At 42.6% G+C, this 57671-nt stretch carries 49 protein-coding genes and 1 tRNA gene (2 of these 50 cut by a window edge); 21 read left to right on the top strand and 29 right to left on the bottom strand.

Annotation, left to right across the window (positions count from 1 at the left end; all coding sequences use genetic code 11):
- From AN213_RS05170 to AN213_RS05160, 3 genes are all read right to left on the bottom strand, one after another.
- Window positions 1-1353 carry the 5' portion of a carbon starvation protein A gene (locus tag AN213_RS05170; RefSeq protein ID WP_054552592.1) on the bottom strand. The gene continues 330 nt to the left of window position 1, outside the view, so the window shows 1353 of its 1683 coding nt (coding positions 1-1353); it begins with the start codon at window positions 1351-1353; its stop codon lies off the left edge, out of view.
- A 106-nt stretch (window positions 1354-1459) separates the two neighbouring features.
- Complete coding sequence (dinB, locus tag AN213_RS05165; protein ID WP_055197735.1) at window positions 1460-2512, bottom strand: DNA polymerase IV; 1053 nt, start codon at window positions 2510-2512, stop codon at window positions 1460-1462.
- A 61-nt stretch (window positions 2513-2573) separates the two neighbouring features.
- A complete protein-coding gene (locus AN213_RS05160) occupies window positions 2574-2780 on the bottom strand; it encodes a hypothetical protein (RefSeq protein WP_055022001.1) in 207 nt (68 codons plus the stop codon).
- A gap of 153 nt (window positions 2781-2933) precedes the next feature.
- Here AN213_RS05160 and AN213_RS05155 point away from each other — a divergent pair, with 153 nt between their 5' ends.
- The 3 genes from AN213_RS05155 (at window position 2934) to AN213_RS05145 (ending at window position 5490) form a co-directional block, all read left to right on the top strand.
- A complete protein-coding gene (locus AN213_RS05155; RefSeq protein WP_054562679.1) occupies window positions 2934-3362 on the top strand; it encodes a thioesterase family protein in 429 nt (142 codons plus the stop codon).
- 12 nt (window positions 3363-3374) lie between these two features.
- Complete coding sequence (locus AN213_RS05150; RefSeq protein ID WP_054562680.1) at window positions 3375-4427, top strand: aldo/keto reductase; 1053 nt, start codon at window positions 3375-3377, stop codon at window positions 4425-4427.
- Between the two features lie 136 nt (window positions 4428-4563).
- The gene (locus AN213_RS05145) at window positions 4564-5490 is read left to right on the top strand and encodes a hypothetical protein (RefSeq protein WP_054562681.1); all 927 of its coding nucleotides are present in this window, start codon (window positions 4564-4566) and stop codon (window positions 5488-5490) included.
- Here the strand turns inward: AN213_RS05145 and AN213_RS05140 are convergent.
- On the bottom strand, window positions 5441-6052 hold the full coding sequence (locus AN213_RS05140) for a fumarylacetoacetate hydrolase family protein (RefSeq protein WP_055197733.1): 612 nt from the start codon (window positions 6050-6052) through the stop codon (window positions 5441-5443). The two genes, AN213_RS05145 and AN213_RS05140, sit on opposite strands and share 50 nt — an antisense overlap.
- A 302-nt stretch (window positions 6053-6354) precedes the next feature.
- Between AN213_RS05140 and AN213_RS05135 the strand changes: the two genes are divergently transcribed.
- From AN213_RS05135 to AN213_RS05120, 4 genes are all read left to right on the top strand, one after another.
- Complete coding sequence (locus tag AN213_RS05135; RefSeq protein WP_055197731.1) at window positions 6355-9303, top strand: TonB-dependent receptor; 2949 nt, start codon at window positions 6355-6357, stop codon at window positions 9301-9303.
- Window positions 9304-9394: 91 nt separating this feature from the next.
- On the top strand, window positions 9395-10936 hold the full coding sequence (locus AN213_RS05130) for a tryptophan halogenase family protein (protein ID WP_055197841.1): 1542 nt from the start codon (window positions 9395-9397) through the stop codon (window positions 10934-10936).
- A 20-nt stretch (window positions 10937-10956) separates the two neighbouring features.
- Window positions 10957-11682, top strand: a complete 726-nt coding sequence (locus AN213_RS05125) for a SapC family protein (protein WP_055197729.1) — start codon at window positions 10957-10959, stop codon at window positions 11680-11682.
- Window positions 11682-12692 carry a cupin-like domain-containing protein gene (locus tag AN213_RS05120; protein ID WP_160318714.1) on the top strand — a complete coding sequence of 337 codons (1011 nt, stop codon included), beginning with the start codon at window positions 11682-11684 and terminating at the stop codon, window positions 12690-12692. The genes AN213_RS05125 and AN213_RS05120 overlap by 1 nt, the downstream gene beginning before the upstream one ends.
- A 94-nt stretch (window positions 12693-12786) precedes the next feature.
- Here the strand turns inward: AN213_RS05120 and AN213_RS05115 are convergent, their stop codons facing one another.
- Genes AN213_RS05115 through AN213_RS05105 form a run of 3 tightly spaced genes read right to left on the bottom strand, consistent with a single transcriptional unit; the run spans window position 12787 to window position 17608 of the window.
- Entirely contained in the window at window positions 12787-13824 is a 1038-nt protein-coding gene (locus AN213_RS05115) for a family 16 glycosylhydrolase (RefSeq protein ID WP_055197725.1), read from the bottom strand.
- Window positions 13815-16292 carry a glycoside hydrolase family 3 protein gene (locus AN213_RS05110; protein ID WP_408002926.1) on the bottom strand — a complete coding sequence of 826 codons (2478 nt, stop codon included), beginning with the start codon at window positions 16290-16292 and terminating at the stop codon, window positions 13815-13817. The genes AN213_RS05115 and AN213_RS05110 overlap by 10 nt, the downstream gene beginning before the upstream one ends.
- Before the next feature lie 47 nt (window positions 16293-16339).
- Window positions 16340-17608: a sugar MFS transporter gene (locus AN213_RS05105; RefSeq protein WP_054562688.1), complete on the bottom strand. Its 1269-nt coding sequence runs from the start codon at window positions 17606-17608 to the stop codon at window positions 16340-16342.
- A 232-nt stretch (window positions 17609-17840) separates the two neighbouring features.
- Between AN213_RS05105 and AN213_RS05100 the strand changes: the two genes are divergently transcribed.
- Genes AN213_RS05100 through AN213_RS05090 form a run of 3 tightly spaced genes read left to right on the top strand, consistent with a single transcriptional unit; the run spans window position 17841 to window position 21569 of the window.
- Complete coding sequence (locus AN213_RS05100; protein ID WP_055197721.1) at window positions 17841-19169, top strand: GH1 family beta-glucosidase; 1329 nt, start codon at window positions 17841-17843, stop codon at window positions 19167-19169.
- Window positions 19170-19193: 24 nt separating this feature from the next.
- Window positions 19194-20525, top strand: a complete 1332-nt coding sequence (locus tag AN213_RS05095) for a glycoside-pentoside-hexuronide (GPH):cation symporter (RefSeq protein ID WP_055197719.1) — start codon at window positions 19194-19196, stop codon at window positions 20523-20525.
- Between the two features lie 21 nt (window positions 20526-20546).
- Window positions 20547-21569 (top strand): LacI family DNA-binding transcriptional regulator, encoded by a 1023-nt coding sequence (locus AN213_RS05090; RefSeq protein ID WP_054562691.1) that lies wholly within the window; start codon window positions 20547-20549, stop codon window positions 21567-21569.
- Here AN213_RS05090 and AN213_RS05085 read toward each other — a convergent pair.
- The 5 genes from AN213_RS05085 to AN213_RS05065 are packed head-to-tail and all read right to left on the bottom strand — an operon-like array spanning window position 21532 to window position 27072.
- The gene (locus tag AN213_RS05085) at window positions 21532-23499 is read right to left on the bottom strand and encodes a response regulator (RefSeq protein ID WP_055197718.1); all 1968 of its coding nucleotides are present in this window, start codon (window positions 23497-23499) and stop codon (window positions 21532-21534) included. The two genes, AN213_RS05090 and AN213_RS05085, sit on opposite strands and share 38 nt — an antisense overlap.
- A 50-nt stretch (window positions 23500-23549) precedes the next feature.
- Window positions 23550-24011: a response regulator gene (locus AN213_RS05080; protein ID WP_054562693.1), complete on the bottom strand. Its 462-nt coding sequence runs from the start codon at window positions 24009-24011 to the stop codon at window positions 23550-23552.
- Complete coding sequence (locus AN213_RS05075; protein WP_054562694.1) at window positions 24011-25489, bottom strand: ATP-binding protein; 1479 nt, start codon at window positions 25487-25489, stop codon at window positions 24011-24013. The genes AN213_RS05080 and AN213_RS05075 overlap by 1 nt, the downstream gene beginning before the upstream one ends.
- Before the next feature lie 22 nt (window positions 25490-25511).
- A complete protein-coding gene (locus tag AN213_RS05070; RefSeq protein WP_054562695.1) occupies window positions 25512-25721 on the bottom strand; it encodes a histidine kinase in 210 nt (69 codons plus the stop codon).
- A gap of 10 nt (window positions 25722-25731) precedes the next feature.
- Window positions 25732-27072 (bottom strand): sigma-54 dependent transcriptional regulator, encoded by a 1341-nt coding sequence (locus tag AN213_RS05065; protein ID WP_055197715.1) that lies wholly within the window; start codon window positions 27070-27072, stop codon window positions 25732-25734.
- A gap of 214 nt (window positions 27073-27286) precedes the next feature.
- On the opposite strand from AN213_RS05065, the gene AN213_RS05060 reads away from it, so the two are divergent.
- Window positions 27287-27799: an NUDIX hydrolase gene (locus AN213_RS05060; protein WP_055197713.1), complete on the top strand. Its 513-nt coding sequence runs from the start codon at window positions 27287-27289 to the stop codon at window positions 27797-27799.
- Window positions 27800-27880: 81 nt separating this feature from the next.
- A complete protein-coding gene (locus AN213_RS05055; RefSeq protein ID WP_054562698.1) occupies window positions 27881-28414 on the top strand; it encodes a cytochrome b in 534 nt (177 codons plus the stop codon).
- A gap of 7 nt (window positions 28415-28421) precedes the next feature.
- On the opposite strand, the gene AN213_RS05050 is transcribed toward AN213_RS05055, so the two are convergent.
- Genes AN213_RS05050 through AN213_RS05040 form a run of 3 tightly spaced genes read right to left on the bottom strand, consistent with a single transcriptional unit; the run spans window position 28422 to window position 30566 of the window.
- Window positions 28422-28916 (bottom strand): YgjV family protein, encoded by a 495-nt coding sequence (locus AN213_RS05050; RefSeq protein WP_055197711.1) that lies wholly within the window; start codon window positions 28914-28916, stop codon window positions 28422-28424.
- Between the two features lie 49 nt (window positions 28917-28965).
- On the bottom strand, window positions 28966-29532 hold the full coding sequence (locus AN213_RS05045) for a Crp/Fnr family transcriptional regulator (RefSeq protein ID WP_054562700.1): 567 nt from the start codon (window positions 29530-29532) through the stop codon (window positions 28966-28968).
- Window positions 29529-30566 carry a nitronate monooxygenase family protein gene (locus tag AN213_RS05040; protein WP_055197709.1) on the bottom strand — a complete coding sequence of 346 codons (1038 nt, stop codon included), beginning with the start codon at window positions 30564-30566 and terminating at the stop codon, window positions 29529-29531. The genes AN213_RS05045 and AN213_RS05040 overlap by 4 nt, the downstream gene beginning before the upstream one ends.
- 164 nt (window positions 30567-30730) lie before the next feature.
- Here AN213_RS05040 and AN213_RS05035 point away from each other — a divergent pair, with 164 nt between their 5' ends.
- Window positions 30731-32107, top strand: a complete 1377-nt coding sequence (locus tag AN213_RS05035; protein WP_055197707.1) for an NAD-dependent succinate-semialdehyde dehydrogenase — start codon at window positions 30731-30733, stop codon at window positions 32105-32107.
- A 63-nt stretch (window positions 32108-32170) separates the two neighbouring features.
- Here AN213_RS05035 and AN213_RS05030 read toward each other — a convergent pair whose 3' ends face one another.
- The 3 genes from AN213_RS05030 to AN213_RS05020 all read right to left on the bottom strand — a co-directional run bounded on the left by AN213_RS05030 (window position 32171) and on the right by AN213_RS05020 (window position 34109).
- Window positions 32171-33244, bottom strand: a complete 1074-nt coding sequence (locus AN213_RS05030) for an endonuclease/exonuclease/phosphatase family protein (RefSeq protein ID WP_095209708.1) — start codon at window positions 33242-33244, stop codon at window positions 32171-32173.
- 17 nt (window positions 33245-33261) lie between these two features.
- Window positions 33262-33576, bottom strand: a complete 315-nt coding sequence (locus tag AN213_RS05025; RefSeq protein WP_054562704.1) for a hypothetical protein — start codon at window positions 33574-33576, stop codon at window positions 33262-33264.
- Window positions 33577-33674: 98 nt separating this feature from the next.
- Complete coding sequence (locus tag AN213_RS05020) at window positions 33675-34109, bottom strand: hypothetical protein (protein ID WP_055197704.1); 435 nt, start codon at window positions 34107-34109, stop codon at window positions 33675-33677.
- Between the two features lie 251 nt (window positions 34110-34360).
- Here AN213_RS05020 and rhlP point away from each other — a divergent pair, with 251 nt between their 5' ends.
- The 3 genes from rhlP to AN213_RS05005 all read left to right on the top strand — a co-directional run bounded on the left by rhlP (window position 34361) and on the right by AN213_RS05005 (window position 38606).
- A complete protein-coding gene (rhlP, locus tag AN213_RS05015) occupies window positions 34361-35173 on the top strand; it encodes a rhombotarget lipoprotein (RefSeq protein ID WP_054562706.1) in 813 nt (270 codons plus the stop codon).
- Between the two features lie 88 nt (window positions 35174-35261).
- Window positions 35262-37319, top strand: coding sequence for a TonB-dependent receptor (locus AN213_RS05010; RefSeq protein ID WP_055197702.1), 2058 nt, complete (start codon window positions 35262-35264; stop codon window positions 37317-37319).
- Window positions 37320-37415: 96 nt separating this feature from the next.
- Window positions 37416-38606, top strand: coding sequence for an MFS transporter (locus tag AN213_RS05005; protein WP_055197700.1), 1191 nt, complete (start codon window positions 37416-37418; stop codon window positions 38604-38606).
- A gap of 8 nt (window positions 38607-38614) precedes the next feature.
- On the opposite strand, the gene AN213_RS05000 is transcribed toward AN213_RS05005, so the two are convergent.
- The 5 genes from AN213_RS05000 to AN213_RS04980 all read right to left on the bottom strand — a co-directional run bounded on the left by AN213_RS05000 (window position 38615) and on the right by AN213_RS04980 (window position 45052).
- A complete protein-coding gene (locus AN213_RS05000) occupies window positions 38615-39025 on the bottom strand; it encodes a GFA family protein (RefSeq protein ID WP_055021203.1) in 411 nt (136 codons plus the stop codon).
- 1 nt (window position 39026) lies between these two features.
- Window positions 39027-40040, bottom strand: coding sequence for a fatty acid desaturase (locus tag AN213_RS04995; RefSeq protein ID WP_055197698.1), 1014 nt, complete (start codon window positions 40038-40040; stop codon window positions 39027-39029).
- A 46-nt stretch (window positions 40041-40086) separates the two neighbouring features.
- Window positions 40087-42258 carry a bifunctional diguanylate cyclase/phosphodiesterase gene (locus AN213_RS04990; protein ID WP_055197696.1) on the bottom strand — a complete coding sequence of 724 codons (2172 nt, stop codon included), beginning with the start codon at window positions 42256-42258 and terminating at the stop codon, window positions 40087-40089.
- Window positions 42259-43138: 880 nt separating this feature from the next.
- Window positions 43139-43223: transfer RNA gene (locus AN213_RS04985), tRNA-Leu, on the bottom strand.
- Between the two features lie 176 nt (window positions 43224-43399).
- Window positions 43400-45052 (bottom strand): acyl-CoA dehydrogenase family protein, encoded by a 1653-nt coding sequence (locus AN213_RS04980; RefSeq protein ID WP_054562712.1) that lies wholly within the window; start codon window positions 45050-45052, stop codon window positions 43400-43402.
- 141 nt (window positions 45053-45193) lie between these two features.
- On the opposite strand from AN213_RS04980, the gene AN213_RS04975 reads away from it, so the two are divergent.
- Entirely contained in the window at window positions 45194-45694 is a 501-nt protein-coding gene (locus AN213_RS04975) for an RDD family protein (RefSeq protein ID WP_054562713.1), read from the top strand.
- 73 nt (window positions 45695-45767) lie between these two features.
- Here the strand turns inward: AN213_RS04975 and lptG are convergent, their stop codons facing one another.
- Window positions 45768-46835 carry an LPS export ABC transporter permease LptG gene (gene lptG, locus AN213_RS04970; protein ID WP_055197694.1) on the bottom strand — a complete coding sequence of 356 codons (1068 nt, stop codon included), beginning with the start codon at window positions 46833-46835 and terminating at the stop codon, window positions 45768-45770.
- Complete coding sequence (gene lptF / locus AN213_RS04965) at window positions 46832-47944, bottom strand: LPS export ABC transporter permease LptF (protein ID WP_055197692.1); 1113 nt, start codon at window positions 47942-47944, stop codon at window positions 46832-46834. The genes lptG and lptF overlap by 4 nt, the downstream gene beginning before the upstream one ends.
- Before the next feature lie 322 nt (window positions 47945-48266).
- Between lptF and pepA the strand changes: the two genes are divergently transcribed.
- The 3 genes from pepA to AN213_RS04950 all read left to right on the top strand — a co-directional run bounded on the left by pepA (window position 48267) and on the right by AN213_RS04950 (window position 53233).
- Window positions 48267-49781 (top strand): leucyl aminopeptidase, encoded by a 1515-nt coding sequence (pepA, locus tag AN213_RS04960; RefSeq protein WP_054552638.1) that lies wholly within the window; start codon window positions 48267-48269, stop codon window positions 49779-49781.
- 126 nt (window positions 49782-49907) lie between these two features.
- A complete protein-coding gene (locus AN213_RS04955) occupies window positions 49908-50354 on the top strand; it encodes a DNA polymerase III subunit chi (protein WP_054562716.1) in 447 nt (148 codons plus the stop codon).
- A 23-nt stretch (window positions 50355-50377) separates the two neighbouring features.
- Complete coding sequence (locus AN213_RS04950; RefSeq protein ID WP_054562717.1) at window positions 50378-53233, top strand: valine--tRNA ligase; 2856 nt, start codon at window positions 50378-50380, stop codon at window positions 53231-53233.
- Window positions 53234-53343: 110 nt separating this feature from the next.
- On the opposite strand, the gene AN213_RS04945 is transcribed toward AN213_RS04950, so the two are convergent.
- Window positions 53344-54621 (bottom strand): outer membrane protein transport protein, encoded by a 1278-nt coding sequence (locus AN213_RS04945; RefSeq protein WP_054562718.1) that lies wholly within the window; start codon window positions 54619-54621, stop codon window positions 53344-53346.
- A 336-nt stretch (window positions 54622-54957) separates the two neighbouring features.
- On the opposite strand from AN213_RS04945, the gene AN213_RS04940 reads away from it, so the two are divergent.
- Window positions 54958-55281, top strand: coding sequence for a hypothetical protein (locus tag AN213_RS04940; protein WP_054562719.1), 324 nt, complete (start codon window positions 54958-54960; stop codon window positions 55279-55281).
- Here the strand turns inward: AN213_RS04940 and AN213_RS04935 are convergent.
- The 3 genes from AN213_RS04935 to AN213_RS04925 form a co-directional block, all read right to left on the bottom strand.
- Window positions 55241-56458: an HD-GYP domain-containing protein gene (locus AN213_RS04935; RefSeq protein ID WP_055021199.1), complete on the bottom strand. Its 1218-nt coding sequence runs from the start codon at window positions 56456-56458 to the stop codon at window positions 55241-55243. The two genes, AN213_RS04940 and AN213_RS04935, sit on opposite strands and share 41 nt — an antisense overlap.
- A gap of 265 nt (window positions 56459-56723) precedes the next feature.
- Window positions 56724-57059: a ribonuclease E inhibitor RraB gene (gene rraB, locus AN213_RS04930; protein WP_054562721.1), complete on the bottom strand. Its 336-nt coding sequence runs from the start codon at window positions 57057-57059 to the stop codon at window positions 56724-56726.
- Window positions 57059-57671 carry the 3' portion of a 1-acylglycerol-3-phosphate O-acyltransferase gene (locus AN213_RS04925; protein ID WP_095209707.1) on the bottom strand. The gene runs 74 nt beyond the window's last position, so only the last 613 of its 687 coding nucleotides appear in the window; the start codon falls outside the window, past its right edge — the gene reads right to left on this strand; the stop codon is at window positions 57059-57061. Before AN213_RS04925 ends, rraB begins: the two co-directional genes overlap by 1 nt.

The raw sequence follows: 57671 nt of genomic DNA, 5'->3' as shown, positions 1-57671 counted from the left end.
AGCACCAAAGGCAAGCAGTAAACAGCTAAGTACTGCAATGAGTGTAGCTACAATACCATTACGAATGATGCTGATATTATAAATATCACCCCACTCTTGGATGATATAACGCTGCAGGCGTACGCCAGAGTCCATCGTAGTCCCCGCAAACAATACCACCATCACGGCAAGTAAGGTTGATGCCACCTCTTGTGAGATACCCCAACCACTTTCAATTAAGTTAGCGCCACCATTAATAAAGGCGCTGACACTACCTGCACCTAAGTGACTGTAAATTTCGTGCCATTCTTCAGGTGATACTGCAAGTGCAACACCACTTACTGCAACTAGTGTAATAAGCGCAAGCATACCTTCACCTACCGCACCTAAGTAACCCACAAAGCGACCATCAGTTTCTTTGTTCAACTGCTTAGAGCTGGTACCTGAAGACACAATACCGTGGAAACCCGATACCGCACCACAGGCTATGGTCACAAATAGCAATGGAATAATACTTGGTGTATCTACCGCAGTTTGAGTATTAAACGCAGGGGCTGTGATATCCGGCATTGACACAAACACCGCACCATAAAGCAGTACTAATCCCACTAATAACTGCATACCGTTGATGAAGTCGCGTGGCTGTAACAGCATCCATACTGGCAATAATGAAGCAATGGCTGCATAGATAAATAAGATAATGATCCAGTTCGCATTCGCACTTAGACCAAACATTTCATCAGGTAATGAAATTGGCATACCACTACCAAGGTAAATGGTGTAATAAAGAATTCCCACACCAACTAAACAAAGCGGAATTAACGACACTTTACGGCGTAGTAACTGGCCAATAACTAAGGCCACAACAATCGCTGACCAAGCAGGGAATACCGCGTTAGGTTGCGATACAAATGATTTGGCAATCACCACACCAAATACCGCATTCACCATCAATAGTACTAAGAACACCACAATCATAAATAATGCACGGGTGCGTTTACCAATTACGCTTTCAGACAAAGCGCCCATTGATTTGCCTTTGTTACGCGCACTGGCCCATAGAGCGCCCATGTCGTGAACACCAGCAAAAAAGATAGTACCAAATACCACCCAAAGTACCGCAGGCACCCAGCCCCAGTAAACGGCAATGGCAGGGCCAACAATTGGCGCAGCACCTGCAACAGAGGTGAAATGGTGGCCCCATAACACAACTTTGTTAGTTGGCACATAATCCACACCATCCTCAAGTTCATGAGCGGGTGTGACAAAATTATCATCCATTTTAAATATTTTTTCGGCGATGAATTTCGAATAAAAGAACCATCCGAACAACATACCGACTATTCCGAGCAGCACGATTACGACCGATTGCATAGTCATCTCTCTTATTAAGTTATAATGTTGTCTAAGGTGTTGAACTAGGCAGGCCTAGCACCCCAACTAGACACTAACAAACTTTCAAGCACCAAGGTGTTAACCTTTAGTCTAATATACTCAGCTGAAAATGCTCGTGAGCCTGACTCTTTATTCCGACACCTATTCCTAACAGGCGCACTGGCTGGTTGTTACCTCGCTCATAAGCTTTACTCATTAACTCAGCAAAAATGCGTTCGTCTAATTGATGGTGGCTTTGATCGGCACTGGTCACGACAAAATTGGCAAACTTGACCTTCACAGATAACTTATTGATGCGGTTGTTTAATTGCTGTTTATCAAGACGGCGAGTTAATTCATCCATCAAGCGGGGTAACTGGCTTAAACACTCATCTAAATTATTTTTGTTGTATTCATAGGTGTGCTCAACACTGAGCGACTTTCGTACTCGCTCAGTTGACACTTTGCCAACGTACTCGCCTGCACACTTTTGATATAAAGACACGCCAAAATTACCAATATGCTGCTGCATCCAATTTACCCCTTTCGCGCGCACATCAGCCCCTGTGTAAAGCCCTTTAAGTTGCAGCTTTTCTAATGTCACCTTGCCAACGCCAGGGATTTTGCCAAGCGGTAAACTCGCCAAAAAGTCATCAACTTGATCGGGCAATACCACAAACTGACCATTAGGCTTGTTTTCATCGCTGGCAATTTTGGCAATAAACTTAATTGGCGCGACGCCTGCTGAGGCTGTTAGTCCGGTGGTGTCATAGATTTCTTGGCGGATTTGCTCCGCCATCAGTGTTGCACTGCCTTTGCACGCAGTACTGTCGGTTACATCAAGGTAGGCTTCATCTAACGATAACGGCTCAATAAGGTCGGTGTACTTTGCAAAAATGGCGCGAATTTGCGTGGAGATTTCTTTATAAACCTGCATTCGTCCGGGAACGATAACCAGATCGGGGCACAGTTGTTTGGCGTGATAGTTCGACATCGCCGAGCGCACACCATATTTACGGGCAATATAATTAGCAGTTGAAAGCACCCCGCGACGACTATTACCACCTATAGCCAGTGGCACATTGGCAAGCGCGGGGTTATCACGCATCTCAACGGCTGCATAAAAGCAGTCCATATCGATGTGAATGAATTTTTTCATCAGGAATACAACAACTGTTTATATATACAGTTATTATATTTAAACTTCCTGAGAGTGCAAGCTAAGAGGTTTGGCTTGTTTGTTGGTTTGGTTTTTTACGGCTAATAAGCCGTGAACCAAATAACCAAAACGCGGCTTCGAATAACAAGCCCACGACAATTAAAGCGATAAATCCTGACATTGTGCCCATGCTATAACAGAGCAAAGCTAGAGCTAGCAAGATGAAAAGTGCAATCCACTTTATCACCCTCAAGGTTAGTTGCTGCATAATTAAGGTCCTTTAATGTGTGTTCATTTTGCTCACACTTTACGTAAGCGTGAACTTATAAATCTAGCACAATCTACTGAGTTTTCTAATTTCCTTGAGCTAAAAGCAGCATATTGCTAACCTAAGTTTTCTCACAATCAACGAAGATTTACTATGCAATCGTTTATAGAACAACACCCTATCAGAACAAAAATTAATGTTGCATGGGGTGAAATGGATGCCCTGCAGCACGTCAATAATGTGGTGTATTTTCGCTACTTTGAAACAGCCCGTATCGATTTCTTTACTCAACTGGGTTTCCTTAAAGATTTACAAGTAACAGGTGTTGGTCCGGTGATCAGCGAAAACAATGCCCGCTATAAACGCCCTGTAACATTTCCTGATACTGTGCATGTTGGTGTAAAGATTAGTGACATTGAACAAGATCGTTTTATGATGCATTACACTGTATTTAGTGAAAGCCAGGACGCAGTAACAACCATTGGCTCATCACAAGTGGTTATGTTTAATTTTAAAACGGGTAAAAAAGCTCAGTTAAATGATGAGTTATTAACTGCACTTAGAGCCCATTCTAGCGATTAACAAGGATCTATTATGCTTTATAGCCCACTTGGTCGAAGTGGTATTGAAGTATCTCGTGTCTGCTTAGGTAGCATGACATGGGGTATGCAAAACAACCAAGCCGATGCCGATGAACAAATCGCCTATGCATTAGATAAAGGCGTTAACTTTATTGATACTGCCGAAATGTATGCCGTTCCCCCTTCTCCAGACACCTACGGTAAGACAGAAGAGATCATCGGTAATTGGTTAGCGCGTAATAAAGACAAACGCGATGATCTTGTCATTGCCACTAAAATTGCGGGTAACGGCTTACCTTGGGTACGCGATGCAGGCGATATTACTCGCCAAGCAGTGGTTGAAGCCGTTGATGCATCTCTTAAGCGCTTACAAACTGAGGTTATCGATTTATACCAATTACATTGGCCTAACCGTACATCACCGCACTTTGGTAAACAGTGGCCAGGTAAAGTGTGCTTCTCTGAGGCTGACACTGAGCAAAATATTGCTGGCATGTTAGATATTCTTGAAGGTCTGAATGACTGTATCAAGGCAGGTAAAATTAAGCACTGTGGTTTATCAGACGATACTCCTTGGGGCATCAGCCAGTACTTGCGTTTAAGTGAACAGCATAACCTTCCGCGTATGGTATCGATTCAAAACGAATTTAGTCTACTGCACGCCAAAGATTGGCCGTATTTGATTGAACAATGTATTCATGAAGATATTGCTTACCTACCTTGGTCACCGCTAGGTGGCGGCATGTTAAGCGGTAAGTACTTAAATGGTGCTCGCCCTGAAGGTAGCCGTTGGACGCTAGTGCAACGTAATGGCCTATTTAGAGACACAGCACAATCACGGGCTGCGATTGCTGAATATGTTGAAATTGCTAACGCCTTTAATTTAACACCTTCACAACTTGCATTGGCTTGGTGTGATCAAGTGGATGGAGTAAGCTCAACAATTATTGGGGCAACATCAATGGCGCAGTTAAAAGAAAATATCGATGCTTTCTCAGTGCAATTAAGCGATGAAGCCAACGATAAAATCGCTGACGTATTTACCCGCTATCCTATGCCTTTCTAGTTAATCTTCGAAAGTATAAGTGAGTCTACCCTCAGTAGGCTCACTAACACTAATTCATCATTTTTCCGTTCCACCTACAAGTTTACCCATACTTTGGTGTATAGTTATTCATAACATTTCACTATGTAGGTTGTTAATGAGTAAATACATAAAACAAGTATTATGTGTGGTTGCAGGGATGTTGCTAGCCCCAATTACTCATGCCTCCGACCAGCTCTCTATTACCTGGCTTGAAAATGATGGTAAGCCATTCTTTATCGAGAAAAGTAGCACCACCTCTCATGGTGGGCTATGCAATGAAATTACCGATATGTTGATTGAAGCATTACCTGACATTAACCACAGCAAAGTGATGTTGCCGCAAAAACGTGGCAGTAAATATCTCGATGACGGACATATGGCATGCTATGCATGTATGATCCATCGTGATAAAAAAACCAACCGTGCTACTTACTCAATCCCAACCACAGTGTACCCCCCGTTTAGCGTATTAAGTACCGAAGAAAAAACACTAAAAATTAAGCAAAAACACGGTAATCCTGTATCACTGATTTCTTTATTCACAGATGCCAACTTTATTTATGGTCAAAACGATGCACGTAAATTTGGCAGTAAATTGGATAAGATAGCGAAAAATACCAAGCTTTACGAAAGTGCAGCACTAAGTGGTAATGGCAGTAGTCCAAATTTTGCTTTGCTATCACAGCTAGAGCATGGCTACATTGATTACACCATTGATTACCCATTTGTAGCTGATTATTACAACCAACAACACCAAAAGAATATTCAAAAGCTTACTATTGTTAACCCAGCCCAGAATGTGGTTTTTGGTGCCATAGGCTGCTCGACAAGCGCACCTAATAATTATGCCGAAAAAGTGCTAGCAGAAATTAATGAAGCACTGAAAAACAAGGTATTACCAAGTGAGAGATACCAGCAAAGCCAACGAGTTTGGCTCAAACAAAGCTTTCCTGAGTTTTCATCGTATTATCAGCGCTACATTTTAGACCCGCTTAAAGAGCCTGCCATTGATGAGATATCAACTGCTGCTGACCATCCATAAGTGTTACAGCAAAGGTTGAATTAGCGACAACCTTCCCTACTCCTTCAGGCGTGCCAGTCATAATGATGTCGCCATCTTCTAGGTCCATAAATTCACTGATTTCAGCTAAGATTTGCTCTGCGTTATGCAGCATTAACTTTGTATCGCCTAGTTGAGTGTCTTTACCATCAATCTTTAGACTAAATTGATAGTGTAAGTTGGAATTAACGACAACAAACTCAGTAAAAAGCGCAGAACCATTAAATGCTTTTGCGCGCTCCCAAGGTAGGCCTTTTTCTTTAAGCGTGCTTTGTAGGCCTCGCTTGGTTAAATCAAGCCCAAGCCCGACCGCAGCCAGTTGCTTATTTTTAACTAAAAAACAAAGCTCAGTTTCGAAGTGGAGTGCCTCACCTAAGTGTTCACTATTGAGGGAATCGGTGATAGCACTATTTGGTTTTGCAAACAGCACCATACTTGTAGGCGTTTCGTTGTTAAGCTCTGCAATATGCGCTGCATAATTACGGCCAACACAAATGATTTTGCTTGGGGTAAACAGACCTTCATTCCATTTCACTGATTGCACGAAAATACCTCTTGCTTTAACAAATGTAAAAAACTCTCATTTTCTAATTTTAGCTGAAAGACGTTGCTTTTGTACCTAAAAAACAGAAAGTTTTTGATGAAAGATTTCCCATAATAACATAAACATAGATATTACCTCTGACCTTGAAACGTTATTTATGTTGACGATTGTTTTACTTTCTAATAACTTAATGTAAGCGGTTACATTTATAAAATCGGGTTCGGCGATTTTTTTTGAAAGAAAATGTAAGCGCTTACAAAAATAGACAACAACATAAAATAAAACCAAATCTGGAGATTTGCATGAACCACACACTTTTCAAGAAAAAGCAGCTTGCTATTAGCCTGTCTATGGCAATGGGTCTAAGCGCGCTAGTTCCTCACTCAGCTGTCGCCGAAGAACAGCCCGACAAAGCAAGTGATATTGAAGTAATACAAGTATCGGGTATTCGCGGAAGCCTTGTAAAATCAATGGATATCAAACGTCAATCTGCGGGTGTTGTTGATGCAATTACCTCTGAAGACATTGGTAAATTCCCTGATACCAACCTAGCTGAATCTTTGCAGCGTATTACCGGTGTGTCTATTGACCGTAGTAATGGTGAAGGTAGCAAAATTACGGTTCGTGGTTTTGGCCCTGAATTTAACTTAGTAACCCTTAACAATCGCCAAATGCCAACAACTGGCGGTCGTTCATTTGATTTTGGCGACATCGCAACAGAAAGTGTGAGCGGTGTTGAAGTTTATAAAACAGCGCGTTCTGATATCCCTAGCGGTGGTATTGGTGCAACAGTAAATATCACCACAGCTAAACCACTTTCTAATCCTGGTTTACACGCTTCGATTGGTGCAAAAGCAGTTCACGACACATCAAACGAGACAGGTGATGATGTAACGCCTGAGTTATCAGGTATCTACAGCAACACATTCAACGATGACAAATTCGGTATTTTAATTTCAGGCTCAGTTCAAGAGCGTGACAACCGCGAACAATCAATGGCGGTTGATAACTGGATCCCAAATGTTGATATTTCATCGTCTCCTGATTTAGCACTGACAGATAACAACCAACGCGCTGATGGCGCAACCTGGTATCCGCAAAATGCTGGTTATGCGTTTTCAGACAATTCACGTAAACGTACCAATGGTCAACTTGTGCTGCAATACGCACCGAATGACCGCATTACTGCAACCGTTGATTACACTTACTCAAAGCTAGAGTTTGAAAAAGATGGCCGTAGCTTTGGTGTGTGGTTCAACAATGGTGGTAACGTTAGCGCAGCAACTATCAATGAAAACGGTACTTACACGCAAGTAACTGAAATTGGTGGTGACTACTCAACAAACTTAAATCGCGGTGCAACAACTAACGAAAATAAATCACTTGGTTTAAACATTGATTGGCAGGTAACAGACAATTTAAACATCGAGTTTGATGCTCACAACTCATCAGCTGAAAGTGCCGGTGTGGGTATCGGCCATGATGCGTTTATGATTATTGGTAACACATCATGTTCATGGTGTGAGAACCCAACAGTTAATATCGACGAAAAAATGGCTGACTTCAGCAAAGGCGAAATTCCGCTTATCGATATGACATTAACCAATGGCCAAGCAGAAATTTTACCGAGCGACATGGGGACCCTTTTCGCCGGTGTAAACAAAGACACTAACACCAACGATCTTGACCAATATCAGCTAAAAGGTACGTGGTATAACGAAGACAGCGGCGCCCTATCAAGCATTAACTTTGGCGTATCACACACAAAAATTGATTTCCGTACAACAACAGCCTACTCAGGTCAGCTTGCTGCTGGTTGGTGGTTAAACTCTGCGGATTGGTACGATGACAGCATGTTCACTCGTGTCGATAGCTCAGGTTTACTTGATGGCTTCTCTGGTGGTGGTAGTGATAAGCTATTGAATTACTACTACGATGCTGATTTTGATGACATTGTCGCGATTGCCGAAAGTATTGACTGTGATCACCCAGATGGCGGTATTGGCGCATGTAGCTGGCCTGCTGATGTAAACGGCATAGTGCAAGCGGGTCCAATCGATGACGATCACCGTGTAAGCGAAGAAACAACTGCGGTATACGCACAAGCTAACTTCGAAACAGAATTTAACGGTATGCCAGTGAACATCACTGCGGGTTTACGTTACGAATCAACAGATGTTACAGCAAACAGCTTAGAGCGTCCTGCTGTTGCAATGGAGTGGGTTAACGGTAACGAATGGTCTTACATTTACGCTGATGAACGTTCATTCTCAAACGGTGAAGGTAGCAGCAAAGAGTTTTTACCTAGCATTGATATGAACATCGAAGTAGTTGAAGACGTTATTGCACGTTTCTCTTACAGCCGCAGCCTTGCTCGTCCTCCTGTTGGCGCGCTTCGCTCAACAACGTCATTCTTAGGTAACCCGAAAGTGGGTCAACGTAAAGTGGCTGTGGGTAACCCGAACTTAAAACCTTATACTTCAGATAATATCGACCTGTCACTTGAATACTACTACGGTGAAGGCAGCTATGTGTCTGCTGGTTACTACCGTAAGCAAGTTGATAACTTCCTTGTAAATATCACAACCGAAGAAACGATTGACGGTATTACAGACCCATTTATTGGTGATCGTGCAGAGCAAGCGCGTGAAGATTTAGCAGCAGCGGGTGAGCAACCATCTGACCAAGCTATTCACGATAAGATCAACGAAAACCAAGGCACAGAAGAAGGCACGCCTATCGTTGGTAACGATACAGATCCACTGGCAAGCTTCTTCGTATCGCGTGATAACAACGTTGAAACAGCAAACCTATGGGGCTGGGAACTAGCAGCGCAACATATGTTTGGTGAAACAGGCTTTGGTATTGCCGCTAACGCGACATTCGTATTTGGTGATGTTGAAGCAGACCGAGATGCTATCGGCTATCAATTTGCCCTACCGGGTTTAAGTGATTCAGCTAACTTCTCTGCGATTTATGATTTAAATGGTTTATCGGCTCGTATTTCTTATAACTGGCGTGATGAGTTCTTAACTGGCTTTGACCAACATGCTTCACCTATCTTTACTGAGTCTTATGGCCAGTGGGATATCAACGTGAACTATTCTGTTAATGAGAACCTAACGGTGTTTGTTGAAGGTCTAAACCTGACTGATGAAACGCAACGTACTTACGTTCGTTACTCTGAGCAGCTGTTACGTGCAAACCAATACGGTGCGCGCTACAACATCGGCTTCCGCTACTCGTTCTAGCATTTTGTTGTCAAAAAAAGCCGCTCAACAGCGGCTTTTTTTTTCGTATTTATGCTAGTTTGTCTACATAGCATTTGAGATGGCCTTAAACATGCAAAAGAATGAAGTAAAAAAAGTCGTCATTTTAGGTGGTGGAACTGCAGGTTGGTTGTCTGCAGGTTTAATTGCTGCCCAGCCCCATTTAACTCACAACGCACAGATCACCCTGATTGAGTCGCCCGATATTGCCACCATTGGTGTCGGTGAAGGTACTTGGCCAACCATGCGACAAACCTTAAAAACCATCGGCATTAGCGAAAGTGAATTTATTCAACGCTGTGATGCATCTTTTAAACAAGGCTCACGCTTTGATGGCTGGTGCGACGATGAAGGCGACGCACATTATTACCACCCGTTCAGCTTACCGGTGGCATATCAGCAATTAAATATTGCACCTTACTGGTTTGCCAACAAAGATGCCGTGAGTTTCAGCCACGCAGTGGCAAGCCAAACCTACTTATGCGATCACCATAAAGCACCGAAAAACCACTTGCATAGCGCCTATCAAGGTGAAGCAAACTATGGCTATCATTTAGATGCCGGTAAGTTTGCCATGCTGCTACAACAGCACTGCACGACCAATCTAAACGTTGAGCATATAGTCAGTCATGTTGAAAGTATCAATAGTGATGAAGATGGCTATATTAGTTCATTGCAAACCCGCGATCATGGCACTATTGCGGGTGATTTATTTATTGATTGCTCTGGCACCCACGCAAAGCTGTTACATCAACATTACGGGATAGAGCTAATTGAGCAACACGATGTGTTATTTAACGATCGAGCCGTTGCCGTACAGGTGCCCTATTTAAACCCGCAGCAAGAGCTCCTTTCTTATACCAAAGCCACTGCGCAAGATGCCGGTTGGATTTGGGATATCGGCTTACAAAGCCGCCGTGGTCTAGGTATGGTGTACTCAAGTCGTTTTGCCAGCAGCGAAGATGCGAAACAAGCGCTTAGCCACTACATTGCAAAAACCCAGCCCGGCACCGCGCAAAATGAACTGACATTTCGTGAAATCAGTTTTACGCCCGGCTATAGACGCCGTTTTTGGTATAAAAACTGTTTAGCTATTGGTATGTCTGCAGGCTTTATTGAACCACTTGAAGCCTCAGCGTTAGTCATGGTGGAGCTTGGCCTGAATAACTTACTTGCTAATTTCCCAACACATCGTGCTGCAATGCCGACACTGGCAAAGCGGTTTGATGAGCAGTGCCATTATCGCTGGCAACGTATCATTGAATTTTTAAAGCTGCATTATGTGTTGTCAAAGCGCACTAGCCCCTATTGGCAAGCCCATAAAGAGGCAAACTCAATCCCTCTGCAACTTCAAGAAAACTTAGCACTTTGGCAATATCAAAGTCCGTGGTTAAACGACTTTGACCGCGCTCAAGAGGTCTTCTCTGCAGCCAGTTACCAGTATGTACTTTATGGAATGAAGCAATTGCCACAATTTCCTGTACTTGCAATGCCAGCGGCAATTATTGAGCATTTTAGTGCTAACCAACAACAAGCCAAACGCGGATTACAACAACTACCCACTAACCGCGAGCTGTTAAATCATATTCAGCAATTTGGTATACAACCTATTTAATCTCAGTATTAGGAGGCCCAATGGCCAATCATGTCTTACTTGATAACATCAGCCATAAAGACCTAAAAGTGATCACCACACGCGGTGCTAACTGGGGCGACAATATTAGCTGCGCTACCGTATTTCCAAGTGAGTTTGCTAAAGTTCAAGCAAATCAACCTATCGTATTTCGTAAGCACCCGCAAACAGGTCAATTCGAAGCCCTCGCTTTATTTGGTTTTGAAAATGGCGAGAACTTGCTGCTAAACGAGCAAGGCGAATTACAACTGAGTTACTTACCACTAAGTATGCAGCGCCAGCCATTTTTAATTGGCCAACAAACCCAGTATAACAATGGTATTCCTGAGCAATCTCTGGTGGTACATATTGATTTAGACAGCCCACGCATAAGTACACGTGATGGCGAAGCCATTTTCCTTGAACATGGTGGAAATAGCGAATACTTAAATCATATTGCTCAAGTACTTAACGCATTACATCAAGAACACCAAACAATTAATCAGTTTTTTGAGCGTTTGCTTAGCGTTAATCTACTCGAAGCTTTTAGTCTTGAATATGCAGATAAAAATGGCGAAAAAGTCACAGTGAGCGGCTTTTATACCATTAACCAACAGGTACTCAATGGCTTAACCGCTGAACAACTTAAGCAGTTACAACAGCAAGGTGACCTACAAGCTGTTTATATGGTGCTGGCATCAATGGAGCACATTCCTCATTTGCTTAATAAAAAATGGGCTCAACAGTAATGTTTGCGGCTGCACCAATAAAAGAATGCCAGGCTTCAAGCATTACTGATCTAAAAGCGTTTTTAGCTGAGCTAACTGAGCCACTGGTCATCAGAGATCTCTGCGCTAATTGGCCCCAAGTCATTGCCGCTAAACAAGGTTCTAAAAACGCCTTAGACTATCTTTTAGGGCTTGCTAATACCGCCCCAGTACGCAGTTTTAGCAGCCAAGCAATTCATCAGGGACGCTATTTTTATAACGCTGATTTCTCGGGGCTTAATTTTTCACAGCACGCCGATAACCTACTTTCTGTGCTGCAAAAATTAGCACTAACACTCACACAAACCGACAGTGATTCACTGTATATGGGCTCTACTGCTGTGGAGTATTGCGCTCCGAGCTTTAGTGTTGAAAACCCATTAACAGTGACCGACTATAACTGCCTAACCAGCCTCTGGGTGGGAAATCATAGTCAGATTGCGGCTCACTATGACAACGCCGATAACCTAGCTTGTGTTGCTGCAGGTGAGCGTACGTTTACTCTATTGCCAACTGATCAGGTCAATAATCTTTACGTTGGTCCACTCGAATTTACACCCGCTGGGCAAGCGGTTAGCTTGGTTGATTTTAATAACCCCGATTTCACCCGCTTTCCACGCTTTAAAGAGGCTATAGCAAAGACGCAATCGGCAACTCTTGGCCCTGGCGATGCTATTTATATTCCAGCGCTTTGGTGGCATCAGGTTAGCGCAACCAGTCCGTTTAATGTGTTGGTGAACTATTGGTGGCGACAGGCCCCAGAGTATTTAGCAAACCCATTTGATGCCATGCTGCACAGTATGCTGGCAATTAAAGACTTGCCAAACGAGCATAAACAGAAATGGCAGCAACTCTTTAATCATTATGTGTTTGCTGATGATGTGGATTTAGCAAGCCACGTTGCTGAGCCTGCGCAAGGGATATTAGCGGATATCGACGAACTAACGGCCAGAAGAGTAAGGCAGCTATTACTACAAAAGCTCAACCGATAGAATGAACCAAAAGCCAGCGGATGCAACGAGTTCGGCGAAGCATCTGCAGGCTCTTGGTTCATAATTCACTTATAGCAATCCGCTTAATTAAGTACTATTGCGGATAGGTCTTACCCTTTATTTGTACTGCTGATGGCTGCTTTGTTGCACAGCCGATACCTGTTTCACTATTTTTACTACATTGAAAAACACGTACGTAATCCACCAGCATTTGCTTAGGATAACCGGCAAAATCAACGCCTTTATCATTCACATTTGCTGGCCAGTTTCCGCCTACTGCAAAGTTAAGCAGTAAATGAAAACGCTGATCAAACGGAGCAAAGCCGGTATTTTCTATAAACGAGCCGTCTTGTTGTTGTGATGTTGAATACCACTGGTCGTGGCGAAATGTCGCATAGTGAACATCATCAACATACCAACGAATTTCATCTTGCTGCCATTCAAGGGCATAAACATGAAAGTTATCAGCCGGGTTATGAGCTTCGCTGAAACGGTACGGCGTACCGCTGTAAACATTTTTGGGTGCAGGACCACCGTAATGCAAGGTGCCGTGTACGCGCGTTTCAAGGCTGCCAACTGGCGCTGTTTTGTCATCAGTGAGAGTCTTTAAATTAACTGCTTCCATGATGTCTATTTCGCCTGATGATGCCCAGCGACCATAACGCCAATCAGTCGGTAACATCCAAATTGCTGGCCACGCACCTTGCCCTGCTGGTAATTTAGCGCGAATTTCAAAACGCCCGTATCGCCAATCAGCTAAGTTTTTAGTGCGTAAACGTGCAGAAGTGAACGGCTGAGTCGCTTGTTTTTCTCGCTCAGCATCGCTACTCACTTCATCGCTATTATGCAATGGCCCAGTGTATTGCTCTTGACGAGCAACAATATGCAATATGCCATCTTTAACAAAACTGTTTTCGCTACGCGCGGTATAGCATTGCAGCTCATCATTACCGCCACCTCGACAATTTACTTCGTGTTGCCACTTAGTTAGGTCGAGATCATTTTGCGAAAATTCGTCTTGCCAAACTAACTGCCAGCCTTCTCCTTGGCTGGCTTTGACAGGCGCTGGGGTTTGCTGACAGGCACTAAGCGCACCTGTTAGCAAAATAACAGCAGACGATTTTACTGACATGAGACTGTTGCATCCTCTGTGTGCTCGCTCGTTACTGATAGTTTAGAAATTGATACTTGCCATGCACCTTCAGTGGCTAATTGCCAAGGCGAGAATACTTGCCCAAGCTGCACACCTTGCTCTGCAAAGCAGCTCAAATCCACGGTTAGCGTTTGCCAATCATTTGCTGCTTTAAGCTGTTTGCTAATATCAAATTGGCCGTCACAGTTTTCACCACATTGCATACCCAGCATTAGCGGCGCATCAGCAGCTTGGTCTACCTTAATTTGCATTTGCAGTTGACCCGCTTTTTCAACGTATGAACGTAAATCCGATGGGAACGCCGCCATTAAACGAACCGCAGCCGCTTCTTTACCATTAAAGCTGATTGCTCGCGCATCTTCTTGTACGTCTTTATCAAAGGTTTTTACGCTAACAGCGTTAAGTGCTGCACGGCTACTAGTCATGGCTTGTTGCTCAGAACCACTTTGTAGTTGCAGTGACCACGGTGCTTTTACGGCACGTTCAAATAATACTAAGTCTTCTAATTTAGCCGCGACTTGTGATTTTTCGCTAAGGTTATCCGCTAATGTGTTTTTATCTTGGTAAGTTAAACCAAAGCCATAAGGCAATAGTGGCGCGTAATCTTTATCACCACGGTTTTGGTTACCTACAGGGTTATTTGGCCATGAGAACGATAACTTACCTTTAAAGTCATGATTGATAGAACCATCTTGCTTTTTAAAAATAACATCGCTGATTGCATCACCTTCACTGCCTGGTAACCAAGTTGCGACAAACGCATCACTGGCATTCAGCTCTGCATTCACCCACATTGGGCGACCACTAATAAATAGTGACACCACAGGAATATCAGCATCTTTTAGCTTTTTAAGCAGGGCTAAATCAGTTTTATTACCGCGTTGGTATTCAAGGTTATCTAAATCACCATTACCTTCTGCATAAGGCTGCTCACCGAACACTACAATCGCTACATCTGGCTTAGTTTCAAATTCGCCATTCACATTGTATTGAACCTGGCCACCGGCTTGCTCAACGGTATTTTTGATACCATCAAAAATTGAAGAGCCACCAGGGAAGTCGCTATTTTCGTTGCCTGTACCCTGCCAAGTGATTGTCCAACCACCTGACTGCATACCAATGTTATCAGCACCTTGACCGGCAACTAATACGTTTGAATTTGCTGATAGCGGTAACAACTGTTGTTTATTTTTCAGAAGAACCAGTGATTCACGGACTGCCTGTTTTGCAACTACGCGATGTTCTGCACTACCAATGATCTCCGTTTTACCTGACAGCGGACGCTTAGCGGGGCTTGGCTTATCAAACAAACCTGCGCGCATTTTTACACGTAAGATACGTGTTACTGCATCATCGATGCGGCTTTGAGCAATTTCGCCACTTTTAACTTGTTTGATAAGATTTTCATAAAGAGGTTTCCATGCATCTGTTGGCACCATGTACACATCAAGACCGGCATTTGCTGCTTGCGCGCAGTTGCCATTAGTACAACCCGGAATTTGACCATGGCCGTTCCAGTCACCAACAACAAAACCATCAAAGCCCATTTTGCCTTTTAGTACATCGGTAAGAAGATATTTACTGCCATGAATTTTTTCACCGTTCCAGCTGTTAAATGACGCCATTACAGTTTGTGCTCCAGCACCTAAGCCGCCTACATAACCTTGCGCATGAATATCAAATAACTCTTGCTCAGATGCTGTGTTATTACCTTGGTCATCACCGCCTTCTGTGCCGCCATCACCTAAAAAGTGTTTCACGGTACTTATCACGCGCTTATCAGATAAAAAGTCGTCATCAACTGCACCTTGCAATCCTTTAACAATGGCTGCCGAATATGCTTTCACAATTTCAGGATCTTCAGAATAACCTTCATAAGTACGGCCCCAACGGTCGTCACGAACAACCGCAACCGTAGGCGCGAATACCCAATCGATGCCTGTTACCATCACTTCTTGCGCAGTAGCGGCGGCAATTTTTTCGATTAACTCAGGGTTGTTTGTTGCACCTAAACCAATGTTATGAGGGAATAGTGTCGCACCAATAACATTATTGTGACCATGCACGGCATCGGTGCCCCACATAGTCGGAATTGAGCTACCATCGAGCGAGTCATCAATTGAGGCTTGATACATTTTTTCAGCAAGATCAATCCAATCTGCAGCACTAGCATGTTTATCATTATTAGGGAATGCGCCACCGCCATTGAGGTAAGAACCAAAGCCGTATTTACGCATATCTTCAACAGTAATATCGCGGATTTCTGGCTGGATCATTTGCGCAATCTTTTGCTCAAGGGTCATATTTGCCAACATGTTTGCAATTTTTGCTTCCATCTCTGGATTTGCAGCAATACCCGTTTCAATGTTTGGCCAAATTTCTTGCTCAGCGTTCACGTTGGTCACCTTATCTTGCCCAGTGCAAGCTGTCATGCTGGCGCCTGCCATCATTAACGAGAAGAGTGTGAATGTTTTTTTCAATTTCATTTTTACACCTATGAAGATTGCTGAGTCTGAGTCGATACTTTTGAGCCAACCAGCGCAAAGTAAGTAATATATAAATAACAGGCGATAGGTAAGAATAACGCCATTTGTACGCCAATAGAATCGGCTAACACACCTTGTAGTAATGGAATAATTGCACCACCTACAATCGCTAAACATAAAATACCAGAACCTTTTGATGTGTATTTACCAAGGCCGTGTAAAGCAAGGCTGAAAATGGTTGGGAACATAATCGAGTTACATAAACCCACAAGCAGAATTGCCCACATAGCCAGGCTGCCCTCTCCAGTCATAGCAATCACAACCAGTAAAACAGCCAATAAGCCATGACATGCTAACACCTTACCTGCATTAAATTTTTGCATTACCACTGCGCCAATAAAACGACCAACCATGGCTCCTGCAAAATAGTAGCTAATATAATGAGCGGCTTCGTTTTCTGGTAAACCCGCAATGTTATCTAGGGTCAAAAAGCCGACTAAAAAGCTACCAATTGCCACCTCTGCGCCTACATACACAAAAATACCAACAGCACCTAGAATTAGGTGGCGATAGCGCCAAACACTGCCTAAATCAACAAAGTCTTCTAAATCTTGGTGTGCGGCTTCGCTATCACTTTCTTTACCTAATTTTGGCAATTTTAAAAACGCAAAGATAACGGCAAGCACAAGTAAGGTTAACGACAACATTAAATAAGGGAGTTTCACTTCCTCTGCTGTAGCTTGGCTAATTTCAGATAGAATTAACCAACCACCAAAAATTGGCGCGACTGTTGTTCCTAAAGAATTAAAAGCCTGCGTCATAGTCAAACGCGAAGACGCTGTTTTTTGTGGACCAAGAACACTTACATAAGGGTTAGCAGATACTTGCAAAATCGTGATACCCGAGGCAAGTACAAACAAAGCCAGTAAAAATAACTCATACACATGAGCAACAGCAGCTGGGTAAAACAGCGCGCAACCAATGGCTGCAACCACTAAGCCAACCACAATACCAAATTGGTAGCCAATACGACTGACCAACTTACCAGCGGGGATCGACATCACAAAATACGCACCAAAGAAGCAAAATTGAATGAGCATAGCCTGCGTATAGTTAAGTGAAAACATACCTTTTAAATAAGGGATTAAAATGTCATTCAGACAAGTGATGAATCCCCACATAAAAAATAATGTGGTCAATGATGCCAGCGCAAAGTGCTGCTTAGGCATATCTGCTTGGCTTGCAGCAGCCGACACAGGGGTTGAAACATGAGCCATAATTTTTCTTCTCTAGTTAATTATATTTATCAGTTTGTTACAGCAACGTTTGGTACTTAATCACTAACAACAAATAGCGAAATATGTTGCAACATTAAATGTAAGCGCTTACATTTATAACATATAAATCATATTTAGCAATTTATTTGCAGAAAAATTGTAAGCGCTTACAGTTGAGTCTAAGCTCTAATTAGCCAAGCCTTACACCTAACCCGAAGGACGAGTATCAACTGTGTATAAATCAATTTCACTGTTACCAGATTCATCTTTACTCAAGCCCGAGTTCACGTTCGGTGTGGCAACAGCCTCATTCCAGATTGAAGGGGCACGCGATAAGCGCCTCGATTGCATCTGGGATACATTTTGCGAAAAGCCTGGCACCATTGCAGATAACAGCCATGGCGATGTAGCTTGTGATCATGTTGCACGCTGGCAACAAGATATCGAGATGATTGCAGATTTGGCTGTCGATGCTTACCGCTTATCTATTTCGTGGCCGAGAGTCATGCAGCAAGATGGCTCGGTTAACGAGCAAGGTATGGCATTTTACGCTCAGCTATTATCGGCGTTAAAAGCACGTAATATTAAGACCTACGTCACCTTATATCACTGGGATTTACCTCAATACCTTGAAGATAATGGCGGTTGGTTAAACCGCGATACGGCCTATAAATTCAAAGAATATACCGAGCTTGTTACTCAACATTTAGGCCATTTGGTTGATTCATTCGCCACCTTGAACGAACCATTTTGTAGTGCTTATTTAGGTTATGAGGTGGGTGTACATGCACCTGGCATAAAATCACAACAAGCTGGCCGACAAGCAGCGCACCACTTATTACTTGCCCACGGCCTTGCTATGCAAGTATTACGTAAAAACTGCCCTGACACAGAAGCGGGTATCGTATTAAACTTCAGTCCAACTTATCCTTTAACCGCCGATGATAAAAAAGCCGCTGAGCTTGCTGATCAATACCATAATCAATGGTATATCAAAGCGGTTTTAGAAGGTGCTTACCCATCGTTACTGGATGATTTAGCAGATGAAGTTAAACCAATTATAATTGCTGGCGATATGGCGATTATTAGTCAAGCTGTCGACTTTATTGGCGTTAACTATTATACCCGCATACACTACAAAAATACCGCTGATGGCTGGTTTGAAGAAGCAAACCTTACGGATGTTCGCGTCACCGATATGGGCTGGGAAGTTTACCCACAAGGTTTAACTGAGCTTTTGGTGTCACTTCATCAGCAATATGATTTACCAAAAATGTATATTACCGAAAATGGCGCAGCCATGGCCGATACGTTAGAAAATGGTGAAGTGAACGATATAGAACGAGTAGATTATTATCACACTCACTTAAATGCGGTATGTGATGCAATTCGCCAAGGCGTCGATATTCAAGGCTACTTTGCGTGGAGCTTAATGGACAACTTTGAATGGGCGTATGGCTACGAAAAGCGCTTTGGGTTAGTTTATATTGACTATCAAAGCCAACAACGCATTTTAAAAGAAAGCGCAAAACAATATCGCGCGCTGCTCAAACAGCGATAAAAATAACAACAATCGAGAACACACATGCTGACAAAAAGAGAAAAAATAGCCTACGGATTAGGCGATACAGCAAGTAATATCATCTTTCAAACGGTGATGTTATTTTTAACTTTTTTCTATACTGATATTTTTGGTATTTCACCCGCGATTGTTGGCACCTTGTTTTTGGTGGTGAGAATCGTTGACGCAATTACCGACCCATTAATGGGAGCTTTAACTGATTCAACCCGCACTAAGTGGGGAAGCTATCGCCCCTATTTGCTTTGGCTTGCTATACCATTTGGGGTGATCAGCATGATCACCTTCACCACACCAGACCTACCAGAGTCAGGCAAAGTCATTTACGCGTTTGTCACTTACACTTTGCTGATGCTAGTTTACACCGCGATTAATATTCCTTACTCAGCGTTAGGTGGGGTATTAAGTGGCGACCCGAAAGAGCGAGTATCAATTCAATCTTATCGATTTGTGTTTGGTATGCTGGGCGGCTTAATGGTCAGTGCCTGTACTTTACCTTTGGTAAACTGGCTAGGAAAAGGTGATAACGCTACGGGCTACCAACTCACGATGGCCCTGATGAGCGGCTTAGGTGTGATCTTATTCTTAATTTGTTTTCGCTTTACCAAAGAGCGCGTAGCGGCGCATAACAGCTCATCGTTGAGCTGGAAAACCCGCATGAACACGCTATGGCAAAATGGCCCATTTAAAGTGTTGTGCTTTGCTGCATTTATGCTGTTAACCAGTATGGTACTGCGCACTACCCTTGCCATTTACTATGTAAAATATGTACTTGGTGAAGCCGAGCTGGTCACCTACTTTGTTACCATCGGCATGATAGGTAATATTTTGGGCTGTGCCTGTGCAAACCCACTCAGCAAACGTGTTGATAAGAAAACCGCCTATATTCGTTTACAATATATCTCTGCTGCTATTAGTTGCGTGGCATTTTGGTTGCCGGGCGAACAGCTGATACTTGCCTTTGCGGTGTACTTTTTATGGTGTTTCTTCACGCAAATGGCAACCCCGCTACTGTGGGCAAAAATGGCCGACACCATAGATTACGGGCAATGGAAAACCGGTGAAAGGCTAACAGGCCTAGTCTACGCAAGCGTGGTCTTTTTTATTAAGCTTGGTCTTGCCCTTGGCGGTGCCATTGCAGGTTGGTTACTGGCATTTTATGGCTATGAAGCTAATACCGAACTCAGTGAACACACGCTTTCAGGTATCTTAATTTCGTTTACCCTTTACCCAGCAATAGGTAGTATGCTTGTCGCTTTCATAATGAAAAGGTATATTCTGGATAACCAAACGGTTGAGCAGATCAGTGCCGATTTATCGTCAAAGCAGCATCCATAATTTTGTTTAAAAAGGAATAACATGGCCACCATTTACGAGGTGTCGAAACTTGCAGGTGTTTCTCTTGCAACCGTTTCACGAGTAATGAACAACAATGCAAATGTCAGTGATGCAACACGTAAAAAAGTCACTGCCGCAATGGATGAACTTGGCTATCGACCTAACTCAATTGCTCAGTCATTGGCATCAAATTGCTCGAACAGTGTTGGCCTACTGGTCTCTGAATTACAGGGTCCGTTTTACGGGCCTATGATGAGCGGCATTGAAAATACCTTTCGTAACCAAGGCAAACACCTGATTATTGCTGCGGGTCACAGTGATGAAGAACGCGAAAAACAAGGGATTGAATTTTTAATTAGCCGTAACTGCGATGGCCTTATTTTGCATGTTGAAGCGGTCAGCGACGACTACCTTATAAAACTCAGTAAAGGTCGGACGCCGTTTGTTTTGATCAACCGCTATATCAGCGAACTCAGTGACCGCTGTATTTTGCTTAACAACATTAAAGGTGGCTATTTAGCGGCGAAGCATGTGTTAGAGCAAGGTCATAAAAATATTGCCTACATCAGCGGGCCGCTTTGGAAACAAGATGCCAAAGACCGTCTAGAAGGACATAAACAGGCCCTTGCTGAGTTTAATCTTGAGTTTGATGAAAACCTATTATTCCAAGGTGACTTCATGGAAGCGAGTGGTTACGAAGGTTTAAAAGCACTTCATCAACAAACGCATCCATTCACAGCGCTCATCTGTGCCAATGATGAAATGGCTGTAGGCGCCATGGCTAGCGCGCGGGATTTAGGGTTAACTTTACCTAAGCAATTGTCGATTATGGGTTACGATAACGTATTTTTCACCCGTCACGTTTACCCACAATTGAGCACCGTTAATTACCCAATAGATGAGATGGGTCGCATGGCAGCAGATTGGGTGTTAAATCATGTTTATCAAAAACAAACCCCACCACTACAAACGCTATTTGAACCAGAGCTGATAGTTAGACATTCAATTAGCCGCCAATCAGCTCAGATAACAAGCCAAGGTTAATCGGCTTTAATAACACTTGTTCAATCTCAAGTTGTTCAATTTTTTCTGGCTCTGGCTCTGCGCCACTAACAATGACTAGATTTAAGTCAGGGTGGCGCTGCTTTATCTCATGGGCTAAATCAAGCCCTTCACCATCCGGCAAATGCATATCGAGTAACACTTTAGCAAAGTTTTGATCGTCACTCAGGGTCGCAAGACATGCAGCACAACTTGGCGCTATAACAGTTTCAACACCTAAGCTTTCAAGCAATAACTGAGTGATTTGCGCCGCATCACTGTCGTCCTCAACCAATAAATAGCGTGTACTCTGTAATGTCACTTCAGGACTGTCGTCTTGCTCAACCACAGGTGCAGTATTGCCTTCGCAAATGTAATGATTGAGCACTTGGTAAAGCAGCCCAGAATCAACCGGTTTTGCAATCATATCGTTAAAACCAAGCGCGCTTAACTCAGTTTTCACCCCTTTCATGGTGGCGGCTGTAAGTGCAATAATCGGCCCTTGATAGCCCATTTTACGTAGCTCTATAGTGGCCTCTTTTCCGCCCATAACCGGCATATGCAAATCAATAAATACAATATCAAAAGGCTTACCCGCTTGCTCTGCATTAGCTACTTTTTCAATCGCTTGTTTACCGTGTTCTGCATACTCCACTTCTGCGCCAGTGCTGGTGATCATATGGCCAACGAGATTACGTAAATCTTTTAGGTCGTCAACCACTAATACTCGCCCTGTGGTTTTTAACGTTGCTAGTTTTTGCTGGCAATCGGGGTTTGAATCAAAGCGCAGCACTTGGCGTTCAATATCTCGAATATTGCCAGGGTAAATCGAAAGAGTAAATTCAGAGCCCACCCCTTGCGTTGATTCAAGTTCAATAGAACCTTGCATACGACTAAGTAACTCTGAACAAATAGCAAGGCCCAATCCTGCTCCACCGACATCTCGTGATTCTACATCGGCAATTTGTTCAAATGGTTTAAAAATCAGTGCTTGTTTTTCAGCTGGAATACCAAGGCCTGTGTCTTTAATACTAAAAAACAGCATTTCTCGTTCATTAACCCAAGCAGTCCAAGCTCGCACTGTGATCTCGCCTTGGTTGGTAAACTTGATTGCGTTGTTGATGATGTTAATGAGGATTTGGCGTAACCGTGTAGCGTCTGTGTTTATAACTAAAGGCAGAGCTTGCTGCGACTCAAACTTAAGAGTTAAGCCTTTATCAAGCGCAGAAACGCGCATTAAGGTATAGACGTCAGCCATTAGGCTATCTAAGTTAACATCACTGCAATTGAGCTCCAGTTTATCGGCAGCAATCTTTGATAGGTCGAGCACATCATTTAGCAAACTCAGTAAGTGTTTACCATTTCGGTAAATCACACCCAACTCATTTTGAGCATGCTGATTTTTATCACTTTGCATGAGTAACTCAGTGTAACCCAAGATAGAAGACAGAGGTGTACGTAACTCATGACTCAAATGGGCCAAAAAGCGGTCTTTAGATCGGTTTTCGGCTTCTGCTTTTAAGCGTTCAACACGCTCATCTTCAACATCTCGGCGAGCTAAAGCGTAGCGTATAGCACGGGCAAAGCGGCTAGAGTTCATCTCGCTTTTAACCAGATAATCAACCGCACCGGCATCGAGCGCTGCAGAATCGAGAGCTTCATCTGATTGCCCGGTAAGCATGATAATCGGGCCGCGAAAGCCATTTGCCACAGCCCGTTTTAGTACTTCGAGGCCATCGGATGCGCCTAAGCGATAATCTAACAAACAAATATCATGTTTGTTTTCGCTAAGCTCACTAATGGCCTCTTCAGGGCAACTTAACCACTCAACATCGAATGTATGGGAACCTAATTGGTCTAGGTAGTCGCAAGTAAGAATATAATCGTCTTCGTCATCTTCTACTAAGAGTAATCGGGTTACCTTGTCTAACATTCTTATTCCTTATTCCAATTAGCTTAATTAAGTATTTATGCGAATTGGACTTAGTCGTTCTGCGAGGGTGGTAGCTCTACAAACTCTACCCAGTATTTCCCTAGTGTTTGCATTAACTCAACTAATCCTTCAAAAGTAACCGGTTTAGTGATGTATGATGCAGCGCCCAAGTCGTAGCCTTTAACCATATCTTCTTCTTGTTTTGATGTGGTTAAAATCACTACTGGAATACCCTTTAAGTTAGGGTTGGCTTTGATGGCTTGTAATGCTTCTCGGCCATCCATACGCGGCATATTTAAATCGAGTAAAATCAAGCCCGGACGAGGCGAGTTTTCTTTTTCACTAAATTTGCCTTTACGCTCAAGGTATTCAAGCAACTCTACACCGTCTTCAACAAAAAACAGCTCGTTCAATACACGGCTTTCGGCCAATGCATCTTGGGTTAATAAACGATCATCTTCGTCGTCATCAGCCATTAAAATGGTAATTGGTTTAACTTTATTAAGTGGCATTACGCCTCTCCTTGTAATGTGAAAAGCGATGCTTCCACGGGTAGTTTAAGGGTGAAGCTTGCACCCTCACCAACGCGACTGCTTGCGGTTATTTCTCCGCCATGACGCTCAACAATACGACGACAAACCGATAAACCTATGCCTGTGCCTTTATATTGAGAACGACCATGCAGTCGCTGAAACGGAACAAATATTTTTTCAAGATACTCTTCAGAAAAGCCGATGCCGTTATCTGAAATGGTAATAACTTCCCACTCCACATCACTATTGTGAGCTTCGCTAAATTCTGACGTTCGCTGGTATATAATATCAATCACAGGCGCAACATTCTCACGTCTAAACTTCACCGCATTTGAAAGAATATTTAAGAACAATTGCAGCATTTGGCTTGGATCGGCTTGAATATGCGGTAAAGTATCAAGATTAACCGTAGTTTCAGATTCTTTTATCGCAATTTCAAGATCATCAAGAACTTCTGCAACAACTTCATTTAAATCAGTATCAGTAAAATCTTTACCACGGGTGGTTACGCGTGAGAACTCAAGCAGGTCATTGATTAAATTAGACATACGCTGAGCCGCATTTTTCATCCGGCTAATATAGTCGATGCCTTTTTCACCTAGTTCATCTTTGAACATCTTTTCAAGGCGGTCACTGAAGGCTTGGATCTTACGCAGTGGCTCTTGTAAATCATGACTTGCTACAAAAGCAAAGTCTTCAAGCTCTCTGTTTGAGCGGCTTAGCTCATCAGAATAGATAGTTAGCTCTTGCGTACGTTCTGCAACTTTTGCCGCTAGATTCTCGTTTTGATTTTCAAGCTCAGCTCTGTATTTAGCTTGGTTGCGTAAGTTGATACGTGTTAATACAAACATACCTATAATCAATAAGGTACTGGTCACAGCCGTAATAGCAAATGTAATCTTCGCTTCGTTTTTGATTTGCGAGAGCTTTGCAAACTGCTCTATCTTAAAGTTAAGCTCTCGCATTTGTATTTCATCAACTGCTGTACGAATATCTTTATATAGATCGCGACCTTGGTCTGTTAGTAACAAGCGGCGAGCCTTAACGTCTTTATTTGCAAGGGCCAGATCAGTTGTTTTAGTCATTACCGCCACTTTGTCGTTTACCAAATGTATTAAACGAGCAATGCGGTCTGCTTGCCCTTCAATTTCTGAGTGCAAACTTTTCACAAGCATGATCTGCGCCTGCATTGAAGCGATTGCATCATTGTAAGGGAGTAAATAATCTTCTCTGTCACTAAGTAAATAACCACGCTGACCTGACTCAGCTTGCACCACAGATAAGTGCAAACGCTCAATCGCGGTATTGAGCGAATTGGTGTTATCAAGACTACTTTGTGTTTCGGTGAGTGAGCGAATGCTATTAAGAGCTAAAAACGCATTAGCCACCACGATACAGAGCACCACAGCTATAAAGCCTGCCCAATTGACCGCTATCTTTCCTTTTTGTTTTTGCATTTGCTTCCTAATCTATGAGTGCTTAATCTGCAGCGTGAGTGTCACTTATTTCTTGTAAGTGCTCACTACACTGCTGACAATTAGCTATTATTTTATTTAATGCCTCTAATGCTTTTTGTTTTGGCATATCATTTTCTAATACGAGCTTAACTAACTCTGCATTCATTGAGATACGGTTCAGCGGCGCACGGGCATCGTGCACCATTTTTCGTAAAGACTCGTTATTATTCATAGCTATCCTTTTATTTGTATTCGCCAATGCCTCCATAAGCATTTAAACGGTTATAAAGTGTTTTCGTACTGATCCCCAGCATTTGTGCTGCAATCGTCTTGTTACCTTGTACTTTATCTAAAGTAGCGTGGATCAATTCTTTTTCAACTTCTTCAATGGTTTGCCCTGCAACAACTTGGTTTGCTTGGCTCTCTTTATTCACTTTAGAAAATGGCGACTCTAGCGATTCAGGTAAAGTAATAGCTGTGCCTTTAGGGTCACTCATAATAAAGGCGCGGTGAATAGCGTGGCGAAGCTCACGCACGTTACCTGGCCAATCATGGGCTTCAAGCTCTTTGATTTGCACCGCTTGCCATTTAAAGTCGGTGCCGTTTTCTTCATTAAGCTGCTCTAAAAAGGCATTGGCAAGCAGTGGAATATCTTCTTTGCGCTCACGAAGCGGTGGAATATCAATGGGGAATACCGCTAAACGAAAGTAAATGTCTTCACGGATAACATTGTTTTGCGCAAGGTCGGTCAAGGTGCGGTTTGTTGCAGAAATAACACGGCAATTAACTGCTTGCTCTTTGGTACCCCCCACTCGAGTTACTTTTTTGCTTTCAAGCACGCGCAGTAAATTTGGCTGCATATCAATTGGCATTTCAGTTACTTCATCTAAAAATAAAGTACCACCAGCAGCTTGCTCAAACACCCCCTCTTTACGCGCAATCGCGCCTGTAAATGCACCCTTTTCATGGCCAAAAAGCTCGCTACCAATCAGCTCTTTTGAAAATGCACCACAGTTAGTTGCCACTAAAGGGCCATCACACTCAGTGGCGTTGTGAATTGCCTGAGCAACCACTTCTTTACCAGCACCACTTTCACCCATCAACATTACATTGGCAGAAGTGGCCGCGACTCGTTCAATCATAGTGTAAAGCTTTTGCATCACCTCAGATTCACCTATTAGAGTGCCGAAGTGGCGTTTAATCGCTGGCGTTGCTTTTTTCTTAGGGGCTGCTTTTTTAGGGTTAAGTACACGCTCAATATCTTCACGTTGCAGTGGCTTAACTAGGTGGCCGACATTTGGCTCACACATTTCAGCCAACTTACCTTTTACTGAAGGGTGACCTGAAATTAACGTAACACGAGGCGATTGACCGATAGCTTTTAAGTGCTCTAGTAAATGAAGGCCGCTGCCATCTGGCAACATAAAATCTAAAAAGACATGATCAAACGTGTTGTTTTCAAACCATTGCTCAGCTTCAGCAAGGTTCGCTGCGGTATTTATATTGTGTCCTAGGAACTCAACTATATGACAAACTACATCGCTAAATTCACTGTCATCATCAACTAAAAGTACGTTCAACATATTAATTTCCTAAGCTTTTTCTACCATTCTACGCAAAGTTTTTTCGAAAATAAAACTAAACGTTAGATACCTAAATAGTTCTTAATTCCAGTTATATTACCTTATTAGTTTCAATTTGGGGTAAGCATAATGAATTAAATGCGAAAAAAAGGTTATTATGGCACGTTCAATATTAAGCTAAGCTGTACTTGCATTAATTTAAAGTTGTAATCCTATGAAGTTATTAAGAAAAGTAATTCACCCAAGTTTAAGTAATGACTATGGAACGGTGTTCATTCGTCACACTGCCCGCGCCATTGTTTTAAAAGGTGAACAAATACTACTTTTATACACCGCCCGTTATGATGACTACAGCCTACCTGGTGGTGGCGTTGATGAAGGCGAAAGCATTGAGCAAGGGCTTCTACGAGAGTTACATGAAGAAACAGGTGCACTACAAATTAAAATAAAGCAACCATTAGGATTATACGAAGAAGTTAGGCCTTGGTATAAAGACGACTTTGATTGTGTTCATATCAAATCCTATTGCTACTTCTGTGAAATTAGCGATGAATTTGCAGATCCTAAAATGGAGCATTACGAAGTGCAAAATGGCATGCACCCTAAGTGGGTGAATATTTTTGATGCCATCGCACACAACGAAACCACCATGGCAATGAGTGAAAAACAGGGGCTATCGATTCAGCGCGAGACCTTTTTATTAAAGCTCATTGCTGACATTCTTTAAGTTATTTTACATTACTTTACGCAACCATCAGATATTGTGGCAGTCTATATTTATAGTTAAAACCAATTATGAGAGTAAACCATGAGTAAAGTAGCCCCCCTTTCAAAGCCAACCATCCTTTTACATTGGACCGTTGCCATTTTGTTTATCGGCGTATTCGCGATGGGCATTTATGTTGCTGATTTTGCCGAGCCACCCGCTAAATTTACTTATATGGGTTGGCATAAATCAATGGGCTTAGTGGTATTAGTTTTTGCCATTGCAAGGCTTATTTGGCGTATTAAAGAAGGTGCATTACCCGCGACATCTGCAATGCCTAAATGGCAAACAGCGATTGCTCACCTCACTCATGGCTTATTATTACTTGCAACTCTAGCTATGCCGTTATCTGGTTTTATCATGAGCTATGCGGGTGGTCGTGCAATTAGCTTCTTTGAGTTTGAGCTATTGAGCGCACCAGAGAAAACACCTTGGCTTGCTGATGCAGGCAGCTTTGTGCATCACAGTTCAGTGCTTATTATCGTGGTGATTTTAGCCTTACACATTGCCGCAGCACTTAAACACCAGTTTGTTGACAAAGATGGCATGCTTAGTCGCATGCTAGGTAAGTCTTAAATCAAATTTAAGCGGGCTTAGGGTGAGCATAAAAACGCCATAAGCCCACTAAATTACTTATTAAAAATACCGTTTCCATTACCACTGCTAGTGGTGAAAAAACCAAAGTGTTATGGGCTATCCAACCAATCGTGCCAACAATCATCAGTATGCGTAAGGTAAAATCTTTGCCTTGGAATGAAGCATAAGTTTGCAGTAACGTTGCCGACAGCGCGATAAAGCTAACCCAGCTTTGCCAAGTAAATAGTACTGCGCTAATACTCAAAAGCATAAAAGCTATCATCACCCAGGTTTTGCGGGCAAAAATACAATAGCCATAACGTAGTGCTGCAATCAGCATTAAGCTCGCTGCACTGAAGTTATCGATCAGCATAAAGTGCACAGATGTCAGTAGAACCGAGCTAAACAAACAAGCTAAAATTGCCTGCCTTTGTTTAAACTGAAATGAAGCCAAATCGAGTAATGTGGCAATGGCAACTAAGCACTGAGATAAAATAAACATAACGACTCCTGAAAAACCAGCAGTGTAATGTTCACTATTTTGCTGCGCCTTAACTTAAGTTAAGACGCCGTCTAATTCGCGATAAAGAAATCGCAGAGATCCCTAAATACATAGCAACCTCGTTTAAACTCAGTTGTTCAAGCCAATGCGGCTTTTGTTCTAGTAAATATTGGTAACGCTGCTCAGGGGTATTGAGTAATAAAAACGCTTCTTTTGCTTCTTTAAACAATAATTGCTGACTAATTAACTGATGTTTTATTGCTTGCCAGTCGGCACTATCAAGTAAAGCCAAAGGCACCTTAATAAGCTCAGCATCACGTATTACTTTTAGCTGATAAAGCGCTGGGGTTTTAATTAACCAGTTACCATAAAGCAGTGCAAATTCATCTTGAAAGTAAAACTCTTTACACTTTTGCGTACCCTGCGAGGATGCATGAAATGCCCCAAGCACCCCAGATATAATTAAGTAACCTGCATCTTGTTCGTCGCCTTGCTGCAATAAAACATCACCTTTAGCGTACCGCTTTATAGCGCATTGCCCTGCAAGTTTGTTACGAAATTCACCGGCTAGCTGATGATAACTATCACCTAGTGGAAGTAACTGGGTATCAGTCAAGACTGCCAACCTTGCATTAGTAATTCAGTAATTTGCTGGGCGTTAACCCCTTCTCGAACCACAAAGCGCTCACCACACCAAAGCGGAGAAAAACCACTGTCGCCTTTAGTCTCTGCTTTTGCACGTAATGCCGTCATCGCAATCGATGCATATGGAAAGGGCGGCGCTTGCTCTGGCATCGCCCCTAACTCTTGCATCACTCTGTTGCGTATTCCTCGTGCTGGGCGACCAGAGAATAAGGTTGTCAATTCTGTTGAGTCTGGCTTAGCCGTTTTTAATACTTCACGATGTAAAGCACTTGTTGTCGCTTCTTCGCAAAGTAAATAAGCGCTCCCCACCTGCACAGCAGATACACCTAATGCTTGGTACTGAGCTACATCTTCAGCTGAGCAAATTCCACCTGCTGCAATAACCGGTATTTCAAGCTCTACACATTCTCGCACTAATTGCGCTGTGGTTGGTTGCAGCGATAAATCCATCGATAAAAAATGACCTCGGTGACCACCAGCTTCAATCCCTTGTGCAATAACCGCATCGGCACCATTTGCTTGTAACCAGCGCGCTTCGTCAAGCGTTGTGGCTGATGAAAGAACACCCCCGCCCCACGCTTTAATCTGAGAAACAATCTCTTTACTGGGCAGACCGAAGTGAAAACTCACAACAGCGGGCTTATAAGGCGCGATAATATCGATCACTTGTTGATTAACTGGCTGGCGTGAAGCGTTACGGGTAAATTGTGAGGCATCGACAGCAAACTCATCAAAATAAGGCTCAAGCACATTATGCCAAGCAGTTTGCTGAGCCAGTGTATAGTCAGGTGTTTGATGGCAAAAGAAATTAAGGTTGTACGGCTTATCAGTATGCTGACTAATGTAATCAAGCTCTGAGGCAAGCTGCTCAGCCGAGAGCATAGCGCAAGGCAACGAACCAAGCCCCCCAGCTTCACACACAGCCACTGTCAGTTTGGCGTTTTGCACACCCGCCATTGGCGCTTGAATAATCGCAAGCTCGGTATTTAACACAGAATTTGTCATTACGTATTCCTTGTAAGTTTTGCAGCCTGTTGCAGTTTTTACAGAAAAAAAGTGTCTAGCCAAGTTCAAATTAAATAAAATAGAATTAAATCAGATAGCTAGAGCAGCGAAAAATAGGTATTAGCCTTGCAAACCTTTTCCTACAATTTTGTAAGGAGATAATGATGACTGATACTGTTACTACAATCAATCCAGCCAATGAGCAAACCTTAAATACGTATAATTTATTATCATTGCAACAAGCACAGAGTGAAGTTGACCAATGTCATCAAGCTTTTTTAAAGTGGCGCACAACATCCCATGAACAGCGCGCTAAATTACTCAGTCAACTTGCACAAGTGATTGAGTCTAATCAACAAGAATTAGCGCAATTGATGACCGATGAAATGGGCAAGTTATATCAACAAGGTCTACAAGAAGTTGAATTATGCGCTGCAATTTGTCGCTATACCGCAGAACAAGGGCCAAAAGTGCTTGCTGATGAAAGCCGTGATATGCAAGACGGCCGTGCAATTATTAGCTACCAACCAATCGGTGTCGTTTTAGGTATCCAACCTTGGAACTTCCCGCTTTATCAAGTCATTCGCTACGCTTGCGCGAATATCATGGCGGGCAATACTACAGTGCTAAAACATGCTGGTAATGTATTTGGCATGGCTGAAAAAATTGAGCAGTTATTTACTCAAGCAGGCTTTGATGACTATTGCTTTAAAAACTTACTGATTGACGGAAAAACCGCAAGCAAACTGATTGAGCACTCAGCTATTCGAGGTGTGACATTTACTGGTAGCGACGAAACAGGCAAAAAAGTTGCTGAGCTTGCAGGTAAACAGGTTAAGAAAACGGTACTTGAGCTTGGCAGTAACGATGCCTATGTTGTACTTGATGATGCTGACTTAAATACGGCGATTACCGCATGTACACAAGGGCGTTTGATCAATAACGGGCAAACCTGTGTTGCCGCAAAACGCTTTATTGTGGTTGATGCTTTATACGATGATTTTAAAGCCTTAATTAAAGATCAATTTGAACAAGTTGTTCTTGGTGACCCGAATGATGAAAAAACCACGCTCGGTCCAATGGCCCGTAAAGATTTGCGCGATAAACTTCATCAGCAAGTGACTGATTCAGTCAATGCAGGTGCGAGCATTGTTACTGGCGGTAAAGTTGCTGAGCACACAGGCTTTTATTACACCCCGACTCTGCTTGAAAACATTAAACCGGGCATGCCCGCCTATGATGATGAATTATTTGGCCCTGTAGCATCGCTTATCAGGGCAAAAGATAATGATGAGGCAATGCAAATTGCTAATGACTCTCGCTATGGTCTTGGTGGCGGTATTTTCTCAAAAGACGAACAAGCAGCTATAGAGCTTGCAAAGCATCATTTTGATACCGGTATGGTGAATATTAATGGTTATGGCCTTGCGCAACCGAACTTACCATTTGGTGGTGTAAAAGACAGTGGCTATGGCCGTGAACACGGCGGCTTTGGGCTACGTGAATTTGTTAATATCAAAACCATTATGGTCAACGACTAACCACAAAAAAAGGGCTCATTAGAGCCCTTTCTTATATCTAATTGTCCGCCCTGAATAAGGTTATCACTTGTTAAACATTGGCACTTGCTGCTTAGACGCTGCTGGCATTTTTAACTCATCCACTGCTTTTTCTTTATCAATCTGCTCTTGTTGTTTTTGATTGTCAGAATCGGGGTTATAAACAAGTTCAGTAAGTAGTGCAAAATGATCTGAGCCATATTTTGCCAAACGCTCAATACGCTTAACGCTAAACTCATTACTATGAAAAAGGTGATCAAGCGGCCAGCGCATAAAGAAATAACTGGCATGAAACGTATTAAAAAAGCCGCGACCTTTGCGTGGGTCTAACAAACCACTAATACGCATAAACAAGCGGGTACTCCGCGACCAAGCAACATCATTTAGATCACCGGCAACAATACAAGGTCGCTGTCTGTTTTTAAGTGCTTTAGCTAAAATTATCAGCTCAGTATCACGCGGTCGTGAGCTGTCTTCTTCTGTGGGGCTCGGGGGAGCAGGATGAATAAAGTGCCCTTGTACTTCTACGCCATCTGCATCTTCAAACAAAATATGAATTGAGGGGATGTCGCTTTCTATAAGCTCACAAACTTGCTGTTGTTTAATTTTAAACTTGCTGTACAAGTGCATGCCATAACGATTATCTTTTGGGCAGTAGACACGATATGGGTACTCTTGTTCTAAACTGCTCAGTTTATTTTGCCAAGTTTGATCAGACTCTAACGTAATGAGGAAATCAGGTTGGTGCGTTTTGACTAAGCCAATTAGTTTGGCATATTCGGTGTTCGACATCAGTACATTTGCCGACATAATACGAATACTGTGCTTATCGCTTTTATTGCTTGAGGCAACTTCCTTATTAGCTAGTCTTGTGTAAGGATAAATCCAGCCAACTTGTAAAAGCAGCACGATGATACTCGCCAGAGCACAACCAATATAAAGCATTGATCCCGTACGACTGATTAAATAGCTTGCAGCAATTAAACTCGCACAAGCAAGGTAAACCACTTGCAAGCGTACAAAGTCACAACTGCGAATTAAATAATGTTGGGAATATGAAAATGGCAAGATTGAGACCACTAGCAGCATGGCCAATAGTGAACTCAATCCATAAGTCATGATCGATTCAAGCAAAATTAGCGACTCAAAATAGAAATAATTTCTCGGGTATCTTCCACTAAACGCACGACAGTATCGTCTACTTGAATTGAAATTAGACCATCTCTGTCTCGTGATTTAATCACTTTACCGCGGCGGTAAATATCACGGTCAAGAATATCGCCTTTGCGTAATTTCTTCTGCCAACCGGGTGGTAAATCACCACCATTATCAAGTTTCTTTTCAAGGCCAGGTGGCAGACTTTTACCTTTGTCCTTATCCTTGTCTTTTGCAAGTGCGCCAGCCGTCACTAGGCTTAAACCAATCACTGCAACTGTTAACAATGCTTTCATACGAGTGCTCCTTTTGTTAGTCCTAGTTAAGCGTAGCAAGTTTTTCTGAACTGGGTATGAAACAGCTAAAAAAAGCCGCTAAGCGGCTTTTGACAGGATTAACGATGGCGAGTAACGATTGATAAAATCTCTCGCGTATCGTGTACTAGATGAATAAGGCGGTCGTCGATTTCGATGGCAATAATACCGTTTCGGTCGCGACGTTTAATCACTCGCCCATGACGATATATATCACGATCAAGAATATCACCATGATGATAACGCTTATACCAACCTGGTGGTAAGCCACCACCATGTCCTACTTTTTTGTATAAACCAGGTGGTAAATCACGGTAGCTGTAACGGTCGTATCTATCGTAACGATCATATCTGTCATGATGGTGATGTTTATGGTGTTTTTTATGCTTTTTATGCTTTTTACGTTCGTGCTTATGTTCGTATCTATCATGGTCACGATCATGTTTCGCGTTTGCTTCCATAGGTATCAAACTCAAACCTAAAACGGCAACTGAGATAGTAAGTAATTTATTCATAATAGAGACCCTCAACGTTTGCTCTTGGTAAAAAGCCTAACGTTTTAGCCTGAATCATAGATGAAGGGTTACAATTTAAAAACGTAACTATTTACATATCAATACATTAGAAAGCTAATCTTTACATTTCTTTAAACTACTTTGGCACTATTTACGAAAAACCGAGTCTGAGTTACAGTTCCGTTTGGGGCGTCTGTCGTTATATTTGCAACATAAACAAACGCTTCCTCACTACATAATAAGGATAATTTATGAATGTACTAAAATGGTGTTTGGTCATTAGCATTACTGCACTAACGGGTTGTAGTGCCATGATGAGCCAATATGGCAATCAAAAAACGCAATCAAGTTCATTGGTTGAGTACCTTTACCCAGACCAGCAAGACAGAGCGGCACACCAAGCAACGATCCCAACTTTAAACTTACCTGCTACTGTTGGGATTGCCTTTATTCCTAACAAGTACAATGATGGCTTACACCACGGTGACGAAGTGGCACTGCTGAACAAAGTTAAAAAGCAGTTTATGCAATATGACTATATTGACCGCATTGAAGTGATCCCAAGTACTTATTTAAAAGGCGGCGAAGGATTTACCGCATTAGAGCAAGTATCACGATTATATGATGTGGATATTATGGCCCTTGTTTCGTACGACCAAGTGTCGCAAAGCTTAGAAAATAACGCCGCTTTTTTATATCTAACGATTGTTGGTTTATATGTGATTCCGGGCAATGAAAACTCAGTACAAACCTTTGTAGATACCGCCGTATTTGATGTAAAAAGCCGAAAAATGCTGTTTCGCGCTCCAGGTATACATAAAGCAGAGCAACGCAGCACAGCGATTGGCATCGATGAAGTCGCTAAAGAGCAATCGCTGGCAAGCTTTAATGGCGCTGTTGATGACATGATCACAAATCTAGATACTGAATTGGCGCAATTTAAAACCCGCGTTAAAGAAGAAAAAGTAGCTAATGTCACGCACAGAAACGGCAGTAGCGGCAGTAGCTTGTTCTGGTTAGTTGCAGCACTGGCTGGTTTTGCCGTACATCGCCGTAGCGCATAACAGACAAAGTTATTAATCGCGAAAGCTTTTACCCATCCTAAAAAGCAGTTACCCTTTGGTTTTTGTTGTACCTAACCAAAGGGTTTTCATGAAGTTGTCGATACTCTCAGTGCTTGTGAGCACCTCATTGTTTAACCATCAAGCTTTCGCTAATAATGAGCTAGAACATATTACAACGACCGCCTCGCGCAGCGAAGTGTTGGCAGATCCTTTGCCTGTTGTGGTCAGCAGTATTTCACAAAAGCAACTGGCGCTTATCGCTCCTACTCATATTGAACAAGCCCTTAAGCAAGTGGCCGGTGCTAATCTTCAACACGGTAATGGCCAGGAGTATTTACCCGCTTTACGTTCACCTGTACTTTCTGGCGCAGGTGCATGCGGAGGCTTACTTACTGCTGAAGATGGTATTCCACTTCGCGCAGCTGGTTTTTGCAACATCAATGAGTTATTCGAAGCCCACACTGAAATGGCTGAACGTATCGAAGTACTGAAAGGCCCGGGCTCTGCTCTTTACGGTTCAAACGCAGTCCATGGTGTAGTCAACGTGATCACGCCAGATACAACCTATGACCACAACCAACTTGGTTTTGATTACGGCTCGTTTGGCTACACTCGCTACAAACTTGGTACGGGCCGTGACTTTGGCCAGCAAGGTTTAGGCATTAATGCCACGATCACCCGAGATACGGGTTATCGTGATGACGAAAGTGTTGATCAAGAAAAGCTATCACTGCGTCACCGTTTTGATGGCGAAAAACTAAGTGTAAATACAGGCCTGACTTACACCCATTTAGATCAACAAACGGCTGGTTACATCGAAGGCTTTGAAAGCTATAAGGATGAGCAAATAGCTCAGTCTAATTTTGATCCTGATGCATTTCGTAAAGCTCGCTCTTTGCGTGTTTGGTCCAAGCTAAATTGGACACAAGATGAGGCTAACAGCTTTACCCTAACGCCTTATATCCGCGATCAAAACATGACCTTCTTTAAGCATTTTTTACCGGGTACTCCCCTTGAAGAAAATGCTCAGCAAGGTGTTGGCCTTCAATCAAGCTGGCAGCATAAGTTAACAGGCTCTAGCCTCTTAACAGTTGGCTTTGATGGTGAGCTTACGGATGCTGATTTTTTACAATATCAGTATAGCCCAACTCAAGGCTCAGCGTTTTTAGTTGCCACCGTGCCTCAAGGAAAACATTACGACTATCAAGTAACTAGCACCCTATTAGCACCATTTGTGAATCTTGATTGGCAACTTGATGAGTTACTCATCAGCCTTGGTGGTCGATACGAGCGTATGCGTTATGACTACGACAACCATATGTTGGCTGGTCGCACAAAAGAAGATGGTACAGCATGCGCAATGGGCGGATGCCGCTATTCTCGACCAGAAAGCGGCGAAAATCGCTTTACTAACTTTTCACCTAAGCTTGGTTTAAGCTATCAATATGCTGATAACCAGTTTATCTACGCCAATGCTTCAGAAGGTTATCGAGCACCGCAAGCGGCAGAGCTTTATCAGTTACAACGCGAACAAAATGTCGCAGATCTGAAATCTGAAACAGCTAAAAACCTCGAGCTAGGTTTAAAAGGTCAACAAGCACAACTGCATTATGTAGTTAGCATTTATGCAATGAATAAAAAGAACACGATTTTCCGCGACAGTGATTTTTATTACGTCAATGATGGCCAAACCCAGCATCGTGGTATTGAGCTTGAGTTAGCCTATGCCATTACGCCAAGCTTATCGATGCAGTTAGCCGCGAGCCACGCCAAGCATACATACAGTTATGACCAATTACTCAGCGGGGTTAATATCAATGGTAATCTCATTGATACTGCACCGCGTAACATCGCTAACTTACAACTACTTTGGCAAGCAAACGACATCACGCGTGTTGGGCTTGAGCTACATACCACCAGCAGCTACTTTACTGATCCTGAAAACCAGCATAGCTACGAAGGTCACTCATTAGTAAACTTAAGAGCGGCGTGGCAGCTATCAGCTAACTTTACTGTGACTGCACGTATAAACAATTTAACCGACGAACGTTATGCAGAGCGCGCTGACTACACAACATTTAGTGGCGATCGCTACTTTCCGGGTAGACCGCGCAACGCCATGTTATCAGCAAGTTATCAGTTTTAAATAACCGCATTATTTGGTGAGCTATCTCATAGTTCACCCACGCTGTTTAGTGTTTTGGTATGATAAATGTACCTATTACTATAGTTCCTAAACAGCGTGTCATCTTCTCAAAATCTAATTCGTAACCTTCTTTTAGTGCTGGGCATTTTTCTTATTGCAGCCAGTTTGCGAGCCCCTATCACTGGTATTGCTCCAGTACTTGAACAGATCATTGATCAATTTAAGTTAAATGCATCACAAGCAGGCATGTTGACGACTTTACCTTTAATTGCATTTGCTATTGCTTCACCTATGGCAGCAAGCCTTGCTAAAAAATGTGGCCTTGAAGTATCACTTTTCATTGCCCTTGTATTAATAGGCATAGGGGTTGTCTCTCGTGTTATTGATTCTGCCACCGTATTATTTATTGGCACTGCAGTGATTGGTGTCGGTATCGCGATTGGTAATGTGTTATTGCCAAGCCTGATAAAACGAGACTTTCCACACAAAGTGGCAGTAATGACGTCTAGTTATGTTTTGGCAATGGGCATATTTGGTGGCAGCTATTCAGCACTCATCATTCCGCTGGCTGAGTATAAAGACCTTGGTTGGCAATTGGCGCTTGCCAGTTATGCCTTATTGGTTGTGCTGGCTATTGTGGTGTGGTTACCACAACTTAAGCAACATACCATGCCAAAACAGGCACATGTGTCGAACAATACACAAAGCAAAATTTGGCACTCTGCACTTGCTTGGCAAATCACCTTATTGCTCGGCTTTAACTCGTTTTTCACTTATATCATGCTAGGTTGGCTACCCAGCATTTTAATAGAAGGCGGCCACAGTGCGCAGCACGCGGGTGCTTTGCAAGGCGCCTTTCAAGTAGCCTCAGCGCTACCAGGTATTGTGCTTATTCCACTACTTGCCAAATTAAAAGATCAACGCATCTTAACCCTAAGCTTGGCATTACTTGGCGCGCTTTGTTCTGTTGGATTATTAGTTGCGCCTAGCTTTGCGATGCTTTGGTCAGTCACCTTAGGTTTTTGCTCAGGTGCCTGTTTTATATTGGGCTTATCATTTGTAAGCCTGCGCACTCATGACTCAATGCAAGCTGCAGCGTTATCGGGTATGGCACAATGTATCGGGTATTTATTGGCTGCAACAGGCCCTATTATTGCGGGCGCCTTACATAGTTATTTTAATAACTGGGCAGGAGCACTTTGGCTGTGTATTGCATCTAGCCTGTTGTGTGCTTTATTTGGTTACTTAAGCGGCCGAAATATCACTATCGACCAACAAGAGAAATAAAACCGCAGCTACTTAGGTGCGGTTTCAAAGGCACTCATATTACTTAGGTTATCTAGCCAAGGTTTATATGAGCGATACCAAATATGCGCTTTTGGAATAAGCTCATCAGCTTGCTCTACGGCGCCAATACGTAAGCCATAAATACGCTCGCCAGCTCCTACAGAAGTCGCGTACAAGGCTGTACCACAGTTACCACAAAACCCTTGCGCACGCTGATTACCACTCTCGGCAATTTTTATATATTCTTTTGGCTCAGCACCTGTAAAAGTAACCCCATCAGGCACAGACACAACAACAGTACGAAATGGCGCACCCGAGATAATTTGACAGTCAGTGCAGTGACAGTTAATCACTTTATTTTCATCCACTTCTGCGTGATAAGTTACCTCACCACAATGACAACGACCAGTGACCTTCATATTAAACTCCTTGTTGAGATGATTGCCCTTTTACAGGGTAATGATTAGCCTGTTTTAAGCTTTGTAAGTCATTAAAACGTACCCCGTGCTGGGCCATAATAGGACGTATTTTTTTGCTGATCAATTGTCTAATGTAAAAGGGCTGATTCGGCACAAAATGATGGATTGTATGGGTTCGGCCAAAATCAAAACAAAATAGCTGAAACGGTAAAAACCAGCGGCTGGTGATCACATGCGTTTGCTCAAGCAAGTTATTTACACCGCCATAATAATGCATTGAAGATGTCACTAAGTTAAGAGAACTAGAACGAATAATATTAGGCACGATAAGTACCACCATTAAAAACTCTGCCATCGCCAATAACTCAGCTCCCCAATCTGGCAATGTAAATGGCTGCAAAAACTGCACAGCGTAATAAGCAATTACCCCATAAAGAATCGCAAAATATGCGGTTGCAATCGGAAAGCCCGCACTAAATACCCGTAAAAACTTAAAACCGCTAATTTCTTTACTAAATCGCTTGGTATTAACTAGCAAACCTAGCAAGCCATCAGTGATGACCAAGGCTCTCAAAAATGGCGATTTAATGCCATTGCCCACCAAACGCTCTTCTAAGTCTTGCGACGTGCCAGATACTTTATGGTGATGTAAATGAATCTTTCTGCGATACCAAGGATTAACCGTATTTGGCCGCATAAGCCACACGGTTAACATCATAAAGTTATGTATAAAAGGACGATTACTAAAGTACTGCTTGTGGATAAGGTCATGCTCAAGCTCATGCGATACCGAGGTAATAAAGGCAACCAGAATGATACACAGCCACGAGGGAATAACCGCTAAGTAATAAAGTGTTGCAACACCGATTAGTGAGCACAACGACACCAGCAGAATAAACATCGCAAGTGTATTTTGCTGGTTGAGTATAGGGAAACGCGCTCTAAGCGACTGCTCTTCGGCCTTAATGGCTGTAACAATCGCCTTTATGTTTTGCTTTGCGGTTAATTCTGACATCACAAGCTTTGCTAACTGTTTGATGTCAAAATCATACAGTAATTACCTACTGCTCTCGAGAAAATTGCGTTAAAAATGGAATTACATCATTTGCTGGCAATGGTTTAGAAAAGTAATAGCCTTGTATATAGTCACAACCGGCTTCGGTTAGCACAGCCAATTGCTCGCGCTCTTCAACCCCTTCAGCAACGACTTTAATACCCAAAACACGACTCATTTGGATAATCGATTTAACCAGCGCTTCGTCGCCTAAATCAACATGTACTTCATCAATAAATGACTTATCAAGTTTAAGTACATCAACCGGAAAACGACGCAAGTAGCTAAGAGACGAATAACCCGTACCAAAATCATCTAGCGAAATTAAACACCCAGCTTGCTTCAACTGCGTAAGCACGTCTAGGTGGTTGGTATTTTCTGGCGCTAAAACACTCTCGGTTAATTCAAATGAAATTTGCGATGGCTTAACCCCTTGGCTTTTAATGGTTTCAAGCCATGCATTACGCTCTGGATTAAACTCAGTAAACTCAAATAAAGAACGGTTTACGTTAAAAACAAAGTTTTCATATCCTTGTGCTTCTAACGCTTTTATTTGCTGACAGGTTTTAATCAACACAAGCTCACCGAGAGGAATAATCACCCGCGACTCTTCTGCAAGCGGAATAAACTCGGCAGGTGATACCCATTGTCCTTGGTTGTTCCAACGCACTAAACTTTCGAATTTAGCGACCGTGTTATTTTCAATATCAATAATAGGTTGAAAATACACTTCAATATCGTTGTTCTTCACGGCTTGTGTAAGCTGCTCAACCAGTAAGTTGTGCTTTTTAACCTTGTTATCCATCTCTTTGCAGAAAAACAGATATTCATCGCCTGTTTGTTTTGCATTTAAGGTGGCAAGCTCAGCTTGGCGAACTAAGCGACGGGCTATTTTTTCGATTTTTTCTTGTGAAGTCGCCGTTCCAGCTTGCTCAAATTGACTAATGCCCAGCGTAACTGAAACCTGCTGACTAATGCCGCCAATAGATACAGGCTCAACAAGTAACGCGGTAATTTGCTTGCAAACATGCTCAAGTTCACTGACATGCTGATAAGTTTGTAAGATAGCAAAACTATCACCATCGATACGCGAAAAAGCAGATTCTTTGAAGCTACCGTCGAGGCGTTCTGCAAGCTCACATAAAACCTTATCACCAAAGGTTAAGCCATAAACGGTATTGATATCTTGAAACTTATCAACATCAAAGTAGATCACGGCTAGGTTAGTATTTGCATCGTCTTGGTACGACAAAGACGATATTAGCTTGCACAAATACTCTTTAAAGTAAAAACGGTTAGTTAAGCCGGTAAGTTGGTCGTGGTTTGCGTGAAAATAAATTTTCTCCTCGGCTTCTTTTTTCTCGGTGATATCCAAAATAAACGCCACATAGCAATCTTCACCATTATTTTGCATTTTGGTTATCGATAAAAACTGCGTGTACAACTTACCTTGTTTGGTTTTATTGGTGATTTCACCAGACCACTTTCCCTCAGTATTAATTTGGTGCCACATTGCTTTATAAAAATGCGGGTCATACTTGTTTGAGCTTAAAATTTTTGGATTTTGCCCTAAGACTTCATCCAACGAATAACCCGTCATTTTAGTAAATGCGGTATTCGCGTAGGTAATATGTACATTGTGGTCGCAAATAAAAATCGCTTCGTGACTTTGCTCAATCAGTTGGTTTGAGAAATCTAATTTAGCAATAAAACGGTCTTTTTCGATTTCACGCTGGATAAGGCCAGTAAAGAGCGAAAAGAACGATTCAATCTGTAGTGCATCGCCTATTTCATGCTGAAATAGCGCGACAAGGATAGTATCGGTTTTGCCCGAAATACTTTGTAGTGGAACACCCACATAGGCTTCGATGCCCATATCGACAAGTAGCTGATCATGTGGGAATAGCTGCTGAACACCCGAGCTGTAACTTGAAATACAGCCACAACTAACATCATTACATGGCGTACTACGAATATCGTAGCTGATATTTTCAATGATTTCGTCATGCGCAGCCAAAGCGATGGTCGTCGCATGTTGAGTTAACTCATCAACTTGAGCTAAAAAAACATGAGAAGCACCAAGCACTTCTGATAAAGACAGGCATATTGCATTATAAAAGTTCTCACTTTTAAGATTTGAAATACTTTCAACAATACGCTTTAAGTCGTATGTACCCACGCTAAGCTACCTTACCCGATAATGTGCACTAAGTGATTGACTTCACTTATTCTTAAGGCCACAAATTGTATTATAAGATGTATTCAAACACCATCGTACTCCAGTCTTAAACGGTTAATTTTCAAACAAATAAGCACACATTTTTCGTGGTTATTTGTAGATTAAGCATAGTTTGAACTTGACCGCTTAGAAATAGAACAAAAGTTGCTTTAATAGAGCCTGAATTGGTACTTAGATTTGAGTTATAGGTGTTAGGCTCTGGGTGCTAGGTGCTAGGTGCTAGGTGCTAGGTGCTAGGTGCTAGGCAAAATGTACCCGTAGGAATGGCTTTAGCCATGAATTATGTTTTTCAGCATTGCTGGTTCGGTTTTCTTGGTTCGGCAGTAAACTACCTCCTACAATGCTTTTACGAATTGAATTGCTGAGGATGGTTTCAAAAAACAATAACCGCACCGTTCGGCTAAAAACTGACAGCTGATGGCTGAACTTTTAATTAACTCTAAATATAGAATTGAGTTGTAGGCTTTAGGCGCTAGGCTAAATGCACCCGTAGGAATGGCTTTAGCCATGAATTATATTTTTCAGCATTGCTGGTTCGGCAGTAAACTACCTCGTACAATGCTTTTACGAATTAAATTGCTAAGGGTGGCTTCAAAACCCAACAACCGCACCGCTCTAGCTAAAAAACTGACAGCTGATGGCTGATGGCTGGGGTTTTTCAGGCATAAAAAAAACCCAGCAAATCTGCTGGGGTCATAAAAGTGGTACCAGTAGGCGGACTTTTACTTATTCCAGTGCCACGCCCTGCGTGGCGCTCAAGTCCGCTAACTACTTTTTTCAGGCATAAAAAAACCCTAACCAATTGGCTAGGGTTCAAAAGTGGTACCAGTAGGCGGACTTGAACCGCCACGCCCGAAGGCAACGGATTTTGAATCCGTCATGTCTACCAATTCCATCATACTGGCTTCATTTTTCTTTAACCTTCTAAACACGAGAAGATAAAGAAAAACCACTTTAGAGCAAGAGCTTTTTTAATTGCTTTTGTCTCTATGCCAAGCATTATACAAAGAATGGGTAAGGCGGCAAGCGTTTTGTGCGGCGCCAGTGCTCAACCGCACAATAATTAAACAAGTTGTTAACTTTAGAGTTTTGGCATCATTCGCGAAACAATCGCCTGACAATCGATATCATGACTCAGGCAGCCGTACTGACTAAACCCTGCACCACTTAAACGACTTTTTACAAACGCATCGGCAATAAGTGACTCGCCAAATTGTAATAGTGTTGCTGCTTGCCAAAGTAGCGCGAGCTTCTCAATTATGCGCCGAGCATGCATTTCGAGGTTTGCAGTATCTGTGAGCACCTCTTTTAGTTCATCGAGTTTTATCGCAAAATCAGGGTGCAAACTGCGCGCTTTTTCAAGCTCATTAATAAGCACCTCAAGTGATTCTGGTTCACGGCTAAACACGCGTAAAAGATCAAGGCATTGCACATTACCAGAGCCTTCCCAGATAGAGTTTACCGGTGCTTCTTTATAAAGTCGGCTGGTAATGTTGTCTTGAACATAACCCACACCACCAATACATTCCATAGCCTCATAAGTGTGCTGCACTGCCCGCTTACAGATCCAATACTTACCGATTGCTGTGGCACTGCGTATTAATGCCACCTCATTACTATTATCTTGTTTATCAAGGGCATGGGCAATACGCATTGAAATGGCGAGTGCAGCTTCGGCCTCGATAGCTAAATCAGCCAATACATTGAGCATGAGCGGCTGTTGATGCAAGTTTTTACCAAATACACTGCGCCCAGATGTATGCCAAATTGCTTCTTTTATTGCTTGTAACATCAGCGAGCTTGAACCCAACATGCAGTCATAACGGGTTAAAGCAACCATTTGAATAATAGTGGCAATGCCTCGCCCCGGCTCACCGAGTAACCAACCATGTGCACCTCTAAATTCAATTTCAGAACTCGCATTTGATTGATTCCCCAATTTACTTTTTAAGCGCTGAATATACATGGCATTTTTCTCGCCAGATTCGAGCCAGCGCGGCACTAAAAAGCAAGATAACTGCTTGTCATCGGTATTAGCGAGTACCAAAAAGGCGTCGCTCATAGGCGCTGAGCAAAACCATTTGTGGCCGGTTAAAGCATATAATTGCCCTGCACCACTTTCATTGATGGCGTCTGCTTTGGTGGTGTTCGCCCGAACATCAGAGCCGCCTTGTTTTTCGGTCATCGCCATACCTATGGTGACACCTTTTTTCTCGGTCCAAGGCTTATTATCTGAATCGTAATGATTTGCCAGTATTTTAGGTAGCCACATAGCCGCTACATTTTCTTGACTCGCAATGGCAGGCACACTGGCAAAGGTCATGGTTAATGGGCAGCCGGAGCCCGGATCAGCATGATTGTGCAGCACCGCCATAACGGCTCTTACAACATGGCTACCGGCTTTTTGTTGCTGCCAAGGCAATGCGCAGTGCCCTTGCTCTATAGCGTGCTGCATTAGCTGATGGTAACTTGGGTGATAATCAACTTGGTCTATGCGTTCGCCAAATCGGCTGTGAGTGGTTAATTCGGGTAAGTGTTTGTTTGCTAAGAACCCAGCTTGCAGTAATACTCCTCCCACTTGCTCCCCAAACGCCGTTAAATGCGTAGTTCCCCATTGCCCTGCAAAACGATTTTGCCAATATTGAAGTACCGTGTCGGCCTCATAGGCATTGTAGTTTTCAAGTGGTTTGGGTTGATTAAATACCTGATGAGTTTCGCTTTGAGAAACGGCCATAACTGTGTGCTCATTTTTTATTATTTTCTCAACTATAGCAGGTCAGACCTGTTTGTCGACTTGCTAAACAGCCGTTAAGTATTTCTTGTTTGCGAAGGACTTTGCTAAACTACTGCGCAATTTAATTGGACGAGATTGTTTATGTCAGCTGAGTTTCCACGTGCCGGTTTCTGGCGCCGCTTTGCCTCTTTAATCTACGATACCTTGGTTATCATTGCCTTTGCGATGCTGACAACCGTACTGTATTTGTTAGCTGTTCAAGGGCTAATTTCTTTAGACTTACTAAGTATTGGTGACGCTGAAGATGTATCTGCTTTCATTCAAAATTCACCATTATTGTATGGCATTCGTAGTGTGTTATTGGTGATAGTGAGTGTTAGTTTCTTTAGCTATTTTTGGGCTAAGAGCGGCCAAACTATTGGTATGCGTGCATGGCGTTTAAAGGTGCAAACTCTCGATGGTCATTTAATTAGCTGGCATCAAGGCGCTCTTAGAGCCATTACTGCACTATTAGGTTTAGGTAACTTAGTGGTGTTGGTCGATTTTAAAAATAAGCGTGCCTTGCAAGATTACATCGCAAAAACTGAAGTGATCACCCTCACCAAAGAAGAAAATAAACGTATTTATCGCTCACTTGATTAAGTGATTAAGCAACACATCAAGCACAAAAAAGCGTGGCTCAACCCACGCTTTTTTTATGCTTTTTAAACGAGCATTACACTCGTTTATTCAATAGATAAGTCGCAAAACCAATAAACAGTAGGCTTGGTAATACGGCACCAACCACAGCTGGAATTTGGTAAACCATCACCACAGGACCAAATATCTCATTGGTTAAGTGGAAAGTAATACCGGTTATAACACCCATGATGATACGTGCGCCCATGGTTACTGTGCGAAGCGGGCCGAATATAAACGATAAAGCAACTAACAACATAACGGCGATAGATACAGGCTGCATGATCTTACGCCATAGCGCTAGCTCATAAGTGCTGGTGTCTTGCTCATTTTGCTGCAAATAACCTAAATATGACCAAAGCCCAGTAAATGACAGCGCTTCGGGCTTAACCGACACCACTCCTAATTTTTCGGCGGTCAGTTGCGAGTCGTAAAACTCTTCTTTATGCTGCTCAGTATTGATCTGCTCTGGCGTGATCATTACTTTATTTACATCACGAAGTAACCAACCATCTTTACGGTTTATTGCCTCTTCTGCCTTGGTAATTTGAGTAAGTTGTAACGATTTATCAAAGTGATACATATGCACGCCACGTAAAGTGCCTTGCTGATCGACATCTTCAATATTAATGAAGTTGCTACCATCTTTCGCCCACACACCTTGCTTAGCATTAAATACATCACCACCATAAATCGCTTGGTTACGTATTTCTTTTGCTTTGAGCTGTGCTTCTGGGGCACCCCATTCACCTAGCGCCATCATACAAATCGCCATAAACATCGCGGTTTTCATGACTGATGCAATAATTTGCAGGCGTGACATACCCGCCGCTTGCATAACGACTAGCTCACTGTTTGAGGCCAATGCACCTAAACCTGTTAAGCCACCAATCAAGGCAGCCATTGGGAAAAAGATAACTAAATCACCCGGCATGCTATACAGGGTGTAAATCAGCGCAGTTGCAATATCATAGCTACCACGGCCAACTGATTTTAACTGCTCAATAAACTTAATGAGGGTACTAATACCTACCAGCACCATTAATGCAAAACCGGTGGTTTGAATTATGCTGCGACCTAAATACCAGTCGAGTGTTTTCATCATGCGCTTAACTCCCGCTTAGTCACAACTGCCTTTAACCATGCGCCGAGCGGACGACCTTTAATAATCAAGAAACCACCAATAAACAAGGCTGATAAATGGATCCACCACAAACCAATTGAAGGCGGAATTTTACCATCTTCAACAGCAAACTTAGCTGCATTCAATAAAATGAAGTACCCTAAATACAAGCTGATTGCAGGCACTAATTTAGCGAATTTACCTTGGCGCGGATTCACCACACTCAAAGGCACTGCGAGTAAAGTTAATAATGGAATTGAAAGCGGAATAGCTAAACGCCACTGCCACTGCGCAATTGCTTCAGAGGTTTTCATTTTGAATAAATCAAGTGTTGGAATAGCTTCTAACTTACGACGCTGGTGCTCAATTTCTTGATCTTGAATTTGTACACTGTAACCATCGAACTCTGTTAGGTTTAACGCAGCAGACTCGCCATCTGTTTCGTAGCGCTTACCGTCATTAAGAACAAGTTGCTGCTCACCGTTATCTTGCTCAATCACCACACCACGCTCTGCATATACTAAACGGGCTAAGTCACCTTTTTCACGGTCAGGAAGCTGTGCAACAAATACCTTGTGAAGCTCTTTACCGCTATTTTCGATGTTGTGAATAAAAACCACCGCTTTTTCGTTTCCAGTTTGCTGAAAACGCCCAGCACGAAGTGCCGATAAGCCAGCATCGGCTTTCGCTTGTTCTTTTAATTGATATTCTTGCTCACTGGCCCATGGCGCAACATAAAGAGTAAGCGCACCGGCTAAAATAGCCATCGCAGTACTTGAGATAAGCGTGACACGAACCACATACCACTCACTGACACCACAGGCTTTGAAAACAGTCATTTCGCTGTCTGCATAAATGCGACTGTATGCCAAAATAATCCCTAAGAAGATACTCAAAGGTAAGATAAGTGAAGCAAGTTGAGGAAGTTTTAGTGCAATCATCGAGAGCACAAGTTTAGCTGGAAGACCCCCTTCAGAGGCGTCTCCTAAAATAACAACAAACTTTTGAGACACAAAAATAGTCATCAAAGTTAAAAATACGGCGACCTGCGACTTGAAGACTTCAGTGGTCAAATAACGAAAAATTAGCAATGCTCGCCCCTGTTAAACATCGAGTTTCACTGGAATAGTAAGGAATTTTGAGTAAACTAGTTATTTTACTCACTTTATTATATGCCATCAAAGTTAAATATCATACCTAGCAAGAACATATAATCTTGCATAAATGGTGCAGATGGCGTCTATTATGTGATATTGATATTCACATTAAGATAAAGTTCAAAAACACATAAATAGAGTCATAGTTTATGTACTAAGATTAGTGCTATTAAACTAAAAAATGTAAGAAAGGACTCGAAAAAGAATTTCTTACCCTTATAAACTAAGGTTATACGACTCAATATCAGGAGTAACAATGGAATTTAGCGTAAAAAGTGGTAGTCCAGAAAAGCAACGTAGCGCATGTATTGTAGTAGGCGTTTATGAGCCACGTCGTTTATCCCCCATTGGTGAACAATTAGATAAAATCAGTGACGGTTATATCTCAAACTTACTGCGTCGCGGTGACCTTGAAGGTAAACCAGGCCAAGTATTGCTATTGCATCATGTACCTAATGTACTGAGCGAGCGTGTACTACTAGTAGGTTGTGGTAAAGAGCGTGAGCTTGATGACAAACAATATAAACAAATCATCTCAAAAACGATTAACACGCTAAACGAAACCGGTTCGATGGAAGCGGTATGCTTTTTAACTGAGCAACACGTTAAAAGCCGTGACACTTATTGGAAAGTACGCCAAGCAGTTGAAACAACTCAAGACTGCTTGTATACCTTCAATCAACTGAAAAGCAAAAAGAGCGACCCACGTCGCCCACTACGTAAAATTGTTTTCAACGTACCAACGCGTCGCGAGTTAACCATTGGCGAAAGTGCAATTGAGCATGGCTTAGCCATCGCTGCAGGTAGCAAGTTATGTAAAGATGTTGCCAACATGCCGCCAAATATCTGTAACCCTGCTTATTTAGGTGAGCAAGCACAAGAAATTGCTGATAACTTCGATAATGTAAGCGTTGATATTATTGGCGAAGAAAAAATGGCAGAACTGGGCATGAATTCATACCTAGCAGTTGGCCGTGGTAGTGCTAATGAATCGGTTATGTCAGTGATCAACTATCAAGGTGGCGACAAAGACCAAGCGCCAATCGTGTTAGTGGGTAAAGGCTTAACCTTTGACTCAGGTGGTATTTCGATCAAACCAGGCGAAGCCATGGATGAAATGAAATACGACATGGGTGGTGCAGCAGGTGTTATTGGTACTATGCGCGCTTTAGTGCAAATGCAATTACCAATTAACGTTGTCGGTGTTTTAGCGGGTTGTGAAAACATGCCAGGCTCAAACGCTTATCGCCCGGGTGATATCTTAACCACTATGTCGGGGCAAACAGTTGAAGTGTTAAATACAGACGCTGAAGGCCGTTTAGTACTGTGTGATGCACTCACTTATGTTGAGCGCTTTGAACCTGATACCGTTGTCGACGTAGCAACACTGACAGGTGCGTGTATTATCGCGCTGGGTTCACATGCCACAGGTTTACTATCAAACCACAACCCACTGGCCCATGACCTACTAAAAGCGTCTGAGCAAAGTGGCGACCGCGCATGGCAGTTACCTTTATGGGATGACTATCAAGAGCAACTTGAAAGCCCATTCGCTGATTTCACCAACTTAGGTGGCCGTGCCGCAGGCACCATTACAGCTGCATGCTTCTTATCTAAATTCACCAAAAAATATAACTGGGCGCATTTGGATATCGCAGGTACGGCATGGCGCAGCGGCGGTAAAAACAAAGGTGCAACCGGTCGTCCGGTACCTATGTTGACTCAGTATTTACTAAACCGCGCAGGCGTGAGTGAAGCAAGTCACGATTAAGCCTTATCGCAAGCTTAAAACTATCCCTAAATAAGGCGCCAAATGGCGCCTTATTAATTGAAGCAATTCGCGTTCTATGTCAAAATCCCTGCTTTGATCTGTGTATCTGTGGGGACGAAAGTCACTATGAATATGAACGCACAATTTTACGTTCTAAAACAAGATGATAGTGCCCACCAAACGGCTGGCGCTGTTTTCGATCTGGCAGCTAAAATTGCTGCGGATCAGTATCGTCTAGGTCATCGCGTATTTATTTACGCTGATAACACCGACACGGCCCACACAATCGACGACATCATTTGGTCATTTGAACCAGATAGTTTTGTACCTCACAACTTACAAGGTGAAGGCCCTAAAGGTGGCGCTCCGGTTGAAATTGGTATGACTCCACCTGTCGGCAACAGAAAAATATTAATCAACTTAGCTGAACACCTACCGGATTTTATTCGCCGTTTTCAGCAGGTTTATGATTTCGTACCCGTTGAGCCAAATGCTAAGCAAGCCGCCCGTGAGCGGTTTAAAAAGCTTCGCCAACTGGGCGCCCATATTGCAACGCAAGAAATTGACATTTAAGCATTTATTTAAGGTTCTGTGTAATGGATAAAACCTATAATCCGCAAGATATTGAACAGTCTTTATACCAAGGCTGGGAAGAAAATGGCTACTTTAAACCGTCTGGCCAAGGTGACGCATACTCAATTATGATCCCGCCACCAAACGTCACGGGTAGCTTACACATGGGCCACGCGTTCCAAGATACCATCATGGATACGCTAACGCGTTTAAAGCGTATGCAAGGCAACAACACTTTATGGCAAGTAGGTACTGACCACGCGGGTATCGCAACGCAAATGCTTGTTGAGCGTAAGCTTGCAGCTGAAGAAGGTAAAACACGTCACGACCTTGGCCGTGAAGCATTTATCGATAAAATCTGGGAGTGGAAAAACCACTCTGGTGGCACGATCACTAAACAATTACGTCGTTTAGGCGCTTCTGTAGATTGGGACCGTGAGCGTTTCACTATGGACGAAGGCCTTTCTGAAGCGGTTAAAGAAGTATTCGTACGTCTTCACAAAGAAGATTTAATCTACCGTGGTAAGCGCCTAGTTAACTGGGATCCTAAGCTACACACTGCGATTTCTGATCTTGAAGTTGAAAACAAAGACAAACAAGGTCACATGTGGAACCTACGTTACCCACTTGCTGATGGCGTAAAAACCAAAGATGGTAAAGACTACATCATTGTTGCGACAACACGTCCTGAAACAATGCTAGGTGATTCAGGTGTTGCTGTTAACCCTGATGATGAGCGTTACCAAGATCTGATCGGTAAAGAAATTTTACTGCCTATCGTAAACCGCCGTATTCCAATTGTTGCCGATGAGCATGCAGACATGGAAAAAGGCACAGGTTGTGTGAAAATCACGCCTGCCCACGACTTTAACGATAACGAAGTAGGTAAACGTCACCAACTACCAATGATCAACATCTTCAATAAAGATGCTGCGGTATTAAGCGAAGGTGAAAGCTACACATTCGACGGTAAAGAGCTTGAATTAGATGCGCCAATTCCTGAGCGCCTACATGGCCTTGACCGCTTTGATGCACGAAAAGCGATTGTGAGCGAATTTGAAGAACTTGGTCTATTAGAAAAAATTGAAGATCATAGCCTAACGGTACCTTACGGTGACCGTTCTGGCGTAGTGATTGAGCCACTTCTTACTGATCAGTGGTACGTGCGCGTAGCACCACTTGCTGAGCCTGCAAAAGAAGCCGTTAAAAATGGCGACATTAAGTTCGTGCCTCAACAATACGAGAACATGTACTTCTCGTGGATGAACGACGTACAAGACTGGTGTATTTCACGTCAGCTTTGGTGGGGTCACCGCATCCCAGCTTGGTACGATAACGAAGGCAACGTTTACGTTGGTCGTGACGAAGCTGAAGTACGCCGCGATAACAACCTTGCTGATGATGTTGCACTTAAGCAAGACGAAGACGTTTTAGATACCTGGTTCTCATCTGCGCTTTGGACTTTCTCAACGCAAGGTTGGCCGGCAAACACTGATGATTTAAAAACGTTCCACCCGTCTGACGTATTGGTAACAGGTTTCGATATCATCTTCTTCTGGGTTGCTCGTATGATCATGATGACCATGCACTTCATCAAAGATGAAGACGGCAAGCCACAAGTACCATTTAAAACCGTTTACGTAACTGGCCTTATCCGCGATGAAAACGGCGATAAGATGTCTAAATCGAAAGGTAACGTACTTGATCCTATCGACATGATTGACGGTATCGATCTTGAAAGCCTAGTTGAAAAGCGCACTGGTAACATGATGCAGCCACAACTAGCGAAGAAGATTGAGAAGAACACTCGTAAAACATTCGAAAACGGTATCGAAGCACACGGTACAGACGCACTGCGTTTCACCCTTGCAGCAATGGCTTCAACGGGTCGTGATATCAACTGGGATATGAACCGTCTTGAAGGTTACCGTAACTTCTGTAACAAACTATGGAACGCAAGTCGTTACGTATTAATGAATACAGAAGAGCAAGACTGTGGTTTCGCTACAGATGCTGAGAAACAGTATTCACTCGCTGATCGTTGGATTTTAGGCCAGTTTGAAGCAACTGTTAAAACCTATACTGAGCATCTAGAAAACTACCGTTTTGACCTAGCCGCAAACACTATTTATGAGTTCACTTGGAACCAATTCTGTGACTGGTACCTAGAGCTTACTAAACCAGTATTGTTTAAAGGCAACGAAGCACAGCAACGTGGCACTCGTCATACCTTAATCACGGTATTAGAAAGCCTACTTCGCTTAATGCACCCGTTAATGCCATACATCACAGAAACGATTTGGCAACGTGTTGCACCACTTGCAGGTATCGAAACTGCGGGCACTAGCATCATGGTTCAAGGTTTCCCTGTTTACAATGAAGCAAATGTTGATAGCCAAGCGATGGACGACCTAGAGTGGGTTAAACAATTCATTCTTGCTATTCGTAACATCCGTGGTGAAATGGATATCAGCCCAAGCAAACCATTATCGGTATTGCTTGCTAATGCGTCTGACGAAGACAAACGCCGCTTAACGGAAAACGAAGCTTTCTTAGCGTCTCTTGCTAAGCTTGAAGAGTTCACGCTTCTTGATAGCAAAGACGAAGCACCTGCGTGTGCAACATCGTATGTTGGTAACCTTGAGATCATGATCCCAATGGCTGGCCTAATCGATGTTGAAGCTGAACTAGCTCGTATCGCGAAGCAGCTTGAAAAAGCAGAGAAAGGCTTAGCTCAAGTTAATAACAAATTAGCTAACGAGAAGTTCGTAAATAACGCGCCAGAAGCCGTGCTTGCTAAAGAGCATGCTAAGCTGGCTGAGTTTACAGATGCGAAAGACAAACTATTAGCGCAAAAAGCGAAAATCGAAAGTCTATAACAGCATATATAAAGCGCGATTTATTCGCGCTTACAAAAAAGCCGCGCTATAACATTGTTATAGCGCGGCTTTTTAATGCTCTGTAGCAGCGACTTTACGTCGCGTCAAAATTAAAATTTGTAGTTGTACTGAGCACCAATTAGAACTGCGTGACCTTTTGATTCATATTCCCATGAAACATCTTGGCCTAAAGAAGCAGCTAGGCTGTCTTTTTCAGAGAAGTTTTGTGTTTTACCACGAAGGATACTTACACCTAAGTCAACATTTGAGTTTTCGCTGAATGCGTAGTTACCACCAAACGAGAACCAGAAACGATCTGTATCAGGGATAGAGATTGAAAGGTGTGATTGGTCTGCTGGTGACTCATCGTATGCAATACCTGCACGAAGTAAAAGTGCATCGCTGTACTGGTAGTCAGTACCGATAGAGTAACGCATTGAATCTGAGAAGTTCTCTTCTTTAGAGAATACAGGCGTTTCAAGGCTTGGTGTATAAGCTTCTAATTTTTGGAAGCTGTCCCAACCAGTCCATAAGATGCTGTAGTGTACGCCTAGCTTCTTATCAAGTTGATGTGAACCAGAGAACTCAGCAATTGCTGGTAAAGTCAGTTTTAACTCACCTGGTACTGTAGTACCCGCTAAACCGCCAACTGCAGCTGGAAGTTGGTTTGAGTACTCGCCTTCAAAGTCGATATCTGTTTCACTGCGGTAGTTAAAACCAAAACGGTTGTTTTCGTCTAACTGATACATCGCACCAATGTTCCAACCAAAGCCGTAGTCGTCACCTTCAAGGTGAGCAATTTGCGTGCTAGCTGGTAAACCAAATGGATTAGTACCTGCATTACGAACAACTTTTGCATCAGCATAAACATAGTTTAAACCAAGACCTAAGCTGAACTGTTCGTTGATTTTATATGAAGCGCTAGCATTCATGTTAACTGTTACGATTTCAGTTTCACCTGCAATAGAGCCTGCCGCGTAGTCATCTTTAAACTCAGTTGAAAGACCGAAGTTTGAAAAAGCACCAAAGCCTAAAGACACTTTATCGTTTAAAGGCATTGTGAAGTAACCTGCAGGGATAAATGCAGATGGTGCGATGCTATCGTCATCGATAGAGCTTTCATCTAAGCCGTATGCAGCACTTTCGCCTTTTAAACTTACATCTGGAATTACAGCAATACCTGCTACTGAGATTTGCTTGTCTTTGAATAAAGACATAAGTGCAGGGTTACGAGCAACAACTGATGCGTCATCTGCAACAGCTGCTTCACCAGCGTATGCGCGACCTAAACCTGAAACGTTTTGCTCTGCTAATTGGAAAGCTGCAGCGAAGCTGTCAGCAGAAACAACAGCAAGTGATGCTGCAATTAGTGTTTTAGTGAACTTCATAAATCTGTGTCCTCTTGCAAACTTGTGCGAAAGCTAATCCAACAATGAGGGCAACCTATTAGTTAAGCATAAAAGATTAGCGCTGTATGTTGGTATTAGATGTTTTATTCTAATGATTACAAACTTTCGAACATTACCTTAATTAAGATCAAAAAACTGTAATTTTTCGTTAGAAATAGGTAAAAAACCCGCATTTTAACAACAAGATAACAACTTATTAAAACTCATCAGAGCTCTGATTACAAAAACAACAAACAGTAGTAATTATCATTTGCATTGACATCTATTTCTTGTCCCTTTAGACTAAAAATAAAGGTTTTACTGTTGAGTTTGAGTATGGAAATCGCATTGATTATTGCGGCACTGATGTTATGTGGTGTGAGTGTTCATTATTTTTGTAAAGCAAACTATTGCGCGTGCACTAAAGCGGGTGATTGCGATAACCCAGTCAATCACTATTGGCTAGGCGCCATGCTGAGTGCTGTTTTATCACTACTGTTATGTTGTGTGGCCTTACATGTAGAAAAAGGCACATTGCTGTGGTTGGTATTAATGACGAGTTGTTTTAGTGGTGCATTTATATCAGCAAAACGCAGTGCCAAAAAACGCTGTGTTAAGTCTAAACAAGCAGATGCTCTTTTAACAAACGAGCCAAATTAAGCTGATAATCTAGAGGCTTAATACTCGCAATAATTTTTAGTTCTTTTTCTACGCTTAAATCGACATCTTTGGCAGTAATATGATGCTTATGCTTGGCATTATAGAAGATCTTTATTTTCGGCTTAATTGGGTTTTCGTGGTTACCTTCCATCACTAACGCCAAGCGCTCATTATTCAACTTCACAATCGTTCCAACAGGGTGCACCCCTAGGCATTTAATAAAGCGTTGCACCAACTCAGAGTCAAACAATTGCTTATTGGCAAGTAAATAACGCAGCGCTGAGATTGGCTCTTCTCCCATTTGATGCGGCCTGTCTGCTGTCATAGCATCATAAACATCGACGATTGCCATCATACGGGCTGCACGGCTCAGCTTTTCAGCTGCAATACCGCGAGGGTAACCTGTACCATCTAAACGCTCATGGTGATTCACTATCATATCGAGCATTAACGGCGTAATGCCCTTTTCACCTTTCACTAAACCTAAACTCTGCGCCACATGCTTTTTAACAACTTGCATTTCGTTGTCGTTCAAGGCACTTGGTTTAGACAATACACCTTGTGGCATTTTCGCCTGACCGATATCGTGCATCAATGCACCCATTGCCAGCTCTTTAATTGTCTTTTCTTTGTAACCTAGGTACTTAGCAAACACACTCACCAAAATAGCGGTGTTGATCATGTGCCGCCAGTTATAAATATGTTTATCTTTAAGGCGAGTTAAAATAGTTAAGGCATTGTGATTACGAAATACCGAGCTGACTATATCAACGGCGATATCATCAAGCACAGCTACATTCACCTTTAAACCCGATGTGATATCTGAGTAGAAACCTTGCAATTTTCGGCTGTGCTGCTCGTAATGCACGCTGGCTTTTAGAAACTCTTGTTGAACCGTTATCCCTTGTGGTGCTTCGTTAGCTGCAGGCTTTTGTTCAACCTTAGGTTTAGCCGGTTCAGGCTTTGGTTGGTATTTTTTAGGGAGTGCAACATCGCTTTGTGTAAAGTCGATGAGTAGCTCTTCAACCCCCTCAGAGATAAGGCGTTGAATAATCGTTTTATCACGCACTAAACCACGTGTTTTGATCTTAATACTATTTACATGCTCTTGTTGCTTACTGACACTGTCAACAAACATCCCTGGTACAAGTTCGGCAATGGGTAAGGTAATAAGCATATGTGAGCTTAGCGCATAAAAACATCGAGTTTTTTATTATCGCTAATTGATTACAAATGTCTATAGATTGGGTAGCGAATACGAAATAGGTATGAGTTAAGAAGTTAGAAAGGGGAAAGTTAGAAAGGGGAAAGTTAGAAAGGGGAAAGTTTCTAGGGGAAAGTTAGAAAGAGTAAAGCTAGAATCGCTTAGCTAACGACTCAAGAAACTCGCTAACTTTACTCTTGAAACTTGCTAACTTCCCATCCCTAGCAACTCGCTAACTTTACTCCTGAAAGTAAGTACCCCAGCCGTCGTATTCAACGTCGGTTTGCTGAGCAAGCGCTTCTAGCTTGTCTACGTCTTCCATAATCGCTTCTACTTCAAGTTCACACTCAACAACCACGTCAAAGCTCCACACTTTCTCGCCGTCTTCTAGCTCAAGTTCTGCAGGTTCTTCAACATCGTAACCTAGTTTAAAAGCGGCTAAAGCGGCTTGCTCTAGCTTTTCAAAATTTTCGCTAACAAAGTGGTGTTCCACTTCATAAAGTACTTCAGGATCTGAGCCATCTTCAAGCAATGAAGTAACGATGTCTTCAGTAATTTCGCGCCAATTTTCCATTATTTGTTTCTCACTTGAGCATCTAATTCAGTTATTTTAGCAGCCATAATCTGATGAACATGTGAAGCATGGTCACGAGCAGATACGTCTTTATCAAGATAAATTGGCGCTAACATTTCGAGGTAAATTGTACCATTATCCCAGCGATTTAGCTTAATAGTTTTGTGCGTTGTACTCATACAAACTGGCACTACTGGCACATCAGCACTCATTGCCGTGTGAAATGCCCCTGTTTTAAAAGGTAATAAACCACGGCCATAGCTTCGCGTACCCTCAGGAAACATCCAAACCGATAAGCCTTTTTGTTTTATTTTCTCAGCTGATTTAGAGATTGTGCCTGCTGCTTTTGAACGGTTAGCGCGGTCAATTAAGATGTTTCCCGATAACCAATATAGTTGACCAAAAAATGGGATCCATTTAAGGCTTTTTTTACCAAGGCTTACACAGTTTTCTGGCACCATGGCAGGTAAAGTGAATAGGTCATAGTTATTTTGATGATTTGCTACATAGACAGCAGGGCCTATATTTTTTGGAGTCTCGTGATATTTAAGCTCTAGTTTGACACCTAAAATTTTAGCTACCTTGCAAAACCAACCCGAAATAATATGCACG

The organism is Pseudoalteromonas sp. P1-8 (genome assembly GCF_001399985.1).
Lineage (GTDB): Bacteria > Pseudomonadota > Gammaproteobacteria > Enterobacterales > Alteromonadaceae > Pseudoalteromonas.
The sequence above is the reverse complement of the archived record's forward strand: the minus strand, read 5'-3'. Positions and strand labels throughout refer to the sequence as shown.

Excerpts from the sequence above, each read along its gene's own strand:
- AN213_RS05105 (WP_054562688.1), bottom strand. The coding sequence starts at position 17,608 with ATGGCTCATGTTTCAACCCCTGTGTCGGCTGCTGCAAGCCAAGCAGAT.
- AN213_RS04945 (WP_054562718.1), bottom strand. The coding sequence starts at position 54,621 with ATGAAGTTCACTAAAACACTAATTGCAGCATCACTTGCTGTTGTTTCT.
- AN213_RS05050 (WP_055197711.1), bottom strand. The coding sequence starts at position 28,916 with ATGTTTATTTTATCTCAGTGCTTAGTTGCCATTGCCACATTACTCGAT.
- AN213_RS05025 (WP_054562704.1), bottom strand. The coding sequence starts at position 33,576 with ATGAAAGCATTGTTAACAGTTGCAGTGATTGGTTTAAGCCTAGTGACG.
- AN213_RS05155 (WP_054562679.1), top strand. The coding sequence starts at position 2,934 with ATGCAATCGTTTATAGAACAACACCCTATCAGAACAAAAATTAATGTT.
- AN213_RS05070 (WP_054562695.1), bottom strand. The coding sequence starts at position 25,721 with ATGAATAATAACGAGTCTTTACGAAAAATGGTGCACGATGCCCGTGCG.
- AN213_RS04950 (WP_054562717.1), top strand. The coding sequence starts at position 50,378 with ATGGATAAAACCTATAATCCGCAAGATATTGAACAGTCTTTATACCAA.
- AN213_RS05065 (WP_055197715.1), bottom strand. The coding sequence starts at position 27,072 with ATGTTGAACGTACTTTTAGTTGATGATGACAGTGAATTTAGCGATGTA.
- AN213_RS05145 (WP_054562681.1), top strand. The coding sequence starts at position 4,564 with ATGAGTAAATACATAAAACAAGTATTATGTGTGGTTGCAGGGATGTTG.
- AN213_RS05085 (WP_055197718.1), bottom strand. The coding sequence starts at position 23,499 with ATGTTAGACAAGGTAACCCGATTACTCTTAGTAGAAGATGACGAAGAC.
- AN213_RS05055 (WP_054562698.1), top strand. The coding sequence starts at position 27,881 with ATGAGTAAAGTAGCCCCCCTTTCAAAGCCAACCATCCTTTTACATTGG.
- lptG (WP_055197694.1), bottom strand. The coding sequence starts at position 46,835 with ATGATGAAAACACTCGACTGGTATTTAGGTCGCAGCATAATTCAAACC.
- AN213_RS05115 (WP_055197725.1), bottom strand. The coding sequence starts at position 13,824 with ATGTCAGTAAAATCGTCTGCTGTTATTTTGCTAACAGGTGCGCTTAGT.
- AN213_RS04975 (WP_054562713.1), top strand. The coding sequence starts at position 45,194 with ATGTCAGCTGAGTTTCCACGTGCCGGTTTCTGGCGCCGCTTTGCCTCT.
- AN213_RS05000 (WP_055021203.1), bottom strand. The coding sequence starts at position 39,025 with ATGAAGGTCACTGGTCGTTGTCATTGTGGTGAGGTAACTTATCACGCA.
- AN213_RS05135 (WP_055197731.1), top strand. The coding sequence starts at position 6,355 with ATGAACCACACACTTTTCAAGAAAAAGCAGCTTGCTATTAGCCTGTCT.
- AN213_RS05130 (WP_055197841.1), top strand. The coding sequence starts at position 9,395 with ATGCAAAAGAATGAAGTAAAAAAAGTCGTCATTTTAGGTGGTGGAACT.
- AN213_RS05010 (WP_055197702.1), top strand. The coding sequence starts at position 35,262 with ATGAAGTTGTCGATACTCTCAGTGCTTGTGAGCACCTCATTGTTTAAC.
- AN213_RS05160 (WP_055022001.1), bottom strand. The coding sequence starts at position 2,780 with ATGCAGCAACTAACCTTGAGGGTGATAAAGTGGATTGCACTTTTCATC.
- AN213_RS04935 (WP_055021199.1), bottom strand. The coding sequence starts at position 56,458 with ATGCTTATTACCTTACCCATTGCCGAACTTGTACCAGGGATGTTTGTT.
- AN213_RS05040 (WP_055197709.1), bottom strand. The coding sequence starts at position 30,566 with ATGACAAATTCTGTGTTAAATACCGAGCTTGCGATTATTCAAGCGCCA.
- AN213_RS05120 (WP_160318714.1), top strand. The coding sequence starts at position 11,682 with ATGTTTGCGGCTGCACCAATAAAAGAATGCCAGGCTTCAAGCATTACT.
- AN213_RS04940 (WP_054562719.1), top strand. The coding sequence starts at position 54,958 with ATGGAAATCGCATTGATTATTGCGGCACTGATGTTATGTGGTGTGAGT.
- dinB (WP_055197735.1), bottom strand. The coding sequence starts at position 2,512 with ATGAAAAAATTCATTCACATCGATATGGACTGCTTTTATGCAGCCGTT.
- AN213_RS05030 (WP_095209708.1), bottom strand. The coding sequence starts at position 33,244 with ATGACTTATGGATTGAGTTCACTATTGGCCATGCTGCTAGTGGTCTCA.
- AN213_RS05150 (WP_054562680.1), top strand. The coding sequence starts at position 3,375 with ATGCTTTATAGCCCACTTGGTCGAAGTGGTATTGAAGTATCTCGTGTC.
- AN213_RS05060 (WP_055197713.1), top strand. The coding sequence starts at position 27,287 with ATGAAGTTATTAAGAAAAGTAATTCACCCAAGTTTAAGTAATGACTAT.
- rhlP (WP_054562706.1), top strand. The coding sequence starts at position 34,361 with ATGAATGTACTAAAATGGTGTTTGGTCATTAGCATTACTGCACTAACG.
- rraB (WP_054562721.1), bottom strand. The coding sequence starts at position 57,059 with ATGGAAAATTGGCGCGAAATTACTGAAGACATCGTTACTTCATTGCTT.
- AN213_RS05035 (WP_055197707.1), top strand. The coding sequence starts at position 30,731 with ATGACTGATACTGTTACTACAATCAATCCAGCCAATGAGCAAACCTTA.
- AN213_RS04995 (WP_055197698.1), bottom strand. The coding sequence starts at position 40,040 with ATGTCAGAATTAACCGCAAAGCAAAACATAAAGGCGATTGTTACAGCC.
- AN213_RS05020 (WP_055197704.1), bottom strand. The coding sequence starts at position 34,109 with ATGAATAAATTACTTACTATCTCAGTTGCCGTTTTAGGTTTGAGTTTG.
- AN213_RS04955 (WP_054562716.1), top strand. The coding sequence starts at position 49,908 with ATGAATATGAACGCACAATTTTACGTTCTAAAACAAGATGATAGTGCC.
- AN213_RS05090 (WP_054562691.1), top strand. The coding sequence starts at position 20,547 with ATGGCCACCATTTACGAGGTGTCGAAACTTGCAGGTGTTTCTCTTGCA.
- AN213_RS05095 (WP_055197719.1), top strand. The coding sequence starts at position 19,194 with ATGCTGACAAAAAGAGAAAAAATAGCCTACGGATTAGGCGATACAGCA.
- AN213_RS05080 (WP_054562693.1), bottom strand. The coding sequence starts at position 24,011 with ATGCCACTTAATAAAGTTAAACCAATTACCATTTTAATGGCTGATGAC.
- pepA (WP_054552638.1), top strand. The coding sequence starts at position 48,267 with ATGGAATTTAGCGTAAAAAGTGGTAGTCCAGAAAAGCAACGTAGCGCA.
- AN213_RS05075 (WP_054562694.1), bottom strand. The coding sequence starts at position 25,489 with ATGCAAAAACAAAAAGGAAAGATAGCGGTCAATTGGGCAGGCTTTATA.
- AN213_RS05125 (WP_055197729.1), top strand. The coding sequence starts at position 10,957 with ATGGCCAATCATGTCTTACTTGATAACATCAGCCATAAAGACCTAAAA.
- AN213_RS05110 (WP_408002926.1), bottom strand. The coding sequence starts at position 16,292 with ATGGCAGGCGCCAGCATGACAGCTTGCACTGGGCAAGATAAGGTGACC.
- AN213_RS04980 (WP_054562712.1), bottom strand. The coding sequence starts at position 45,052 with ATGGCCGTTTCTCAAAGCGAAACTCATCAGGTATTTAATCAACCCAAA.